Genomic DNA, 57,671 nt, shown 5'->3' on the forward strand with positions numbered 1-57,671 from the left:
TTAATTAGAAGATTACTATTTTTTCAATAGCAAAATAAGTTTATAAGTAGCATCACATGGGCAAAATACTAATTCGAACTTACCGCAAATAGGACTCTGACTATCTATCAGTTCATTACTCAAGCCCACCGTTATACATTAACTTCTTATACATATTGGAATTGATGGGCAACATACAAAATAACAGCTGCGCTTAGCCAGCACAATAAAGCCAGTCCTAGGTTTTTAAAAGCCTCTTTTTTATGTGAAATCGCAATTGAATTGAAGAAGTTATTAGTTAGAAATAAAAATGGGAAACATCTAACAAGCAATGGATGAGAACAATTTTCTAATGATTTACTAAACTCAGAGACTGAATTAACAGAAAAAATTACAAACCCAATAAGGAGTGGAATTACTAAAATTGCGAGAAGAAATTTTTCCATGTACTAATATTTTCCTTACGAATAACCTTGAAGCATATTCACTGCCACGGCCGAGCTTAATATTTGTGATACAACCCGTGCTATAACGCCCCAATAAGGGGAAATTTATAGTTTGCTAAATAAAATAGTTGAGCGGGGCGAAAACAGTACACTGTAAATTTCCATCTTGATTGGCTTGCTATGTGCTTGCTATATCCCTAGTTAACATTTGATAAATACTAATTAAATAAGTCACAACGATAACACAAGAGATAGCTAAAATACTGCTGTTAGGAAATAAATACCAAGCTGCTACAATTAAAATGCTTCTTAACACAGCATGTATTAAGCCAACAGGATGGTTAACGATCCAAGAATAAACTACCCAATGAAGTCCTAAGCCAACGCCTAAACTCAAAGGAACAAATTCAGGTGCATTTAAAAGTAATGGTATATGGACAGCCCAAAGAAGATTAACCATAATTATGCATAAGCCCATTAGTTTTGCTAAAGGGTTAGATGAGGAAACTAAGTTCTCTTTTCTAAATTTAGCAATTAATAAAGCTATAGGAAAAATACCGCCTGTTGCAAAAAGTAGAATATATATAGAAATATTTGCGCTAAATTGTGTACTTAAAAGCCCAACTAAACCCCAAATAATGGCTCCAGCAACCGGCATTGAAATAGATCTGTTTGAAGATTGTTCAAATTCTTTTCTATATCCATCTAATGTCAAATTACTTTCTCCTCGCTTGAGTTATGCTCAGACTTATTAAAGCACATAACAACATTTTACCAAAAATACCGATAAACACTCGCAAGTGATTACCCTAATCTAAGTAAATATATATTTAAATTTATAATAACATTATCAACTTACTAACTTCTGAGATGGGTGGCAATAAAAATTCGTCACCCCAATACCGAGAATTTACTTAATCGAGAATCAATATTTTTCATTAAACGAGAATAGCAGAGCAAAATAGATTAAAAGTCAGTTACTTAATTCTAAAAAAAGGTAAAGCGAAAATTCAAGAATTTTACATACCGAGAATAAGGCATGTAATTTAACTACCATGAATTATGACAGTTAAAAAACAGTGTTTAACTAATTTATAAACACTCATTATTTGCAAATGATCAAAATGGAATACGTATTGACCATAACTATGTTTTCCTACTTGCACAAAAACATCTTACATCGGGCTAAAGCTGAGACCTTAACATTAACACGCTTAATATGTTTTCTTTCGCTGACTTAAGCTAGCCATACAAAAAGAGCACTGTATTTAGCGCGATATAAATCACACATACAATGCTCTTTAGAAACTATTTTAAAATAATGAAGGTTATTTTAGTGAGTCGTTAATTTCTTTTAGTGTTGCAACTGGGTCTGCCGATTGGGTGATTGGGCGGCCTACAACTAAATAGTCGCTGCCATCTTCAACGGCTTGTTTTGGTGTCATGATGCGCTTTTGATCGCCTGCATCGCTGCCTGCTGGGCGAATACCCGGAGTAACCAGTTTAAAGTCTGCGCCAAGTTCTGCTTTTAGCTTTTTCGCTTCTTGTGCTGAGCACACTACCCCATCAAGGCCTGATTCTTTGGCAAGTTTTGCTAGGTAAATCACTTGCTCTTCAGGTGTTTTATCTACACCTAAACGAGTAAGCTCTGCGGCATCCATACTGGTTAGTACAGTTACTGCAATCAGTAATGGAGCATCATCACCAAACTGCTCTAAAGCTTGTTTTGCTTTGGTCATCATTTCAACGCCGCCAGAGGCATGCACGTTAACCATCCATACACCCATTTTTGCAGCTGCTGTCACAGCTTTAGCCACTGTGTTTGGAATATCATGAAATTTTAGGTCTAAGAATACATCAAAACCTAAGTCGATTAGTTCCTTAACAAAGCTAGGACCAAAATACGTGAACATTTCTTTGCCTACTTTAAGGCGACACGTATCAGGCAATAATTGCTTTACAAACGCAAGAGCTGTTTGTTGATCATCATAATCAAGGGCAATTAATACTTTTTTTGAATCTTCGACAGACATAACTTTCCTAAAAACTAATGGACTAATATGAATTAAAAACCGTCTATGCCACGGCTTGGAACAATTGTTTCCCAGTGCTTACAAGATGGACATACCCAATAAATGGTATGACTGGTAAAGCCACAGTGTTGGCACTGAAAATCAGGTTTGGTTGCGATATAAGACGTAACTAACTTATCGATTTGATCGAGTACATCTTTAATATCGTTGTTTTGTTTAGCAAGTAGCTGTAATAAAAAGCTAAAGCCACGAATAGTCGGATGACGCTTTAAACTATCCGTTAAAAATTTAATTGCTTGCTCGATGTGGCCTTGTTCAAGTAAAGCTTGGCAATGTTTTATTTTTATTAATACGCCACCTTTATCGAGCAGTTCATTGAGTAATTCGTAAAACTGATGCGTTAAATTAAGTTTTTGATAACTGAGCGCCAATTCTTCAATAAATACCGGCGCAAAAAACGTAAATTGGCTAATCAGCTCTCGCCAATAGTAAATTGCTTTTACATAATCTTCTTTGGTGAAAGCACTGTGACCAAGCTCATACAATGGGCGAATAGCTTTATGGTTTAAGCTAATAGCTTTACGCATAATTTGCGTATCATTGTCTTGTAAGGCTGCTTCACAGTAAAAATTTGCAATCGCTTTTACATGCTGAGGTTTAGTGAACAACTCACTGTGGGCCTCGTACATGTTAATGCCCTTTTCCCATTCACGGGTTTGTGAATAAAGATTAATAATAGGCTCTAACGCTTCTTTATAGCCTGCCTTAACAAGCCATACTAAATGCTCTTCTGCACCATCTAACAAGCCTGCCATAATGTAATCTTCAGCAAGTTCTAAGCGGCTGGTTGCAGCTTGTTGCTCATCAAGACTTGGATGTTTTAATAGCAGCTCATGAATTTTAATGGCGCGGTCAAGTTCGCCACGGCGGCGGAACATAGTGGCTAGCGTTGAATAGTGTTCAACAGAATCAGCGGCAACTTCGAGTAGATTAATAAGATGCTCTAAGCCTTGGTCTTCTTCTCTGTCTAAGAGAAATTTAAGGCCTTTAGAATATTCAGAGGTAATTTGGCGATTAAGCTGATGAGCTTGGTTTTTAGCGCTGTTTTTACCCATTATCCAACCGTAACCGGCTGCAACGGGTAAAAGTAAAAACAGAAGCTCAATCATGATTAGGTGTCTTTATTAGCAACAAGCTTTTTATTGTTTTTTTCAGGCGCTAATTTTTTCTTTAAGCGATAATTTTGCCACTTTAACTGAGAAAACAGTGTAAAGCTTATAAAACAACCAATTGCGACACCTAAAATAAAGCAGATACTTATTACTACAGCTAAGGGCAAAGTATTACTCGCGATTAAATAATTGATTTGCACCAATTGTGGATTCTGTGAACCAAGTACAAACGCAATAAATAAACACAGCGCAATTAATACAATTTTTAATACCCTAAACAAGTAACTACTCCTGTATAAAACTAGGCAATACTCGCATTTACGCGGTCACGTAATTCTTTACCTGGTTTAAAATGTGGTACGTGCTTACCGTCTAACTCAACTGTTTCGCCAGTCTTTGGATTACGACCTGTGCGAGGAGAACGATAATGCAATGAGAAACTTCCAAAGCCACGGATCTCGATGCGATCTGAGCTAGATAATGAACCGGCCATTTGTTCAAGAATTTCTTTAACGGCATTTTCAACATCTTTCACAGGGATGTGTGCGTGTTGCTCGGCAAGTTGTTCTATCAATTCTGACTTAGTCATAGCGTTTCCTTAAAGAGTGGTAAAGGAAGGGCAAAACTGCCCTTCCAATTTTAAAAGACTAGATATTAGTCTTTTTGAGCATTTTTGAATGCTGCAGCCATAGCGTTTTCGAACGCTGGCTCTTCTTTCTTAAGCTTCTCTAGTACTTCTTTCTCTTCTGCTTCGAAAAGAGCTTTAACAGATAAGCTTAAAGTGCGGTTCTTACGATCAACACCAACGTATTTCGCTTCGATTTCGTCGCCTGCAGAAACTACAGTAGTAGCATCTTCAACACGCTCTTGAGCGATATCAGCTACACGGATGTAACCTTCAACGCCTTCGATTAGCTCAACAGTTGCGCCTTTCGCATCAACTTCAGTCACTTTACCTTTAACAATAGCACCTTTTTTGTTTGCGTCCAGGTAGTTATTGAATGGGTCAGCTTCGATTTGTTTAACACCTAGAGAGATACGCTCACGCTCTGGGTCAACTTGTAATACGATAGCAGTGATTTCGTCGCCTTTCTTGAATTCACGTACAGCTTCTTCGCCTGGCGTGTTCCAAGAAATGTCTGAAAGGTGTACAAGACCGTCAATACCGCCTTCAAGACCGATGAAGATACCGAAGTCAGTGATTGATTTGATCTTACCAGTAACTTGGTCGCCTTTGTTTTGTAGACGAGCAAATTCTTGCCATGGGTTAGCAATACATTGCTTAAGACCAAGAGAAATACGACGACGCTCTTCGTCGATTTCAAGAACCATAACTTCAACAGTGTCACCTAGTGAAACAACTTTTGAAGGGTGGATGTTCTTGTTAGTCCAATCCATTTCAGAAACGTGTACAAGACCTTCTACGCCTTCTTCGATTTCAACGAAACAACCGTAGTCAGTAAGGTTAGTTACACGACCAGAAAGTTTAGAACCTTCTGGGTAACGACCAGCGATAGCTGCCCATGGATCTTCGCCAAGCTGTTTAAGGCCTAGAGATACACGAGTCTTTTCTTTGTCGAATTTAAGAACTTTAACTGCGATTTCGTCGCCAACATTAACGATTTCTGAAGGGTGCTTAACACGCTTCCACGCCATGTCTGTGATGTGTAGTAGACCGTCAACACCACCAAGGTCAACGAACGCACCGTAGTCAGTAAGGTTCTTAACGATACCTTTAACTTCTTGACCTTCAACAAGGTTAGCAAGAAGTTCTTCACGCTCTTGTGAGTTCTCTGATTCGATAACTGCACGGCGAGAAACAACAACGTTGTTACGTTTTTGGTCAAGCTTGATTACTTTGAACTCAAGCTCTTTACCTTCAAGGTGAGTTGTGTCACGTACTGGACGAACATCAACAAGTGAACCAGGTAGGAAGGCACGGATTGAATCAACTTCAACAGTGAAACCGCCTTTAACTTTACCGTTGATAACACCAGTAACAGTCTCTTGCTCTTCACATGCTTTTTCTAAGCGGATCCACGCTTCGTGACGCTTCGCTTTCTCACGAGAAAGGATAGTTTCACCGAAACCGTCTTCGATTGCGTCTAAAGCAACATCTACTTCGTCGCCAACAGCAACTTCTAGTTCACCAGCAGCATTTTTGAATTGCTCAGCAGGGATTGCACTTTCAGATTTAAGACCAGCATCAACAAGTACGATGTTGTTCTCGATTGAGATAACAGTACCTTTAACGATAGAGCCTTGCTCTGCTTCAAAACCCTTAAGGCTTTCTTCAAATAACTGCGCAAAATTTTCTGACATTATACGTCTCTAAATAATTAAATAACCAATTAGCAACCATGCTGCATGGGGTTGTTAAAATAGCACTGGCTTCCTGCCGGCACCTTAATAAATTACTTTTAAGCTTTTGGAAGCTTTCCTGCAAGTACGGCTTCGTCGAGTAAAGTTACTACTTTATCAAACACTTGCATTGCATTAAGCTCGCTAGTATCGAGCTCAATGGCGTCTTCTGCAGGAACAAGCGGCGCAACTTCACGCGTCATATCACGGTGATCGCGAGCTTTTATGTCCTCAAGTAGACCACTTAGTGTAACATCAAGACCGCGTTCGTTCAACTCAGCAAAGCGACGACGAGCGCGCTCTTCAGCTGATGCGGTTAAATAAATCTTCAATGGTGCATCTGGAAACACAACTGTTCCCATGTCACGACCATCGGCAATTAAGCCGCTCTCAGTACGAAACGCACGTTGACGACGTAATAATGCTTCTCTCACCCGTGGTAATGCAGCAATTTTTGATGCCGCAGCACCCACTTCTTCGTTACGAATTGTGGTTGTGACGTCCTCGCCTTCCAAGACAATTTTAGAAGTATGCGTTTGGCTATCGACCAAAAACTGTACATCTAAGTTTGCAGCTAGCGGAACTAGCGCATCTTCAACATCTAGTTCAATTTGATGATGAAGCGCTGCAAGTGACAGCACACGGTAAATCGCTCCACTGTCTAATACATCCCAACCTAATTTCTCGGCTAACAAGCGACAAACAGTTCCTTTACCTGAACCACTTGGGCCATCGATGGTGATTACGGGCATTGATAACGCCTGCATTTATAACCTCCTGCAATGCACACCAAAATAAAACCGCGATATTATACGCCAGTTCTTGAAATAGATCCGCATTTAGAATGTAACTTTTTATATTTTCTTCTGTTTTATTGACTTGAGACAGACTCTAGTACTTTGAAAAACGTTGGAAAAGTTTTGTATGTACACTTAGGATCGTTAATGGTTATCGGCTTTCCGCCAACGGCAACCATTGCAAAACACATGGCAATACGATGATCGTTATAGGTATCAATCGCTACATCGTTAAAAGTGTCTGGTGGTGTAATTTCGATGAAATCTTCACCTTCAACCACTTCTGCACCAACTTTACGAAGCTCTGTCGCCATGGCATATAAGCGATCTGTTTCTTTGACACGCCAGTTATAGATATTACGAATTGCTGTTTTACCTTTTGCAAAAAGTGCAACAGTGGCGAGTGTCATTGCCGCATCAGGGATTGCATTGGCATCAATATCAACCGCGTTTAGCTCGCCTTTACGAACCACCAGCTTTTCATCGTACCAATCGATTTTGGCGCCTACTTGCTCCATAACTTTGGCAAAACCAATATCACCTTGAACAGATGCCGCACCTACCCCGTTAATTTCAATTTCGCCACCTGCTATTGCAGCCGCCGCAACAAAATAAGAGGCGCTTGATGCATCACCTTCAACCATAATGCGCTCAAGTGCTTGATACTGCTGACAGCCTTTAACGTAAAATGTTTCGTAATTGTCATGGCTTACAGTAACGCCAAAGCGCTTCATTACATCTAGGGTAATATCAATGTATGGCTTTGATACTAGCGTGCCTTTAATGGTGATTTCTGTATCGCCATTAAATAATGGCGCTGCCATTAGTAACGCTGTTAAAAACTGGCTAGAAATGCTGCCATCAATTTCAACTTTACCACCGTTGATTTTGCCGCCTTTTATGGCCAGTGGTGGATAATCTTTATGCTTAAGGTATTCAACATCACCACCCAGTACTTGCAGTGCATCTACCAAATGGCCGATTGGGCGCTCTTCCATACGAGGCTCACCCACTAACTGGTACTCGCCTTCTACAGCAGCTAAAACGGCTGTTAGTGGACGATAAGCAGTTCCGGCATTACCTAAAAATAGCGGCTCACTCGGAGTTTTAAATTTACCTGCAACACCCTCTACGGTGGCCACTGTTTTATCTTCATTTAGCGATACATTTACCCCTAAAAGATTTAATGCACCTAACATGTGACGAATGTCATCACTGTCTAGTAGGTTTTCAACAACCGTTGTGCCCTCTGCAAGAGCAGCTAGTAACAAGATACGGTTTGATAAGCTTTTTGAGCCTGGTAGTGTCACACTACCATTTACCTTTGTAATCGGTTCAAGACGAAGCTGTTCCATAATTAGCTGTTCTCCTTGGCGAATTTTTCCATAAAATTAACCAAGGCTTGAACACCTTCAAGTGGCATCGCATTATAAATGCTTGCGCGCATACCACCGACAATACGGTGGCCTTCAAGGGCTAATAAGCCTACTTCTTTTGATTCACTAATGAATTTATCATTCAGTGATTCGTCGTTTAGCCAAAATGGTACGTTCATTCGCGAACGGCAATGCTTAGCAACTTTGTTGCTGTAAAAATCTGAGCTATCAATGTAGCTGTAAAGAAGTTCTGCTTTTGCGATGTTTTGTTCTTCCATCGCTTTAACGCCGCCATTTGCTTCAAGCCATTCAAATACTTCAGCAGCTAAGTACCACGCAAATGTCGGTGGGGTGTTATACATGCTGCCTTGTTTTGCTTCTAAGGCGTAATCAAGAATACCTGGCTTTGCAAGACCTTCACGCTCAAGAAGCGTTTTGCGAACAATAACAATCGATAAACCAGACGGGCCGATATTCTTTTGTGCGCCAGCGTAAATAAGATCAAACTGATTTACGTCAAACTCGCGCGATAAAATAGTCGATGACATATCAGCCACAATAGGTGCTGATGGGTGTGATGGTACGTCAAAAATTTCAATGCCATCTACGGTTTCATTCGGACAATAGTGAATGTAAGACGCATCAGCAGGTAATTCCCAGCTGCTTGCTGGTTTTATAGAGAACTGGCCATTTTGCTGCTCATCATCACGTACATTGATGCTTTCAACTGCAGTGAATTTTGCCGCTTCTGAAGTAGCCCCTTTAGACCATACACCGTTTTCACAGTATACAGCTGGCTTATCATCAAGGTGAAGATTCAGTGGCACAGCACTGAATTGACCACGGCCACCGCCGTGCATAAATAACACTTCAAACTCATCGCTAATATTCATTAAACGACGCAGGCTTGCTTCACATTTAGTGGTAAGCGCTAAAAAGTCGCTGCTGCGATGGCTAATTTCCATCACAGAGACACCTAAACCTTGCCAATCTATAAATTCTTTTTGTGCTTTTTGCATAACTGTCGGCGGTAGCATTGCCGGTCCTGCACAAAAATTATACTTAGTCATTACTTTGCCTCATTCCAGTAATTATAGTGCGGATAAAAAAAGCGGCCGAAGCCGCTTTTTAAATCAATGTTATTCTGAAGGTGGGTTATCACCCGTTTCTTCAGTATTGGTATCGACTACTTCAACGGCCTCGCCTTCGATGGCTTCTAGCTCATCAACTTCGATTTCTTCGATACGTTGTAAACCAACTACTTGCTCTTCGTCAATAGTTCGTATCAAAATAACGCCTTGAGTATTACGACCAACCGTAGAAACCTCGTTTACACGGGTACGTACTAAGGTACCGCGATTCGAGATAATCATGATTTCGTCGTTATCGTCAACTTGTACTGCACCAACCACAGCGCCATTACGTTCGCTTACTTTGATTGATACAACACCTTGTGTTGCACGGCTCTTCGATGGGTAATCTTCAAGTGCTGTACGCTTACCGTAACCGTTTTCTGTCACAGTTAGGATTGCACCATCTGACTTAGGTACGATTAACGACACAACGCGTTGGTCGTCAGCCATCTTAATACCACGAACACCTGTTGCTGTACGACCCATTGGACGTACACCTTTGAAGCGGATTTCTGGGTTACCGTTTTCGTCTAGAACTGGGTTACCGTTTTCATCAACAACTGCTGACTCTTCTGCTTCTTTAAAGCGAACAACTTTACCAGCATCAGTGAATAGCATGATTTCATTCGTGCCATCAGTGATATCAACACCAATTAGGCTATCGCCTTCATTTAGGTTAACAGCGATGATACCGCTCGCACGTTGACGGCTGTATGCTGTAAGTGGTGTTTTCTTAACTGTACCAAACGCAGTTGCCATGAAGATGTATTTATCTTCTTCGTACTCACGTACTGGTAAGATAGCAGTAATACGCTCATCAGCTTCAAGAGGTAATAAGTTAACAATTGGCTTACCACGCGCTGCACGGCTTGCTAATGGTAACTGATATACTTTCAACCAGTATAAGCGACCTGCTGTTGAGAAACATAAGATTGTATCGTGCGTGTTAGCAACTAATAGACGTTCGATGAAGTCTTCATCTTTCATCTTCGTTGCTGACTTACCTTTACCACCACGACGCTGTGCTTCGTAATCCGATAATGGTTGATACTTAACGTAACCTTCGTGAGAAAGCGTTACAACAACGTCTTCTTCATTGATTAGGTCTTCAAGGCTAATATCGTGAGCTGCTGCACTGATTTCAGTGCGACGTTCGTCACCATATTGCTCTTTAATTTCTACTAGCTCATCGCGGATAACTTCCATTAGACGCTCTGGGCTTGAAAGAATATGTAAAAGCTCAGCAATTAAATCAAGAAGTGTTTGATACTCGTCTAAGATCTTCTCATGCTCAAGACCTGTTAGTTTATGTAAACGTAAGTCTAGAATTGCTTGTGCTTGTTGCTCAGATAAATAGTACTGACCGTCACGGATACCTAAATCAGCCGCTAACCAATCAGGACGTGCTACGTTATCTTCACCTGCTTTTTCAAGCATTGCTTTAACAGTGCCTAGTTCCCAAGAACGTGCTGTTAGTGCCGCTTTTGCTTCTGCTGGTGTTGGTGACTTACGAATTAGTTCGATAATTGGGTCGATATTCGCAAGGGCAATCGCTAAACCTTCAAGCGTGTGAGCACGGTCACGGGCTTTACGTAAATCAAATACAGTACGACGTGTAACAACTTCACGACGGTGTACGATAAACGCTTCAAGCATTTCTTTTAAGTTGAAACACTTAGGTTGGTTGTTATCCAGTGCAACCATGTTCATACCAAACACAGTTTGTAACTGAGTTTGTGCATATAGGTTGTTTAAGATTACTTCACCAACATCACCACGTTTGATTTCGATAACGATACGCATACCGTCTTTATCTGATTCGTCACGTAGTGCGCTAATACCTTCAATCTTCTTATCTTTAACAAGCTCTGCGATCTTTTCGATAAGGCGTGCTTTGTTAACTTGATAAGGGATTTCGTGAACGATGATTGTTTCACGACCGGTTTTTTCGTCAACTTCGATTTCAGCGCGAGCGCGGATATATACTTTACCACGGCCGGTTAAGTACGCTTGCTCAATGCCTTTTTTACCATTGATAATCGCCGCAGTCGGGAAATCTGGACCTGGGATATATTCAATAAGGTCAGCAATTGACATATCAGGGTTTTGAATAAGCGCTAAACAACCATTGATAACTTCTGTTAAGTTATGAGGTGGAATGTTCGTCGCCATACCAACCGCGATACCCGAAGAACCATTTACTAATAAGTTAGGTACTTTTGTAGGTAATACGTCAGGAATTTGCTCAGTACCGTCGTAGTTCGGTACGTAATCAACCGTTTCTTTTTCTAAATCAGCTAATAATTCATGTGACATTTTCGCCATACGGACTTCCGTATAACGCATTGCTGCCGCAGAGTCACCGTCAACAGAACCAAAGTTACCTTGGCCGTCAACAAGCATATAGCGTAATGAGAAAGGCTGCGCCATACGAACGATGGTGTCATATACCGCGCTGTCGCCATGTGGGTGGTACTTACCGATTACATCACCAACAACACGTGCTGATTTCTTGTAAGGTTTATTCCAATCATTATTGAGTTCGTTCATTGCGAATAAAACGCGGCGGTGAACTGGCTTTAAGCCGTCGCGTACGTCTGGCAATGCACGTCCTACGATTACACTCATCGCGTAATCAAGGTAGGAATTTTTTAATTCATCTTCAATATTGACTGGCAGAATTTCATTGGCGAGATCAGTCATTTGATTTCACATTCCTTCAGTATTGACTCATTAAGAGGCAAACCGCCGTCTTAAGAGCTTTAGTTATTATTTCCAGACCATGCTATCACAATTTATTTAGATTTACAGGCGCTAAATCTTTGCGATTTATTAATTTCCCCCTATATAATGGCCTCAGATTAACGAGGAAGTTTTTTATGACCGAGCATCAAAATGTAGATAGTGCAGAAATTGCAAAGTTTGAAGCCATCGCAGAACGTTGGTGGGACCGCGACGGAGAGTTCAAACCCCTTCATGAAATAAATCCTCTACGTTTGGATTTTGTCGCTGATAAAGTAGGCGGCTTATTTGATAAGGAAACCTTAGATGTTGGCTGTGGTGGCGGCATCTTAAGTGAAAGTATGGCGCGTATGGGCGCTAAAGTAACCGGTATCGATATGGGCCAAGAGCCACTTACCGTTGCTAAGTTACATAGTTTAGAAACAGGCGTACCTGTTGATTATATAAAAGTACCTGCAGAGCAATTCGCTGCTGAGCACCCTGCTCGCTTTGATGTAGTGACTTGTATGGAAATGCTTGAGCATGTTCCAGACCCTGCTTCTATTATTCGTGCTGTAGCAGACCTTGCTAAACCGGGCGCTGATGTGTTCTTTTCAACATTAAATAAAACACCAAAAGCCTACTTGTTTGCTATTGTCGGTGCTGAAAAGCTTTTAAAAATGGTGCCTGAAGGTACGCATGACCATAAAAAGTTTATCAAACCTGCGCAGCTTATTGCATGGGCAGAAGAAGCAGGATTAAAAGTACGCGCCAGTACCGGTCTTCACTATAACCCGTTTTCTAAGCAGTACAGCTTAAATGATGATGTAAGTGTTAATTACATCCTGCACTTTGAGAAACTAGCCTAATGAGTGGTGTGCAAACACCCTCTATCGATTTTGATGCGTTTATCTTTGATTTAGATGGCACACTACTCGATACCGCGGATGACTTAGGTGGTGCATTAAACCGCGTGTTAGCAGACGCCAATGTGGCGCCTGTTGCTGAGCATGTTTATCGCCCTGCTGCGTCTAACGGTGCAAAAGCATTATTAGAAGTAGGGTTTGGGGATAAATGGCCCGAACTTGAACAACTCGCCTTGCGCCAGCAGCTTCTTGACTATTACGCCGAAGATATTGCTGTGCACAGTAAATGCTTCAACGGCATCGAACAGCTTTTAATTGCACTTGAGCAAAACAATATTAAGTGGGGCATTATGACTAATAAGCCCGGCTTTTTAACTGAGCCCTTAGTGCAGGCTATTCCCTCCTTGCGTGATGCGAAGGCAGTTGTGAGTGGCGATACATTAGCTGTGTCAAAACCATCACCGGATCCACTATTACACACTGCTGAGATCTTAGATGTTGATCCGAGCCGTTGTTTATACATCGGTGATGCTGAACGTGATATTCAAGCTGCAAAAGCGGCCAATATGTACAGCGCAACAGCGTTATGGGGTTATATACCCAGTATAGACGCTGCACTTGGCTGGCAAGCGGATTTCAATTGGCAAACGCCGATTGATGGTTTAAACCATATATAGTGTTATTTGATAATTGAAACACCATATATTGTGATTTGATTTACTTTTGAGCATTCATTGATGATAAAAAAATCAGTCAAAATTTATTTTTCAAAACGGTAAATTTTCTGGATCTTTTGTTGATTTCTACAAATTTCGTCGTCTATGAATGTTCAAAGGTTAATGGTTACTAACACAATGCGCTTATCCAATAGTTATCCACAAATTGGGGCAATTCTATCCCTTGCAAAACAACTCAGACCACACTATCTTGTGATCTGCAATTTAAACAACACCAGATATTGTGGCTAAATGTTATTCAATTAGTTTATCTTGGTGTTGAATAATAATAATTACATTAAAGAATACCTTTGTCTTACAACTAAAATTTCCCAAGGAATACAGGCAAAACTATGAACCAACAGCTATCTGTAAGCAAACGTGACGGCCGTAAAGAGTCACTTGATCTAGATAAGATCCATCGCGTGATCGCTTGGGCCGCAGAAGGTCTAGAGAATGTGTCTGTCTCACAAGTTGAATTAAAATCACACATTCAATTTTATGACGGCATTCGTACCGATGACATTCATGAAACAATCATCAAAGCTGCAGCTGATCAGATCTCTAAAGATACGCCTGATTACCAATACCTCGCTGCTCGCTTAGCTGTATTCCATTTACGTAAAAAAGCATATGGTCAATTTGAGCCGCCGCGCTTATACGATCACATCACCAAATTAGTTGAAGACAAGCGTTATGATCAACACCTACTTGTTGATTATACCGAGCAAGAAATTGACGAGTTAGATGCTTACATTGATCACAACCGTGACTTAAACTTCAGCTACGCTGCTGTAAAGCAACTTGAAGGTAAGTATTTAGTTCAAAACCGTGTTACTGGTGAAATCTACGAAAGTGCACAGTTTTTATATATCTTAGTTGCTGCAAGCTTATTCTCTGATTATCCAAAAGAGACACGCCTTGATTACATCAAGCGTTTTTATGATGCAGTATCTACATTCAAAATTTCATTACCGACACCTATCATGGCAGGTGTACGTACCCCTACACGTCAGTTCAGCTCATGTGTACTTATTGAATGTGGTGATAGCCTAGATTCTATTAATGCAACATCGTCTGCGATTGTTAAATATGTTTCGCAACGTGCAGGTATTGGTATTAATGCCGGTCGCATCCGTGCCCTTGGTAGCCCTATTCGTAACGGCGAAGCGTACCATACAGGTTGTATTCCGTTTTATAAGCACTTCCAAACAGCGGTTAAGAGTTGTTCACAAGGTGGTGTTCGTGGCGGCGCAGCAACGTTGTTCTACCCACTTTGGCACTTAGAAGTTGAAAACCTACTTGTTCTTAAGAACAACCGTGGTGTTGATGATAACCGTGTACGTCACCTTGACTACGGTGTGCAGTTCAACAAATTAATGTATAGCCGTTTAATCAAAGACGATTACATCACATTATTTAGCCCATCAGATGTACCGGGTCTATACGATGCATTCTTTGAAGATCAAGCGAAGTTTGATGAGCTATACATCAAATACGAGCAAGACGAGTCAATTCGTAAAAAACGTATTAAGGCGATTGAGTTATTCTCAATGTTTGCACAAGAGCGTGCCAGCACAGGTCGTATCTACTTACAAAACGTTGACCACTGTAATACGCACAGCCCATTCATCTCGACTGTGGCACCAATTCGTCAATCTAACTTATGTTTAGAAATTGCATTACCAACTAAGCCACTTAGCAATGTAATGGATGAAGAAGGTGAAATTGCACTTTGTACGCTGTCGGCGTTTAACTTAGGTGCAATTGAGTCACTTGACGAATTAGAAGAGCTTGCTGAACTTGCAGTACGTGCCCTTGATAACTTACTTGATTTCCAAGACTACCCTGTTCCTGCGGCGAAAAACGCGACTATGGGTCGTCGCACGCTAGGTATTGGTGTTATTAACTACGCGTACTACTTAGCAAAAAATGGTAAGCGCTACTCAGATGGCAGTGCAAATGCCCTAACTCACAAGACATTTGAAGCAATTCAATATTATCTAATGAAAGCATCAAATGAGTTAGCGAAAGAACGTGGTGCGTGTCCTAAATTTAACGAGACAACGTATTCTCAAGGCATTATGCCAACAGATACTTACAAACGTGACCTAGATCAGTTCTGTGATGAGCCTCTTCACTTAGATTGGGATTCATTACGCGAGAGCATTAAAGAGCACGGTATGCGTAACTCAACGCTATCTGCCCTTATGCCTTCAGAGACATCATCGCAAATCTCTAACGCGACAAATGGTATCGAGCCACCACGTGGTCATATCAGCGTTAAAGCAAGTAAAGATGGTATCTTAAAGCAAGTAGTGCCAGATTATGAGAATCTGAAAGATAACTACGAGCTACTGTGGGATATTCCTTCAAACGATGGTTACCTACAACTGGTTGGTATTATGCAAAAATTCGTTGACCAAACGATCTCTGCAAACACTAACTATGATCCATCTAAGTACGAAGGCGGTAAAGTACCTATGAAGGTGCTATTAAAAGACCTACTGACTGCGTATAAACTTGGTGTTAAAACCCTGTACTATCACAACACACGTGATGGTGCATCAGACTCTCAAGATGAGTTAACACCAGAGGTAGAAGATGACGGTTGTGCAGGCGGCGCTTGTAAAATCTAATTAAATTAATAACATAACAAAAGCGGGCTCATTAGCCCGCTTTGTCCTGACTGTTTTTTGAGAAATCACTATGTCATATACAACTTTTAGCCGAAATCATAATAACCAATTACAAGAACCGATGTTTTTCGGCCAAACGGTAAACGTGTCACGTTACGACCAACAAAAGTACCCTATCTTCGAAAAGCTAATCGAAAAGCAACTTTCGTTCTTTTGGCGTCCTGAAGAAGTTGATGTAAGTAAAGACCGTCTTGACTTCCAAGCGTTACCAGAACACGAAAAGCACATATTTTTAAGTAACTTAAAATATCAAACGCTTCTTGATAGTGTACAAGGCCGTTCACCTAACGTTGCGTTATTACCAATTGTGTCTATTCCTGAGTTAGAAACTTGGATTGAAACATGGGCGTTTAGTGAAACCATTCACAGCCGTTCATACACGCACATTATTCGTAACGTTACGCAATCTCCTGAACTTATCTTTGATGATATCGTAAGCAACGAAAAAATCAGTGAGCGTGCTGATGCGGTAACTAAGTACTACGATGATTTAATTAACATGATTTCTGTTTACAACCTATATGGTGAAGGTAAACATGTGATCAACGGTGAAGAAGTTAAAGTCAGCTTGTTTGACCTTAAAAAGCAACTTTACCTTGCAATGATGTCGGTTAACATCTTAGAAGCGATTCGTTTCTATGTAAGTTTTGCTTGTTCATTTGCTTTCGCTGAGCGTGAGTTGATGGAAGGTAATGCAAAAATCATCAAGCTAATCGCCCGTGATGAAGCGCTACACTTATCTGGCACACAGCACATCTTGAACATTATGCAAGAAGGTAAAGACGACCCAGAAATGGCAATCGTTGCAGCACAATGTCGTGAAGAAGCAATTCAGATGTTTGTTGAAGCAGCAGAACAAGAAAAAGATTGGGCAGAATACCTGTTCAAGGATGGTTCTATGATTGGTCTTAACAAAGATATCTTATGCCAATACGTTGAATACATAACTAATGCACGTATGACTGCGGTAGGCCTACCAGCACAGTTCGAAAGTAAGAGTAACCCGATTCCGTGGATCAACTCTTGGTTAGTATCTGACAACGTTCAAGTTGCGCCACAAGAAGCTGAAATCAGCTCTTACCTTGTTGGTCAAATTGACTCTCAAGTTGACGCATCTGACTTTGGTGACTTCGACCTGTAATGAGCTCAAACACCACTGCAGAGGTTATCCTTGCAGGAACAGACAGCCAGAATCTTGAATTTGATTCTGGCTGTTCATCTCTCCTTGAATGCCTAGAACAACACAAAATAGATGTCCCCTACCAATGCCGTGAAGGTTATTGTGGCGCATGCCGTGCAAAATTAGTCGAAGGTGATGTGAGCTACAATCAAGAACCGCTTGCTTTTGTCAGAACTGGTGAAGTATTGCTGTGTTGTAGTAAACCCAATGGCAAGGTAAAAATTGAGCTTTAATGCCAAATAAGCTTACTCGTTTGGTAGAAATTTTCTTTATCTGACACACTCACCATTTGCTGATCAATCGTAACATCCCACTGCAGATTTTTAGTTAGATGACTCGCTAATTCCTCAATAAAGCTGTTATCAAACGCAATTAAATGACCATTATTAATAAGTTCCAACTGGTGTTCATTTTCTTTAAGCCAGTCGTTGTTTAAGGTTGTCACGACCCACAGTTCATCAACCCGCTTCGCGATTTTATTAAGCTGCACAATATCCGGTTGGTCAACAGCAAGCCATGTTTGATAGTGGTCATCAAGCGCTTTTATTGACACATCCGGTTCAGCATGACTGAACCTTGCATTCAATATGGCTGTTTCGTTGTGTGAAAATAAGCAATAACTTAAAAGCTTGAGTACAAAGTGTTGATAGCTTTCACGACGGTCACAAGCAGTGGTAAACACCTCTTTGTGATTACGATGCTCTCTTAAATCAGCAATAGTAAAATTTGCTTTGAATACCCTATTTTTATCAGACATAAGATTCAGCCATCTCAGTGTAACAGTCTAAGTATAGTGTATGGTGATAAAATCGCGACTTAGGGTTAAGGTATAGGTAAAGTTATAGTATAACGTTATTGCGATTAATATTTTCAGCGTTATAATATAACGCAACACTCAACAACAAACTTAGAAGTAGTAATGATGAAACAAGTTTCAATTCTTTCTAGTGCTGTTGCCGCTGCGCTGTTTTCTCAATCAACAATGGCTGCTGTGATCACAGGTCAAGTATTAGATAAAAACCAACAACCTATCAGCAATGCTGAAATACATGTACACGGCAAATCACAAAGCGTTGTGACTGACAAACAAGGTCAGTTTAAAATTGATGTAGACAATAAAGGCCAGCTTCACATCAGTAAAAACAATTTCATCGATAAGCGTATTGCTATTAATGGCGAAGACCAAAATGTTGTGGTTACGCTTACACCAACCTCAGTTGAAACGGTTGTTGTTTATGCATCAGCGCTTCATAAAAATAGTCTTGAAATGATTTCGCCTGTGAATGTTTTAGCCGGTGATGAGTTAAAAGACAAAGCAAAACCGACATTAGGCGAAACACTAAAAGGTTTACCGGGCGTTAATGCTAGCTACTTTGGCCCAGTTTCATCAAGCCCAATTATTCGTGGTTTAGATGGTCCGCGTGTGAAGATCACCCAAAATGGCCTTGATAGCAGTGATGCATCTCGTATAGGCCCTGACCACGCAACATCAAATGACAGCCTAGCAGCAGAGCAAATCGAAGTACTTCGCGGCCCTGCTACTCTACTTTATGGCTCTGGCGCTATCGGTGGTGTGGTGAACGTTGTTGATAACCGTATTCCTACCGATAACATCGAGTCTTTAACCGGTGCTGCTCAATATACACACGATACAGTATCTAATACCAACACCTATGCTGCAAAACTTGAAACCGGTAACGATGGTTTCAACTTCCATTTTGACGGTACTAAGCGCAAAGGTCACGATTACGACACACCGAACTTTGAGCTTCCTGAGGAACATGAAGAGCATGAAGGTGAAGAACATGAAGAACATAAAGAACACGAAACAGCTAACAGCGTAGAAAACACCTTTATTGATAGCCAAACAGTTAACTTTGGTACTAGTTACGTGGGCGATCATCTAACGCTAGGTGTGTCATACGGCCGCATCGAAACAGATTATGGTATTCCTGCTCATGAGCATCATCATCATGAAGAAGAGGAAGATCATGACGAACATGAAGGTGAAGAAGAGCACGAAGAATCAGTATTTGCACAGCTAGAGCAAGATCGCTGGCAAGGCTACATGAGCTATGCACTTCATGATAACTGGATTGAAAATATCTCACTACGCGTTGGCTACACAGACTACAAACACGCTGAAATCGAAGATGGTGCAGTGGGCACCGTGTTTACAAACAAAACAACCGAAGCACGTGCAACCGTTGAGCACAAGTTAGGCCTTTGGCACGGTATGGCTGGTTATCACTACACTGAGTCTGACTATGATGCAGATGGTGAAGAAGCCTTTACGCCAGCAAGTGTCACTAAAACAAACGCGTTATTCGTTCTTGAAGAGCGCCAGTTTGGTGATGTGACCATTGAGCTAGGTGCACGCCTTGAAGATTATCAAATCGATTCTGCTGTAAGCATGGCTGAGCATCATCATGATCACGATCATGAAGAGGAAGAAGAGCACCATGACGAAGAAGAAGCTGAAATAATTAACTACAGTGAAGATTTCACAAATCTAAGCTTATCTGCAGGTGCAATTTGGCAATATCAAGAAGGCCAAAGTGTTGCTCTGAGTGTATCACGTTCAGAACGTGCGCCGCTAAGTGCTGAATTACTTTCAAACGGTATTCATATCGCAACAGGTACTTATGAGCTAGGCCTTGGTTATCATATTGAAGATGGCGAAATTCATTTTGAGCCAGAAGATATCAAGCAAGAAACTGCAACTAACTTTGATTTAAGTTTCCGTCGTTTTATTGGTGACTTTGGTTACACAGTTAACTTCTTCTATAACGACATTGAAAACTACTACTACCAGCAAAATACCGGTTTAGTTTTTGATGAAGAGCATGGCTTAGAATCAGCAGCTGATGCAGATGAAGATGCAATGGCGGTTTACCAATTCACAAGTAAAGATGCGAAATTATACGGTATTGAATTTGACGTACATTATCAAGTGACGCCAAGTGCGTTAGTTAAAGTGTTTGGTGATTCAACAACGGCTAAGCTAAAAGATGATGAAGGTTACTTACCTCGTATTCCGGCTAATAAACTGGGTTCTGAATTACAGTACACAGTGTCTGATTGGAAGTTTAGCCTAACCGGTACTCATTATTTTGAGCAGTCTGACATTACTGCTTACGAGACAAAAACTGACGGTTATACCCTATTTGATGCATCAGCTAACTACCAACTTGACTTAGGTCCTGTTGATACACAGCTTTATATTAATGTTGACAACTTAACCGATGAACTTGGTTTCGTACACAGCTCATTCATTAAAGAAAAAGCACCACTACCTGGTCGTAACTTCAGCTTAGGTATTCGCGGTTATTTCTAATCGCTTTTAATAGATATAAAAAACCCTTTCACTTTAAAAGTGAAAGGGTTTTTTATTAAGCTTAGAAACTTAGTAGATTAGGTATTAGCCCTTTTGTTCAATCTTCGCCCATGAATCACGAAGACCCACAGTTTGATTGAATACTAAGGTTTCTGCTTTGCTATCACGACAGAAGTAACCTGTACGCTCAAACTGGAAGCCCTGCTCTGCTTGTGCATTTGCAAGTGACGGCTCAACTTTCGCATTTTCAAGAACCACAAGTGATTCAGGGTTTAGTGTTGCGTTAAAGTCTTCTGCTGCCGCTGGGTTTGGTACGTTAAATAAACGGTCGTATAAACGAACTTCAGCTGTGATAGATTCACTCGCTGATACCCAGTGAATTACACCTTTAACCTTACGGCCATCACTTGGGTTTTTACCCAAAGTTTCAGGATCGTAAGAGCAGAAGATAGTCGTAATTTCGCCGTTTTCGTCTTTTTCAACGCGCTCAGCTTTAATTACATAAGCACCACGTAAACGTACTTCTTTATCAAGAACTAAACGCTTAAACTTATTGTTTGCTTCTTCACGGAAGTCTTCACGCTCGATATAAAGTTCACGAGTGAAAGGTACGTCACGGCGACCCATCTCTTCTTTATTCGGGTGATTTGCTACAGACAATGTTTCTACTTTATCTGCGTCATAGTTTTCGATAACAATCTTCACCGGATCAAGAACAGCCATTGCACGAGGTGCATGTTCATTTAGGTCTTCACGGATACAAGCTTCTAGCATGCCCATTTCAACCATGTTTTCTTGTTTAGTGATACCGATACGAGAACAGAACTCACGCACTGATGCAGGTGTATAACCACGACGACGTAGACCAGCAATCGTTGGCATACGTGGGTCGTCCCAGCCTTCAACATGACCATTTACCACTAAGTCGTTTAATTTACGCTTAGACATAATGGTGTACTCAAGATTTAATCGTGAGAACTCGATTTGTTGCGGATGACACTCAAGGCTGATGTTATCTAGTACCCAATCGTATAAACGACGGTTATCCTGGAACTCAAGCGTACATAATGAATGTGTAATACCTTCTAGCGCATCTGAAATACAGTGCGTGAAGTCGTACATTGGGTAAATGCACCACTTGTCGCCGGTTTGGTGGTGATGAGCAAAACGTACACGGTATAAAATTGGATCACGCAATACCATGAATGAGCTTGCCATATCGATTTTAGCACGCAGTACACATTCGCCTTCTTTGAACTCGCCATTACGCATTTTTTCAAATAGCGCTAGGTTTTCTTCAACTGGCGTATCACGGTATGGGCTGTTTTTACCCGGCTCTTTTAAAGTACCACGGTATTCACGGGCTTGATCTGGCGATAAGAAACACACATATGCTAGGCCTTTTTCGATAAGCTCAACAGCATAGCCATATAGCGCATCGAAATAGTTAGATGAATACTTAATTTCACCATCCCACTGGAAACCTAACCACTGCACATCTTCTTTAATCGAATTTACGTAGTTGATGTCTTCTTTTTCTGGATTCGTATCATCAAAACGTAAGTTACAAAGACCTTGATAATCTTGGGCGATACCAAAATTCAAACAAATAGACTTTGCATGACCAATGTGTAAAAAACCGTTTGGTTCTGGTGGAAAACGCGTGTGTGTAGACGCATGCTTACCGCTTGCTAGATCTTCGTCGATACGCGTTCTAATAAAGTTACTTGGGCGATTCTCAATTTCCGCCATAGGAGCATAATCCTCTGAATATTGCATGGTGACAAAACTAATGCATTATTACAAAAACAAACTCTAACATACAGTGGTTGCATCATGTTTATTGAAGATATTACGTCGATTGTTGAATACATAGTTCACAGACTGGACAAAATCGGTAAAAAAATTGTTCTAACGCAATAAAATGATCATTGACTAGCGATATAGTGCCGTCAGTTTCACTACCAATAAGGAAAAAAGATGGCTTCGCTCAATCAACATCGAGTCTATATTCCAAGCTCAGCACGTGCAAACCAGTATGTGTTAGTTGAATTTAAACCTACTGATGAGTTTTTTGCCCAGTTCACCAACGTGAGCTGTGCTTATAAGCGTCTTGCAAGGGAGTTATTTGCACTATGTGATGAGTATGAATTACATAATGTACACTTAATCGCCAACGATAAACTGCCAGTGGTTCGTTACCATGATGAGGCATATAGCTTAGAAACCGCTAAGCAAATTTTGTTTTTCTATAACCCACAATACCATGAAGCACATAATGTATTTGCTGATGGTGAGCAAAAATGCAAAAAAATTCGTTTATTATTCTTAGCGACCGGTGAAGATATTCGCGCTCATGCGGCTAGTTTTCATCATAATGTGCAAAGAGTGATCAACTCACTACAAGAAAAGCTTCTAAGCGGCCAACCACCTCTTAAAATTCGTGACCACCAACACCTAACTTATGATTTATTTGCTAAAGCAAAAGGTCACAAAGAAAGCTATGGCTATAAATTACGTAGCTTATACCCACGTTACCAGTCTCGCCAATGTCATGTGCCAAATGAACACAGTGAGATGACATACGCTGGGTTTTCGATTCCAGTAACTCGTGCCATTAAAACGCAATTTCAGCATATGTTGAATGAAGAGAATTATACGCAGTTTTATCAATATATCTTTGATGCGTTCAAACGAGCATGTGATAAACGCGGCTTAACACTCGGTGCTTTTATCGCTAACGGTACCCGCCCTATTGTTCGTAATAGCAATATTGATAACGCACAAAGTAACAGCGAACTGCAAAAGCTAACCTTTGATTGCAGCTCTGAGCAAGTGCAATTACAACAGTACTGGGATGCTGATCAACTTGTAGATTCACTACATTTTGTGATTGCCGCAGCTGATAAAGACAAGCATGACATTGGTTATGGTAAGTTTATGAATCAAGTGCAAAGTGCGATAAATGAAGTTACTGACGAGCTGGCGTTTAATCCGACTCGCCAAGATTTACGTGTGCGTTTTTATCAGCACATTAACTATCAATATTAAGAGTATAAGCGGTGACGCATGCGTCACCGCTTATTACCTAGTTTAGTTAAATCTAGACGCAATACTTTAGAGCGGCGTTCATGATTATATAGCGCTTTTTTCTTCGCAGGTAGTTCATCAACTGTCACTATTTCAAAGCTTTGCTCTAAAAACCAGTGAATGCTGCGTGTGGTGAGAGCAAATAAATGCGAATAACCTGCACGTTTAGCCTTGTTAATAATAAACCTCAGTAGATAACTTCCGCGGTCGGCATCTCGGTACTGAGGGTGAACAGCCAAACTTGCGAACTCCCCAACTTGTTCATCAGCAAACGGATACAAAGCCGCACAGGCAATGATTAGCCCATCACGCTCAATAACCGTAAATTGTTCAATTTCGATTTCTAGCTGTTCACGAGAACGGCGCACTAAATAGCCTTGTTGTTCAAGGGGTCTAATAAGGTTAATGATTCCGGTAATATCAGCAATACTGGCACTTCGTAATTGCTCAGAGCTTTGTGGTGCGATTTGTGTACCAATACCATCTAAAGAGAACAGCTCTTGTAATAAGGCGCCATCTTCTTTGTAACTAACAAGATGGCAACGATGTACACCACCTCGACAAGCATCAATTGCAGCTTGTAAGAAAACAGTGGCGCTGACACATGAGTCAGGTTGCTTACGATAGCTTGCTAGTAGCTGCTCAGCTTCATTTGGCATTAGCTCTGCAATTGCTTCACCATTTTCATCCAAAATACCGGCTTCTTTACAAAAGCCAAGCATTTTATCGGCGCGTAGTTTGAGAGCTACTTGCGTAGCAATTTCTTCAGCTGTTAAGTTAAAGCTTTCACCTGTAACAGACGCCGCTATTGGCCCAAGCAGCACAATTCCGTTGTTATCTAACTGGTGGCGAATACCCGCAACATCGATACGTCTCACTCTACCTGAATGATGATAGTCAACACCTTCATCAACACCTAAAGGCTGAGCAATAACAAAATTACCACTCACCACATTTAAAAATGAGCCAGACATAGGTGTACTACTTAAAGACGTAGATAAACGCGCGGTTATATCGAACTGCATTGCACCCGCAACTTTTTTAATTACATCAAATGTTGCGTTATCAGTTACCCGTATCACATTATGAAACTGACTAGTTATGCCAACTTGTTCAAGCGCTGCGTTAAACTGTGGGCGAGCACCAAACACTAAAACAATCTTAATACCAAGACTAGTTAATAACGCGACATCGTTGATGATGCTGCGACAACCAGACTGATCGATCGCCTCTCCGCCAAGCATAACAACGAATGTTTTACCGCGGTGAGCATTAACGTATGGAGTTGACTGGCGAAATCCATCTACCAATTCTGTGGTACGCACGTAATATTTACCTTATTAAAGTCGAATGTTTTAATAAAAACAGATATACAAGCCACAAGTGTAGAGAATTTATATTCACAAATAAAGCATTATTATTCTTAATTTATAGGTGGAATTTTCGTGCGAGTTATAAGAAAGGGATAAATACAAAAAAGGCCCGCATAAGCGAGCCTTTTTTAAGAGATTAGAACTGATTACCAGCCTGTTTTCTCTTTAAGTGCATTACCGATATCAGCTAATGAACGTACAGTTTTTACGCCAGCAGCTTCTAATGCAGCAAATTTCTCATCAGCAGTACCTTTACCACCTGCGATGATTGCACCAGCGTGACCCATACGCTTACCTGCAGGTGCAGTAACACCAGCAATGTAAGAAACAACAGGTTTAGTCACGTTGTGCTTGATGTATTCTGCAGCTTCTTCTTCTGCAGTACCACCGATTTCACCGATCATAACGATAGCTTCAGTTTGCTCGTCTTTTTCGAACATTTCTAAAACGTCGATGAAGTTAGTGCCAGGGATTGGGTCACCACCGATACCAACACATGTTGATTGGCCGAAACCAGCGTCAGTAGTTTGCTTAACCGCTTCATAAGTAAGAGTACCAGAACGTGATACGATACCTACTTTACCAGGCTTGTGGATGTGACCAGGCATGATACCGATCTTAGTTTCACCCGGAGTGATAACACCTGGGCAGTTAGGACCGATCATACGAACACCAGTTTCATCAAGCTTAACTTTAACGTCAACCATGTCTAGTGTTGGGATACCTTCAGTGATACAAACGATTAGCTCGATGCCAGCATCGATAGCTTCTAAGATTGCATCTTTACAGAAAGGTGCTGGTACATAGATAACTGATGCAGTTGCGCCAGTTGCTTCAACAGCGTCACGTACTGTGTTGAATACTGGAAGACCAAGGTGCGTTTGACCGCCTTTACCTGGGCTTACACCACCAACCATTTGCGTACCGTACTCAAGCGCTTGCTCAGAGTGGAAAGTACCTTGGCCACCTGTGAAACCTTGACAGATAACTTTTGTATCTTTATTGATTAATACAGACATTATTTGCCCTCCGCAGCAGCAACAACTTTTTCAGCTGCGTCTGTTAGTGATTCAGCAGCGATGATGTTAAGGTCAGAACTAGCTAGTACTTCACGACCAAGTTCAGCGTTAGTACCTTCTAAACGTACTACTACAGGAACATTTACACCTACTTCTTTAACTGCACCGATGATACCTTCTGCGATCATGTCACAACGAACGATACCACCAAAGATGTTAACTAAAACAGCTTTAACGTTGTCGTCAGATAAGATGATCTTGAATGCTTCAGATACACGCTCTTTAGTTGCGCCGCCACCAACATCTAGGAAGTTAGCTGGCTTGCCACCGTGTAGGTTTACGATGTCCATAGTACCCATCGCTAGGCCTGCACCGTTAACCATACAACCAACGTTACCGTCTAGTGCAACGTAGTTAAGCTCGAAGCTTGCAGCGTGAGCTTCACGCGCGTCTTCTTGTGAAGGATCGTGCATTTCACGGATTTTAGGTTGACGGTAAAGCGCGTTACCATCTACACCGATTTTACCGTCTAGACAGTGAAGGTTACCTTCGTCTGTGATTACTAGCGGGTTGATTTCTAATAATGCGAAATCGAAATCGTTGAACATGTTTGCAAGACCCATGAAGATCTTAACGAACTGTTTCATTTGAGTAGGGTTTAAACCTAGTTTGAAACCTAATTCACGAGCTTGGTAAGCTTGAGGACCAACTAATGGATCGATCTCAGCTTTGTGAATTAATTCTGGAGTTTCTTCTGCAACTTGCTCGATTTCAACACCACCTTCAGTAGATGCCATGAAAACAACTTTACGAGAAGCACGATCTACTACAGCGCCAAGGTATAATTCGTTAGCGATGTCAGTGCAGCTTTCAACAAGGATTTTAGCTACTGGCTGACCATTTTCGTCTGTTTGGTAAGTAACTAAGTTTTTACCTAACCAGTTCGCAGCGAACTCTTTAACTTCGTCGATTGTTTTAACTAGCTTAACACCGCCAGCTTTACCACGGCCACCTGCGTGAACCTGTGTTTTAACAACCCACATATCACCGCCGATTTTCTCAGCAGCTGCTGCAGCTTCTTCAGGTGTATCGCAAGCGAAACCTTGAGAAACTGGTAAACCATATTCGGCAAAAAGTTGTTTTGCCTGATACTCATGCAAATTCATGATGCTTTATCCAATTTTTTATACTAAAAGAGCTGAATATTTATGCAAAATAAACAGCTATCCCAAATTGCGCACTTAGTATAAATCCCAAGGCTCCACATGAAAACCCCAGTTAGACCAAAGGCGCAAAAAAAAAGCTGTGAACGAGGTTCACAGCTTAGTTTTCATACAACCAGATTAAACATCTAGTAGTAAACGAGTCGGATCTTCAAGTAACTCTTTAATTGTTACTAAGAAACCTACTGATTCTTTACCATCGATTTGGCGGTGATCATAAGATAACGCTAAGTACATCATTGGTAAGATTTCAACTTTACCATTTACAGCCATAGGACGCTCTTGGATTTTGTGCATACCTAAGATTGAAGACTGTGGTAAGTTGATGATTGGTGTAGATAGTAATGAACCGAATACACCACCGTTAGTGATAGTGAAGTTACCACCTGTCATATCATCAATTGATAATTTACCGTCACGACCTTTAAGCGCTAGCTCACGGATACCTTTTTCGATTTCAGCAACTGATAGCTTGTCACAGTCTTTAAGTACTGGTGTAACAAGACCACGTGGTGTAGAAACCGCGATGCTGATGTCGAAGTAGTTGTGATAAACAATGTCATCACCGTCGATAGACGCATTTACTTCAGGGAAACGCTTAAGTGCTTCAGTTACTGCTTTCACGTAGAAAGACATGAAACCTAAACGGATACCGTGACGCTTTTCGAAAACTTCTTGGTACTGCTTACGAAGATCCATGATTGGCTTCATGTTAACTTCGTTGAAAGTCGTTAACATTGCAGTTGAGTTTTTCGCTTCAAGAAGACGATTAGCGATTGTTTTACGTAAACGAGTCATAGGAACACGTTTTTGCGTACGGTCACCCATAGGTGCTGCTGGCGCTGCTGCTTCTGCTTTAGGCGCTGCTGCAGGTGCTTTTAAGAATGTATCTACATCTTCTTTAGTTACACGGCCATTTTTGCCAGTACCTTTGATTTTTGATGCATCAAGACCTTTCTCAGCGATTAAACGACGAACTGACGGTGTTAATACGTCAGAGCTGTCATTTGATTCGCTTGCTGGTGCTGCTTCAGCTTTAGGAGCTGCTGCTGCCGGTGCTGCACCCGCTTTAACTGTACCAATTACTTGCTCACCAAGTACTGTTTCGCCTTCAGCGTGAATGTGCTCACCCATGATACCGTCTTCTTGAGCAACAACTTCAAGAACAACTTTATCAGTTTCGATGTCAACAAGGTTTTGGTCGCGTGTTACCGCTTCACCTGGTTGAACGTGCCAAGTAGCAATTGTCGCGTCTGCGACTGATTCTGGAAGTACAGGTACTTTAATGTCCACTTCTTTACCTTCTGATGCTGGTGCTGATTGCGCCGCTGGCGCGTCTTCTGATTTAGCTGGTGCAGAGTCGTCACTTGCTGGTGCAGCATCTGCATCACCAAGTAATGCAATTACTTGTTCGCCAAGTACCGTTGCACCTTCTTCTTGTGAAATTTCAGTGATTACACCGTCATTTGGTGCAACAACTTCTAAAACAACTTTATCTGTTTCGATATCTACTAAGTTTTGGTCGCGGCTTACTTTGTCGCCAACACTTACGTGCCATGTTGCAACAGTAGCATCAGCAACCGACTCAGGAAGTACAGGAACTTTAATTTCTGTGCTCATTGCTTATCCTTTCTTTTCAATAGTAAGCGCATCTGCAACGAGCGCTTGTTGTTCTTTATTATGCACTGACATGTAACCACACGCTGGTGATGCTGATGCTTTACGACCTGCGTAAGTTAATTTAGCACCGGCTGGGATTGCATCAACAAAGTGGTGTTGAGAACAATACCATGCACCTTGGTTTTGTGGCTCTTCTTGACACCAAACAAAATCTTTAACGTGTTGGTAACGCTGCATGATTGTATCCATCTCAGCGTGTGGGAATGGATATAATTGTTCTACACGAACAATAGCAATGTTATTTAATTCTTGCTTACGACGCTCTTGTAGTAGCTCGTAATAAACTTTACCGCTACAGAATACAACGCGTTCTACTTTATCTGCTGCAATATCATCAATTTCATCGATCATATTGTGGAACACACCTTCAGATAACTCTTCAAGTGAAGATGTTGCCAACGGGTGACGAAGTAGCGACTTAGGCGTCATAACAATCAATGGACGACGAAGTGGACGTACTGATTGACGACGAAGCATTGCATAAACTTGCGCTGGAGTTGAAGGAACACATACTTGCATATTGTGATCAGCACACAACTGTAAGAAACGCTCTAAACGTGCCGAGCTATGCTCAGGACCTTGACCTTCGTAGCCGTGTGGAAGTAAACATGTAAGACCACATAAACGACCCCACTTCTGCTCACCTGAACTTAAGAATTGGTCAAATACAACTTGTGCACCATTCGCGAAGTCACCAAACTGTGCTTCCCACATTACAAGCGACGTAGGTTCTGCTGTTGCGTAACCATATTCAAATGCAAGTACCGCTTCTTCAGAAAGAACTGAGTCATACACTTCAAATGCACCTTGCTTTTCGCTGATATTTTGCAGCGGCAAGTAGGTTGATGCATCTTTTTGGTTATGAACAACAGCATGACGGTGGAAGAATGTACCACGACCTGAATCTTGACCTGTTAAACGGATATCTGTACCCGCATCAACAAGCGTTGCATAAGCAAGTGTTTCAGCCATACCCCAATCAAGTGGTTTTTCACCTGTTGCCATTAGCTTACGGTCGTCGTAGATTTTCTTAACGCGCGACTGTGCTTTGTGGCTTTCTGGGAAGCTTGCTACTTTTTCGCCAAGCTCTTTTAACTTTTCAACCGATACTGTTGCATCGTACTCAACATCCCAATCGTGACCAACAAACTTAGCCCAATCAGAAGAGTGCGATGTCTCTAGTTGAATTTCTTCAACAACACAGTTGCCTTTGTCTAAACCGTTACGGTAATCATCAGCAAGTGCTTTTACTTCATTTTCTGAGAACGAACCTTCAGCAACTAATTGGTCTGCGTAAATTAGACGAGGTACTGGATGCTTTTTGATTTTTTGGTACATAAGTGGTTGAGTCGCGTTCGGCTCATCCGCTTCGTTATGACCATGACGGCGATAACATACTAAATCAATCACTACATCACGTTTAAACTGGTTTCTGAAATCAAGTGCGATTTGAGTAACAAATGCAACCGCTTCAGGATCGTCAGAGTTAACGTGGAAAATTGGTGCCTGAACCATTTTCGCAATATCAGTACAGTATGGTGTAGAACGTACATCAGACTGTTTAGACGTTGTGAAACCAACTTGGTTATTTACAACGATACGGATACTACCACCACAACTAAATGCATTAGTTTGCGATAAGTTAAATGTTTCTTGTACAACACCTTGACCTGCGATTGCAGAGTCACCGTGAATAGTAATTGGTAATGCTTTAATACCTGACTTATCACCTAGACGGTCTAAACGAGCACGTACCGACCCCATAACCACTGGGTTAACGATTTCTAAGTGAGACGGGTTAAATGCAAGTGCCATGTGCACGTTGCCACCCTTAGTTGCAAAGTCAGATGAATAACCCATGTGATATTTAACATCACCTGAGCCTAATGTGTCTTTGTGTTTACCAGCGAACTCATCGAATAATTCTGATGGGTTTTTACCTAAAACGTTCACTAGTACGTTCAAGCGACCGCGGTGAGCCATACCAATAACAGCTTCTTTTTGTCCGCTTTCACCTGCACGATGAATTAGTTCTTTAAGCATTGGTACTAACGCATCACCACCTTCAAGTGAGAAACGTTTTGCACCAGGGAACTTAGCCCCTAAATATTTTTCAAGACCATCTGCAGCTGTTAATCCTTTAAGGATACGTAGCTTTTCTTCTTTAGAGAACGTTGGACGTGATTGCACTGATTCTAAACGTTGTTGTAACCAACGCTTTTCTTCAGTTGAAGTGATGTGCATATACTCAGCACCAACCGACCCACAATAAGTCGTTTTGAGTGCTTGATATAGCTCACCTAATGGCATGGTTTCGCGACCGACAGCAAACGAACCCACATTGAATTCACGGTCAAAATCAGCTTCAGATAAATCGTGGTACTCTAATTCTAGATCACGAACACGTTCGCGTTGCCAAATACCTAATGGATCTAGGTTGGCATTTTGGTGACCACGGAAACGGAAAGCATTAATAAGTTGTAGCACCTTGACCTGTTTAGGATCACCAGAGCCACCCTCTGCTACCACTACTTCTCTATGCTTGTTTTTAGCAAGCTGTGCAAATTGTGAACGAACTTCTGAATGTTTAACGTCAACATCCACACCATCAACTTTTGGTAATTGTTCGAACACTTCTCGCCATTCTTCTGGCACAGAAGTCGCATCATCTAAGTACGCTTCATAAAGCTCTTCTACGTAAGCAACGTTACCGCCGTTTAAGTGAGAAGATTCTAGCCATGCCTTCATCACACCTTCGTGCATTTATAAGCCCTTTTCTTTAGCGCAGAAATTAATTGTTGTAAAAACAAGGTGGTTAATCACTTAACCACCTTACATATTCAAGCTTTAAACAGCGCGGTTTAAAAGCATTGATTTGATTTGTCCAATTGCTTTGGTCGGGTTAAGACCTTTTGGACACACGCTAACACAGTTCATGATACTGTGACAACGGAACACGCTGAACGCATCGTCAAGGTCAGCAAGACGCTCTTCAGTCGCTGTATCGCGGCTATCAGCCAAGAAACGATACGCATGAAGAAGGCCCGCAGGACCGATGAACTTGTCTGGATTCCACCAGAACGAAGGACACGATGTTGAACAACATGCACATAAGATACACTCATATAAGCCATCTAACTTATCACGTTCTTCGATTGACTGAAGACGCTCACCCGCCGCTGGCGTGTCGTTAATTAGGTAAGGCTTAACTTTTTCGTATTGAGTGTAGAACTGACTCATGTCAATAACAAGGTCACGTACCACAGGTAAACCTGGTAATGGGCGAATTACGATTTTACCTTTGCCACCTTTAAGTAGCGTTGATAAAGGCGTGATACACGCTAAACCATTTTTACCATTCATGTTGATACCGTCTGAACCACACACACCTTCACGGCATGAACGACGGAATGATAATGTTGGATCTTGCTCCTTCAATTGCATAAGGGCATCCAATACCATCATATCTTGGCCTTCTTGCGTTTCTAGCGAGAAGTCCTGCATACGTGGTGCATTATCAACATCTGGATTGTAACGATAAACCGAAAATTGTACTTGTGCCATCGTCTCGCTCCTAGTATGTACGTGCTTTAGGTGGGAAAGCTTCACGCAGTTTCGGCGCGTAGTTTACATCACGTTTGCTCATTTCTTCGCTCTTAGGATCGTAGATTGAGTGACATAACCAGTTTTCGTCATCACGATCTGGGAAGTCAAAACGAGAGTGTGCACCACGGCTTTCTGTACGGAAGTTTGCAGCTACTGCTGTTGAGTAAGCTGTTTCCATCAAGTTATCAAGCTCTAGACATTCGATACGTGCAGTGTTGAACTCAGTCGACTTGTCGTCAAGACGAGCGTACTGAAGACGTTCACGAATTTCTTTAAGCTCTTTAAGACCTGTTGCCATTGCATCACCTTCACGGAATACCGAGAAGTTAAGTTGCATACACATTTGTAGGTCTTTCTTGATTTGTACTGGGTCTTCACCTTGGCCAGCTTTAGAGCTTTCCCAACGGTTAAAGCGTGCAAGTGATGCTTCAAGGTCTGAATCAGACGCATCTTTACCTGCTTCAACACCGTTAAGGTACTTACCTAAGAAGTTACCAGCTGCGCGGCCGAATACAACTAAGTCAAGTAGTGAGTTACCACCTAGGCGGTTAGCACCGTGTACAGATACACATGCAATCTCACCAACAGCGAATAAACCTTCAACTACTTTCTCTTGGCCGTTCGCATCAATTTGTAATGCTTGACCATTTACGTTAGTTGGAACACCACCCATCATGTAGTGACATGTTGGGATAACTGGAATTGGCTCTTTAGCTGGATCAACGTGTGCGAATGTTTTCGCAAGGTCACATACGCCTGGAAGACGTAAGTTAAGTGTTTCTTCACCTAAGTGGTCAAGCTTAAGCTTGATGTGTGGACCATAAGGACCATCGCAACCACGACCTTCACGGATCTCAGTCATCATTGAACGAGCAACAACGTCACGAGATGCTAAGTCTTTTGCATTTGGGGCGTAACGTTCCATGAAGCGTTCGCCGTCTTTATTTAGAAGGTAACCACCTTCACCACGACAACCTTCAGTTACAAGTACACCGGCACCGGCGATACCTGTTGGGTGGAACTGCCACATTTCCATATCTTGCATTGCAACGCCAGCACGTGTAGCCATACCAACACCGTCACCAGTGTTGATGTGTGCATTCGTTGTCGATGCATAGATACGGCCTGCACCACCTGTTGCTAAAACAACAGCTTTTGATTTGAAGTAAACAACTTCACCAGACTCGATGTCGATTGCTGTACAACCAACAACGTGACCGTCGCTGTTTTTAACTAAATCTAGTGCGTACCACTCAGAGAATACGTTAGTTTTGTTTTTAACGTTCTGTTGGTATAAACAGTGTAATAGCGCGTGACCTGTACGGTCAGCTGCTGCTGCAGTACGTGCAGCCTGTTCACCACCAAAGTTTTTCGACTGGCCGCCGAAAGGACGTTGATAAACACGGCCATTTTCAAAACGAGAAAATGGTAAACCCATGTTTTCTAATTCAGTAATAGCTTCTGGGCCTGTTTTACACATATATTCGATAGCGTCTTGGTCACCGATAAAATCGGAACCTTTAACAGTATCGTACATGTGCCATTCCCAGTTATCTTCATGTGAGTTACCCAGCGCAACCGTAATACCACCCTGTGCAGACACAGTGTGAGAACGTGTAGGGAAAACTTTTGAGATAAGTGCACAGGTTTTGCCTGATTCAGTGATAGCTAGTGCTGCGCGCATACCCGCACCACCGGCACCAATCACTACAGCGTCAAATTCACGAACAGAATAATTCACTTAAACACCCCATAAAACGATTAGACCAATTGCTACGTAAGCAACAGCCATAAGGTTTAATACAAAGCCTAAAACAGCACGTAATTTAGCGCATTTAACATAGTCAGTAAGAACTTGCCAAAGGCCGATACGGGTGTGAACCATGATGCAAACTAGGGTAATTAAGGTAAACCCTTTCATTGCTAGGTTAGAGAATAGGCCTTGCCAGGCTTCGAAAGTGACTTCTGGCGTACATAAAAAATAGCCGATAATAAAAATCGCGTAAGCGCTGATTATTAATGCTGTTGCACGTAGTGATACGAAATCTTGTACACCATCACGTTTAAGAGTTGCTTGATTTAAAACCATATCCACACTCCTGCTAGAATTGCAGCTACAACACCTAAAGCTAATGCAACTTTAGCGCTGAAGTTACCTGATTCAAGTTCTTCCCAGTGACCCATGTCCATAATGATATGACGGATACCACCAATTAAGTGATACGCCAATACAGAAATGGTGCCCCATGCTATGAATTTGGCAATGAATCCGCTGAACAGACCCTTGACGAATTCAAAACCTTCTGCAGAAGAAAGAGACTCAGACCAAGCCCAAATGACAAACGTTAAAGCAAAAAATAATGCAACACCGGTGACGCGGTGTAAAATTGATGCTTTAGCCGTTGCCGGCATAGATATAGTTGTTAGATCTAGATTTACAGGTCTTTGCTTTTTCACAGTTACTTGCCCATCTTGCCCTTATCGGGCTCATCTACTTGTTTTTCTAAAACCCATCAAAATGAATTTCGATGGAACTATCTAAGTAAACCGTGTTGATACACAAAAAGTTCACACTTATGCAAAACTCAAATGTAAAAATAAAGTTTACCTACAGACAATACGGTATAAAACCTTGGATAGTATATATAGCCAAAGGTCTTTTTACAATTCTTGTTTAGTAAGAGACGTTTGCGAATTAGCCAATAGTATAATATTTAATCCTGACAGAATATTTATTATCCATTTGTGCATAATGTTTATAAAAATTGACTTTATACCCCTCTTTCACGTTAAAATGAAAAGAATGTGCTTAAACAGATTCAGAACATAACAATCAGAGTTGTTATCTTAATAGGAGATAAATAGATGGCGGATAAGAAAGCCACGGTCCATATTGATGGTCTTGATCCAATCGAACTTCCAATTTACCAAGGCACTGCTGGCCAAGACGTAATCGACGTACGTACGTTAGGTTCACACGGTCACTTCACTTACGACCCAGGTTTCATGTCGACCGGTTCTTGTGAATCTTCAATCACTTACATCGATGGCGGCAAAGGTGTTCTATTACACCGTGGTTACCCAATCGAGCAATTAGCTGATGAATCAAACTACATCGAGCTTTGCTACTTACTATTAAACGGCGAATTACCGACTAAAGAACAATACGAAGCGTTTGCTCAAGAAATCACGCATAACACAATGCTTGATACTAAAATCGCAAACTTCTTCCAAGGTTTCCGCTTTGACGCTCACCCAATGGCAATGCTGTGTGGTGTTGTAGGTGCTCTTTCTTCTTTCTACCACGAAGATTTAGACATCACTGACGCAACACAACGTAAAACAAGCGCAATCAAGCTAGTTGCTAAATTACCAACTATCGCTGCGATGGCTTACAAATACAATGTAGGTCAACCGTTCGTTTACCCACGTAACGACTTAAGCTTCGCTGAAAACTTTTTACACATGATGTTCTCAGTACCAGCTGAAGAATACAAAGTAAGCCCTGTTCTTGCTAAAGCAATGGACAAAATCTTCATGCTTCACGCTGACCATGAGCAAAACGCATCAACGTCAACTGTTCGTCTAGCTGGTTCTTCAGGTGCTAACCCTTACGCGTGTATCGCGGCTGGTATCGCATCTCTATGGGGCCCTGCGCACGGTGGTGCTAACGAAGCATGTCTTAACATGTTAGAAGAAATCGGCTCTGTTGACCGTATCGACGAGTACGTTGCTAAAGCTAAAGATAAGTCTGATCCTTTCCGTCTTATGGGCTTTGGTCACCGTGTATACAAAAACTTCGACCCACGTGCGACAGTAATGCGTCAAACATGTCACGAAGTACTTGCTGAGCTAAACATTCAAGATCCACTTCTTGATATCGCTATGAAGCTTGAGCAAATTGCACTTGAAGACCCATACTTCGTTGAGAAGAAACTTTACCCTAACGTAGATTTCTACTCAGGTATCATCTTAAAAGCAATCGGTATTCCAACAAGCATGTTCACTGTAATCTTTGCAATGTCACGTACTGTTGGTTGGATCTCTCACTGGGATGAGATGCTTTCTCAACCTGGTCACAAGATCAGCCGTCCTCGTCAGTTATACACTGGTGAAACTTCACGCGATTACGTGCCAACAGACAAGCGTTAATACGAATTTGCGTTTAAAAAAGGCCGCTATGCGGCCTTTTTTGTTGCCCTGCACTTGTCTATTTGTGCAAAGTAATTAAAATCGTCGCATTCTTGTAGCTTAAGGCCTTTCATGTTCGATATCACAAAAATACGTGCTGACTTTCCAATATTGAATGAAACAATCAATGAGCAGCCTTTGGTGTATTTAGACTCAGCGGCTACCTCGCAAAAGCCCCAAGCGGTTATTGATGCCCTTGCACGCTTTTATAGTAATGAGAATGCCAATGTGCACCGCGGCCGCCATACCCTCAGTGAAAACGCGACACGCAACTATGAACAAACCCGAACGCTACTTGCAGATTATTTTTCTGTAAAAAGTAATGAGATAGTGTGGACCAAAGGCGCAACCGAATCGATTAATTTAATCGCAAATGGTCTGGTTTCGAGGCTTAATCCTGGCGATAAAATTGCCCTATCAGCCATTGAACACCACGCCAACATAGTCCCTTGGCAACAGCTAGCTCAGCGTACCGGTGCAGAAGTCATTATTTTGCCGATAGAAAATGATTTAACTATTAATAGCGTGCACTGTAGTGAATTTATCAAGCAACAAAAGCCTAAAATAGTCGCTATTACCCATGCATCAAATACTCTTGGTAATATTACTGATTTAGCGCCAATCATTAGCGCATGTAAAGCCATTAATGCTATTTCGGTTATTGATGGTGCGCAGGCAGCGATGCATTTACGCCCTAATTTACAAGAAATTTCCTGTGATTTTTACGTGTTTTCTGCCCATAAAATGCTCGGGCCGACAGGTTTAGGAGGCCTATATGGCCGATTTGAGCTGTTAAATTCGCTCGATGTATATCAAACCGGTGGCGAAATGATCGAAACAGTGAACCTAACACACAGCACTTTTCGTGATGCGCCGGGTAAATTTGAAGCAGGAACACCCAATATTGCAGGTGTCATTGCCTTTAGTGAGGCAATAAATTATTTAATATCGTTAGATTTTCAGCAAATGCGTCAACATGAGCATACAGTTTTTGACTATGCGATAAAACAATTATCAGCTATTGATGGTATTAATATCTATTCAAACCAAACAGATAACATCGGTAACATTAGTTTTAATTATCGTGATGAACATCCGTTTGATTTAGCCACCCTACTTGATGGATTTGGCGTTGCGGTACGTAGTGGCCATCATTGTACGCAACCTATAATGAGTCATTTAGGCATCCCAGGTACTGTACGAGCAAGTTTTGCGTTATATAACACTAAAGCTGATGTCGATGCCTTTATCAGTGCTGTTAAAAGTAGTATTGAGTTATTAGATTAATTTTGGATAAGTTATGAATTCAGCGTTTGAAGCCGTTAGTAAAAACATTGAAACAGTTGCTGGGTGGCAGCAAAAATATCGCCAAATAATGCTCTTAGGTAAGCAATTACCTGTTATGCCTGAAGTACTCAAAGTAGATGATGCTCTAGTTAAAGGCTGTGAAAGTAAAGTTTGGCTATATATCGACTTTGATCACACAGAAAACAGCCTGGTTTTAGCGGGCGATTCAGATACTCGCATCGTTAAAGGACTATTGGCTTTAATTTTAGCCTTATACAATGGTCTAACACCGGAGCAAGCAGCGCAAATTAATGCATATGATGAATTTGAACGACTCGGTCTAATTAGTCATTTGAGCCCTTCTCGTGGTAATGGTATTAAAGCCATGGTTGATAAAATTCAAACCATGGCTGAACAAAAACAATAAGTTTTATAAACTACGCTGTTTTTTATCGAGGTATTTTCTAATCGCTTTGGCTGCAACAAAAAAGCCAAAGCTGCCTGTTACCATGGTTGCAGAGCCAAAACCATTATTACAGTCCATATTCATTGAACCATCTGCACCTTGTTTTGCTTGGCAAACCTCACCTTCAGAGGTTGGATATACAAGCTGCTCTGTAGAATAAACACAATCGACGTTAAATTTTCGCTTTGGATTGCTACTAAAGTTGTACTGTTTTCGCAAAATATAACGTACTTTTGCAAGCAATGGATCATGAGTTGTCTTTGCAACGTCACCAAAACTGATTTGACTCGGGTCGGTTTGCCCGCCTGCGCCTCCGGTGGTAATAACCGGTAGTTTTATGCGTTTACAGTGAGCAATAAGCGCAGCTTTTTCTTTTACAGCATCAATACAATCAATCACATAGTCAAAGCCTTTAATATGCTCACGAATGTTATCTAGCGTAATGAAATCGTCAATAACATTAATTTTGATATCTGGGTTTATCAACTCACAACGTGTTTTCATCGCTTCTACTTTTGCTTCGCCTACGGTGCCAGTTAAAGCATGAATTTGACGATTAACATTGGTTGCACAAATATCATCTAAATCAATGAGGGTTAATTGCCCTACACCCGTTCGAGCCAATGCTTCAGCAGCCCAACTACCTACGCCACCAATACCAATGACACAAAAATGTGCTTGTTGTAACCAATCAAATTGTTGATGACCATATAAACGTTTAATGCCACCAAAACGGATGTCTTGTGTTGTTTCTTTCATTTACCAATCCAACGTCCAAGGAGCTGTCCACTCTTTGAATTCGTCTGAGTTAAAAACTTCATTAAGATGAGCACCTAAAGTGTAATCGCATCGATATTCTTTAAGCTGCCCTTTATAGCTAAATTGTAGTGCATAGGCATGCAAGTTTGTGCGCTCGTCTTCACTACCCGCATAGGTACTATCACCTAGAATTGGAGCGCCTAAGCTTTTCATTGCGACTCTAAGCTGATGTGTTTTACCAGAGAATGGCTTTAACAAGTATGCACGAAGCCCTGGTCGAATACTTTTTGAATAAAAGCGTGTGATAGCAGGATTCGTTTGGCTCTTTAACAGCTTAAATGCACCACGACGACTTTTTTGCATATCCCCTTTTATCCAACCTTGCTTTTTCTTAGGCTTAGCATCACTAACGGCCAGATAAAACTTATTTATTTTATGATCAGAAAATAGCGAAGTGAATTCGGCTGCAGCTTCTTTGTTACGGGCTAATATAATTAAACCTGATGTCACTTTATCTAGCCGATGAACCGGATAGAGCTTCTCATTAACAAGCTCTTCAGCAAGTACGACAAAACCAGCACATTGTTCACTATGAAAGCTCACACCTGCTGGTTTATAAAAAACAAAAAAGTCATCTTCACTGGCATGAAGATGAACATTGTTTACATCATGCATTTTTTAGTTGCCAAGTACTGCAATAACGCGCGCTAAATCTTCAGGAGTATCTACGCCTGCTTGCGGTGCACACAGAGCTTTTGCGATTTTAATTTTGTGACCATGATAAAGTACACGAAGCTGCTCTAATGACTCTAAAAGCTCTAATCGAGATTCTGGTAATTCGATGTAGTCTTTAATGAAGCCAGCACGATAAGCATAAATACCAATATGGCGCGCAAAATCAGCAAGATTTAGCTTATCTTTGTCATCATTCATCATCGCATCACGGTGATAAGGGATAGGCGAGCGCGTAAAATACAGTGCGTTGTTGTCTGCATCGTTAATGACTTTCACGCAATTGGGATTAAATATATCGTCAATCTCATCAATGCTGGTGCTCAAAGTCGCCATTGACGCATCAGAATCAGCAAGTAGCATGGCAACTTGAGATACATTTTCGCTTGCCAATAAAGGCTCATCACCTTGCACGTTGACAACAATAGTGTCACTTTCAAGTTTTAACTGTTCAACAACCTCAGCTAAACGCTCTGTGCCTGATTGGTGATCTTCACGTGTCATCAATACATTATCAGTAAACTTCTTTACTGCATCAAACACTGTTTGATGATCAGTCGCTACATAAACTTGTGATGCACCTGACGCAACTGCTTTTTCATACACATGTTGGATCATTGGTTTACCACAAATATCAGCAAGTGGTTTACCTGGTAAACGCGTCGATGCGTAGCGAGCTGGGATAACGACTACGAATTCCACTTATCAACCTCTTCTTGGCTTAATTCACGGGCTTCATTTTCTAAAAGCACCGGGATATCGTCTTTGATTGGGTACGCTAGTTTTGCAGCGGTACTGATAAGCTCTTGATTTTCTTTATCAAGACGTAATTTACCTTTACACACTGGGCAAGCGATAATTTCAAGTAATTTTGTATCAAAGGCCATTGAGGATCCCTTTTTGTTTTAATAATAAATTAAGTTTTTCGATAACTGCTGCTGTTGGCTTTGCATCAACAGGTAAATAATACCAATTTGGTTTAGCAAAACTAAAGCATTTAACGGCATCTTTTTCTGTCATAAATACAGCGTCATCTGCAAAATCGCTAAAGTCATTTGCTTGGTAGGCATAATGATCACGAAAATGATGAGTAGATAGTAAGTTAATGCCTTGCTGCTCAAGACTTATTTCAAAGCGTTTGGGGTTACCAATAGCACTGACCGCATGGCCTTTATCTTGAACTGAATTGGCGAGTTCTGAATTACTCACAGTTCGAAATGGGCTTGATGCTAAATCATAGCGGCTTTGTGCGTTGCCACCATTTTCTATGACTAAATCAACCGATTTTAAGCGCGCTTTTGTTTCACGAAGTGGACCTGCAGGCATTAATAAACCGTTACCAAATTGGCGTTCACTATCAACAATACAGCACTCGATATCACGCGCCATTTTATAATGCTGCATGCCATCATCAGAAATAATGACATCGATATCATGTTGCTCTAACTTTTTTATACTAGCTTGTCGGTCAGGGCCAACTATTACAACACAACCTAGGCGGCGTTTAATAAGTACAGGTTCGTCACCTGCTTGCGTTGTCGTCGTTTGTTCTGTCACTAACAGTGGATACGAATCAGACTGACCACCGTAGCCACGGCTGATCACCGCCACTTTTAAACCTTGCTGCTGTAAGTACTCAGCAAGCCAAATAACAAAGGGCGTTTTGCCGTTTCCACCCACACTAATGTTACCAACAACAATGACAGGAACATGCGCTTTAAAAGCCTTAAGTATATTTAGCTTATAAAACAAAGCACGAAGCGTTGAGATAAGCCAAAAAAGCACACTCAAAGGCAAGAGTAAAATGCTTAATAAACCTGGTTTTTTATACCAGCTTTTTTCAATAACACTCACTACTGCTCACCAAACTGCATCTTACATAACGCACTATAGGTACCGTCTTTTTCAAGTAGCTCGCCATGCGTGCCCTTTTCGATAACTTGACCATGGTCGATGACATAAATGCAATCACTGTTTTCTATTGTTGATAAACGGTGTGCTATCACAATCGATGTTTTTTCTTTCATTAAGCTATCAAGTGCTTGCTGGATAAGTTTTTCAGATTCAGTATCAAGCGCAGATGTCGCCTCATCAAGAATCAAAATAGGGGCATCTTTTAATATTGCACGTGCTATGGCTATTCGCTGACGCTGACCGCCTGATAACATAACGCCATTTTCACCCACCATGGTATCTAAACCTTCTGGTAAGTCTTTAACAAACTCCCAAACATGGGCTTGCTTAGCAACCGCCATTAACTCCTCGTTTGTTAATTCGCGGTCAAGGCCATAGCAAATATTATTCGTGATGGTGTCGTTAAATAAAACCACTTGCTGTGAAACCAGTGCAAATTGCTTACGTAAGTCTGTCAGTTTGTAATCAGCAATGTTGACGCCATCAAGCAAAATTTCACTGTCACCTTCAAGCTCATAATAACGCGGCAATAAATTTGAGATGGTCGATTTACCTGAGCCAGAACGGCCAACCAATGCTATGCTTTCGCCGGCATTAATCGAAAGTGATAAATTCTTTAATACAGGTTCATCTTTCGTTGGGTATTTAAAGGTCACATTGTTCACTTCAATTTTCCCAGTTACTTTAGCAACGCTGTAGGTGCCTGTGTCTTTTTCTACCTCTTCATCAAGTACCAAAAAGATACTTTGCGCTGCAGAGATACCACGTTGTAAATCGCTATTAACGTTTGAAAGTTGCTTAAGTGGACGCAGTAACATCATCATTGATGAAATTAGTAATACGAAGTCACCTGAACTGATGGTATCAATCATTGACGGCATAGACACAACCCACAAAATCACCGCCATCGCGCTTGCTGCCAAAATTTGGATAACAGAAACGCTTAACGCTTTAGTTGCATCCATTTTAATGCGCTGCTGACGATTATGATTATTAATAGCCGAGAATTGCGATATCTCTTGCTGTTGACCACCAAAGCCATGTATCACTTTATGACCAGATAGCATTTGCTCTGAGCTGCGAGTTACTTGGCCCATAGCAGATTGGATTTTTTTCGAAATCATACGAAAGCGTTTCGATACAAAGGCAACGATCACGGCCACAAGCGGAATAATAACTAAAAATATTAGTGATAGCTTCCAGCTGGTATAAAACATATTAAAAAGTAAGAAAACAACAAACGCCCCTTCTCTAACAACAATTAACAGGGCTTTGGTAATGGCTTGTTGAACCTGCTCAGTATCAAAGGTGATTTTAGAGATTAAATCGCCATTTGAATTTTTATCATGAAAAGACACCGGCAGATGTAAAATATGTTCGAATAATTGTTGGCGCAACGTTCTTACAACTTGAGAGCCAACATAACTTAAACAGTACGACGACATATAGTTAAACATGCCACGACCTAATACCAATGCAATCACAACAAATGGTGCATAAGTTAAAACATCAGTGTTACGATCATTTAAACCTTCATCAATGAAGGGCTTCATTAAATTGATAAACAATGCATCCATGGCTGAATAGCCAATCATGCCTACAATGGCGAAAAACGCGATTAACTTATAATCACCCACATAACTGATTAATCGCTTATAGATTTGGGATGTAGTTTGATCCATAACACTCTCTTATTCATAGACTTCGACTATTGTAGCCTTTAGGGGGGAAAAACAAAACGTCAATCTTGTTCGAACCAATAACTTTCCTGCTCTCGCGCAAATTCTAAGCGATACGTATCTGAATAAAATTTTATGCGTATATGGCCATACTTTGCCGTCGATAACTGCTGTATATGGTGTTGGTTATAACGATTTACAACCTCTGGGTGAGGAAAGTGCCATTGCCCTTGGTAAGCAGATGAATGGATAACTACTTCAGGATTTACTGCATCTATAAATTCATAACTTGACGAGGTATTACTACCATGATGGGGGCTTATTAAAATAGTCGCTCGTAAATCCACCTCCTCTTCAACAAGTTTAGCTTCTGCCGCTGCTGATATATCTCCAGTTAGTAAAAGTGAATAATTAAAACCTGTTACTTTTAATAAGCAAGATTGGTCATTGCGACTCGCTTTTTCTACCTTTGCTGTAAAACTTCTGATATTAAGCTCAGCAAGTTTGATGGTGGTTGTTTTGCACTTATTTAACAGCCCCTGAGGATGAAAAGTAGCTAAAGTGTGTTGATAGCCAGCCTCTTTCCAACTGGCTAAACCGCCAGAATGATCGTTATCTAAGTGGCTTATTATGGTGGCAATCACAGATAGCTGCTGTTTATTGATGTTGTTAAGTAATACGCGGTGTACATAATCATAACGGCCAAAATACTGTGGGCCTAAATCATAAATTATCGCTTTATTTTTGCTTCTTACCATCACCATTAAGCCATGCCCGACATCAAACACATCCAACTGAAACTTAGCTTCTGGCTGTAATTTACTATCAACGGCATATATACAAACAGGAATTAAACACACATATTTATTAGGGCTAAAGTACAACAGCAGAAGTGTTATGTAACTGATGATCAATAATGAGAAATTAAACTCATTGAACGACAACCAACGCCAGTCATTAGGGATAGAAAGCAATAGTTGATAACTAAAATACAGGGCAATGTCGATAAGTGATAACAGACCTGAAATATCCAGTAGGCTAGAAATCAGACTATAAAAAATCAACAAAGGCAATAACAGCACACCGACCAAGGGCACAGCAATAAGGTTAATCAATAAACCTATCACGCTAGTACCTGAGAAGTAATATAAGGATAGCGGTAGTAAACCAACAAATAAAGCGCATTGAACTTGCAGTAGCTGTACAAATCGCTTTAAAAAACTAAGTGACAAATTAATTGTTTTTTTAGTCAGTAGAAAGATGACCGTAACGGCCAAAAAACTGAAATAGAGCCCAGGATTCAACAGCGTAAATGGGTCTATAAACAACACCACACTCAAGGCGTACAAAATTGAACGCCAACGCACTGGGTTTTTTCCTAAGTTATAGATTACAAGGTAGCAGCCTAACATTAGCAGCGCCCGGCTTGCAGAAACTATAAAATCACTTAAGTAAACATAAACGAGCGAGCAACTGAACCCTATTACAACAAATAGCTTATTTAATTGAATTGATTGGCTTACACGAAAGTGACTCACTCTTAACAGCCACTTACTACTATAAAAACCGACTGCGAAGATAAGTCCGATATGAAGACCCGAAATAGCAAGTAGATGAGACAATCCTAATTCACGCAAATGCTTTCTATCTTCATAACCTATTTTACTTTTGTCACCGGTTAAAAGCGCATAATAAAGCCATTGTAATCGTGTGTTTGCCGTAATTTTATCAATATAAGTGCGGTAACTAACACGCAGGGAGTCATATTGATGATGATTTAAATAGCTTATCTCTCCTACGCTTCGGCCTTTATAAAATACTCGCTCAAGTAATGCTTGCCGTTCTCTACTAAAACTGTAGAAATTTATTACTGATCGATAAGGTTTAAGTTTGAGTACTGCGCTTAATTCATCTCCACTAGTAACCGGTTTATCTGAAGTAATGCTGAGCATTGCATTAGGAGCAGGTCGGATGCTTGTAGGGCAAGATTCAATATGTTTCAGACTTGCTTTAATGTAGTAAGGGCTTTGTTCACTGTATGTTTCAACTACCTCAAATCGAACTAATCGGCTTTGTTGATAATCGATTTGACAGTCAGAGATTGAGTAAAAGACGAAGTAATGAAAAATCACTACCAAAATAGCGCAAATAAACCCTGACAATAGAGTTAAAAAAGGCTTAAAATAGGCACCTGCTAGCAATACAGCAAAACTCATTATATAAAACGCCGCAGTGTCAAATGTATATAGGGTGAAAAAACAGCCTATGACAAAGCCGCTGCATAACCAAATAGATGTAAATGGTTGCTTTAAATGGCTAAGAAAACGATCCAACGCTTTTTACCAGATCATAACAAGGTAAAAGAACACAAGTATTTAAGAATTTTTGGTCGTTTATTGCATGATGCCAATTTATGGCACTTAAATAGACGCTCAGCACGTGGTGCATTTGCGGTTGGTTTATTTTTTGCGTTCATCCCTGTTCCTTTTCAAATGGTTCTTGCAGCCGCCCTGGCTATTCCATTTCGAGTAAATTTACCGATTTCTGTTGCAACCGTGTGGATCACGAACCCACTAACCATGCCTCCTATTTTCTATTGTTCATATATTGTAGGCACGATTGCCCTTGCTCAGCCACAACAGCACTTCCAATTTGAACCAAGCTGGCAATGGTTTATAGATAGCCTTACAACAATTGGCCCAGCCTTTTTAGTTGGCTCACTTATTTGTGCTACTGCTGCTGCTATCATCGGTTATTTTGCTACCGACATGCTTTGGAAACGCTCAGTCCGAAAAGCATGGATACATCGCCATAAAAAATAACTGATTTCAGTATAGACAAAAAACCCAGCTTAAAGCTGGGTTTTTAATATTGATTAGTAAGTCTCGATTACGAAACGATTACTTTTTAAAGAAGCGACGTGCAGCTGCAAATGGTAATAGCAATAAAGCATACCATGGGAAGCTTGCTGATTGACGCTCGTATTGTTCAATCTCTTCTGCAGGACATTCTTCAACACTGCCATCAATTGGTGTTAACTTAACAGCAACAGCAATACTTTCATATTCGATATTGCCATCAACATCAACTACAACATTACCGAATGAATCTGTCTTTTCAACAGTTTTAGTCGCAACACCAAAGATTTCATTATTGTTGTTAATTGATTTCGCTTCAGCAACCGTATATTTAAAGCGAGTCTCACCATCTTCTTCATAACAAGGTAACAAGTCATTGAGATTAACTATAGAATCATCACCCACCGTATAAATAAAGCCTTCTCTACGACGAGTAGTGGTGTTATAGATATCTGTTTCACCTTCACCAACAATAATACCGTTATCATTAATATCGTTTGCAACTGAGCTAGAGCTAGAGAAATAATCGGATGGGAAAACTACACTATCGCTTTTTTTATCATAATAAAAAAACTTAGTGCGTGTTGCTGTGTCAATTCTTTTAGCAGCATAACCAACAATAATATCATTATTATTTACAGCTAAAGCTTGTCCCGAAGTCCAATCATCGTCTTGGTCTATAAACTGTTTTACTTCACCATTTTCAAAGATAACTGGCATTGTAATTCTAGTATCGGTGTCTTTGTAACGAACATCTGATGTACCCACAATTAAACCTGAGTCGTTCAGAGTTATTGCGTTGCTACGAAAAGCGAAATCTTCATCATCTTCTGGTGTTAAACCTAAACCATACAATTCTGTATTAGTGATGTTTAAAGAGCTATCTAACGTCCACTTAACAGCACGCTTGTTAAAAATACCCGCCGTATAGCTTCGATTGTATGTTTCGACACAGTCTGAGACTGGTTCATCTTCACCATCACAGTTATCAGTAATATCATCGAGAGGATCAACTGCGATATCAATTGAAACACTACCTACAACCTCATAGCCGTTAGTTGTTTTGATAATATCATTTGCTGTACTAATACCGCCGTACTCGTCGAACTCTGGTGCAAGTTCAACTTTTACACCGTCTTCTGTAATTACAATAGCACGACTAATAAAATCTCTTAAGAAATGTGTTTCCTCTTCATCTTCATCAGTTTGTGTAAACGATGTTTTTTCATATGGGGCACTCCCCCAACCAACCATAACACCATCATCACTAACTGCATTTAGGATGTTCGTAGTTGAACGCGTTAAGCCATCATAATCTAGTGATTGCTCATCGAATAATACCTGTTCCGAAACACCCTCGGAGCCGTATATCGTCGCAGCTACACTTGATAGTTTCTGATACTCTGAATTAGTTAAACGGTTAGATTGAGTGTCTGTAATAAAATCAATCATAAACTGATGGGCATCAGCATTGGTATTCACTGCATCATTATTTTCAATATCATCTAATGTAAAAGTAATCTCTTTGTCTATTGATTCAAAATATGATTCACGAGCATCATAGGCATTTTTGATAGCAGAGTCTGTAAAATCAATATATGAGATATCAATTGGTAACCTATAAAGAGAATTGGCTATACCTATAATATGACCATTCTCACTGACATCTGTTACGTAATTATGTTTTGCTCCGTCTAGCCCACCTAATTCTTCTAATTTATAGGTTGCGCTCATCGCTGAGGTACTTAGGGTGGCTAAAATACTGGCAGCGAGTAATTTGTATTTCATTTTAATCCTTACTACTGATTCTTTAAATCTTCGAGTTCTTCCCAGCGCTCAAAAGCGATTTCAAGCTCAGACTCTAACTCGGCTAAATGGTTCAATGCTTCTGTTGTAATTGCAGCATCTTGCTTAAAAAAGTCAGGGTCATTAACCACAACTTGCTGAGCGTCTAACGCTTTTTCAAGTTGTTCCACTTTACTGGGTAATTCTTCTAATTCAAGTTTTAATTTGTAAGAGAGTTTATTACTTTTCTTTGGTGTTTTATCTTGGCTAACAACGGCCGGCTTTTCTTGCTTAATTTGTTGCTGTTGTTGTTTTTCTTGCTCAGCTAAATGAGCGGCATACGCTTCATAGTCGCTATAACCACCAACAATGTCGGTTATCTTGCCGTTACCTTCAAATGCCCATACAGAATTACAGGTATTATCAATAAATTCACGGTCATGGCTTACAATCAGCACGGTGCCCTGATATTGGTTGATGATCTCTTCTAAGAGCTCTAAAGTTTCAATATCGAGGTCATTGGTTGGCTCATCGAGAACAATAATGTTAGATGGCTTTAAAAATAACTTTGCTAATAATAAGCGGTTTTTCTCACCACCTGATAGCGCTTTTACTGGCGTACGCGCTCTTGCCGGTGGAAATAAGAAGTCTTGTAAGTAACCAAGCACATGACGTGAGCGCCCGCCCATCATCACTTCTTGCTTACCTTCAGCTACGTTATCTTGTACTGTGGCTTCTTCATCAAGCTTTTGACGATACTGATCAAAATAAGCAAACTCTAAATTAACACCTTGCTTAACACTGCCGCTATCTGGTGTTAAGTCACCAAATAAAATTTTAAGCAGTGTTGTTTTGCCAATACCATTGGGTCCGACAAGGCCAACACGATCGCCACGCATAACAAGGGTCGAGAAATCCTTCGCGATCACTTTATCTTTAAATGCATGACAGATGTTTTTCGCTTCGAATACTAATTTACCTGAACGCTCCGCTGTTTCAATATTGAAATCGGTTTTACCGACCTGATCAACACGCTGCTTACGCTCTTTACGTAACTCTTTTAAAGCGCGCACACGGCCTTCATTACGCGTTCTACGTGCTTTAATACCTTGGCGGATCCACGCTTCTTCTTCTGCTAAGCGTTTATCAAATAGTGCGTTTTGTGTTTCTTCTACTTTTAAATCATGCGCTTTTTGCTCAAGGTACGTCGCGTAATCGCCAGGGTACGAAACCAGCTTACCACGGTCTAAGTCAAGAATACGGGTTGCAACTGCTCGAATGAATGCACGGTCGTGAGAAATAAAAACGATACCGCCTTTAAACTCTTTTAAAAACTGCTCAAGCCAAATAACACTACTCATATCTAAGTGGTTGGTAGGCTCATCAAGTAGCAGTAAATCGGGTTCACTAACCAAGGCTCGTGCAAGGGCAACTTTACGTAGCCAACCACCCGATAATGATTCAAGCTTGGCTTCTGGGTCTAGCTCTAAACGAGATAAAACGAGCTGAATACGGGTATCAAAACGCCAGCCATCAACGGTTTCTAATTGATTAGATAAACGCTCTAATTTGTTAAGCAATTTATCGTTATAGTCAGTTTGCATTTGATTACTAACTTGGTGATATTCTATCAGTAAGTTAGCGATGTCAGGCATACCCTGCGCTACATAATCAAATACTGAGCCTTCCGCCCCTTTTGGTGGATCTTGCTCTAAACGTGAAATGCGAATACCGCCTAATTGGTTGATTTCGCCATCATCCAATGTCACTTGGCCATCAAGCACTTTTAGTAGTGTTGATTTACCTGCACCGTTTCGACCAACGATACAAACACGCTCACCTGACTCAATAACGGCATCAGCATCATCTAGTAGCGGATGCGTACCATAAGCAAGTTGAGCTTTGGCTATTCTGATTAAATCCATCGTGATTACTACTCTTATTCTTTATTATCAGCAATAAATTGCGCTAATTGCTCAGCATCAAAAGGCCAAAATAATTTCTCGCCTTGATGAGATTCCACAACCGGAATACTGGTTTGGTAAAGTTCAATCAGCTGTTCACTGTCCATAATGTCTTTTGCTACAAACGAAGCGTTTGCAGCAATTAATAATTCATCGGCCATTTCACACAGATGACAGCCATCAGTGTGGTACAGGGTAAAATTAGCCATGAGTAATAAGCCAGCTATTATGAATTTGCTTATTACGTTTAAAGTCTGGTGATAAAGTCTTGTCAGAAATGTTTTCTGCTTTTAAACCCAGCCCCATTAGCCCTACTTCATCCATGTTAAAGCCACGCTTATTGTTTGAGAATATAAGCGTACCGTTCGGGCTTAAAATCTTCTTAACCCAGGTAAGAAGTTTGATGTGGTCGCGCTGAACATCAAACGCATCTTTCATACGTTTTGAGTTTGAGAACGTCGGTGGATCTAAGAAAATTAAATCATATTGGCCTTGTGCATACTCAAGCCACTTCAAGCAGTCAGCTTGTTCAAAACGATAACGTGTATTGCTAATGTCGTTAAGGGCAAAGTTTTCTTGTGCCCATTTTAAGTAGGTTTTTGACATATCAACCGTGGTAATGGCTTTAGCACCCCCCACAGCAGCATGCACAGATGCGCTGCCCGTATAAGCAAATAAGTTTAAGAAGCGTTTGCCCTGTGCGTTTTGTTGAATATAACGACGAGCTAAACGGTGATCTAAGAACAAACCAGTGTCTAGATAATCAAATAGATTAACTTTGAATTTAGCGCCAAACTCTTCAACGACTTGCGTACGATTTTGTTTTGCTACCTTGGTATATTGTTCTTCACCTTTTTGTTTTTTACGCACTTTAACCGCAATGTTTTCTGGTGCGATATTTAACTGCTCAGCGGTCAAGCTGATCACATCTTGCAAACGTTTTTGAGCCGTATTGTCATCGATTTCTTTCGGTGCAGCATATTCAAAAATAACCGCAGAATCATCGTATACATCAACAGCTACGTTATATTCTGGAATATCCGCATCATAAACACGGTAGCAGCTCACTTCATTTTGCTTTAACCAGTTCTTTAAATTTTGCTTATTTTTCTTTAAACGGTTTGCAAAGGCGGTTGAACCTTCAAAGTTAAGAGCTGGCTTGTCTTCTTTGCTAAGTTCTACTTGTTTATCGTCTAGTTGGTATAAATTCAACACAACATCTAACGGGCCATTTTTAAATTTATAGCGTTTTAACTTAACTAACTTTAATAACTTAAATAAGCTTTCGTCAGTGCCAAGCAAAGCAAGTTTCCAATGATTAAAGTGCTTTTTGAAGCCAACACCTAAGCTACGGTGTAAGTTAACCAGCTCAGCCATTGAGCCTAAACGTTCACCATAAGGTAAGTTTGAAATCACTACACCAGGTAGTTTCGCAACGGAGGTTAACTTAGTGGCATCGCTTTGTTTAAACTTAATAACATTACCAAGGTCTGCACGCTCTGCGTTTTCTTGCGCTTTTGCAATCACACTTCCGTCAATATCATGGCCAATAAGCCAAAGTTTAGGATCTGTAATTTGTGCAGTTAGTTCTGCTTTTAATTCTTTGTACTTTTGAATACGGAAACTAGGCAGGCGCTCAAAGGCAAAACCTTCACGGAATAAGCCCGGTGCTTCATTGCGAGCCATGCTTGCAGCTTCAATTAAAATGGTACCCGAACCACAACATGGATCGAATAAAGGTTGTTGCACGTTTTCAAGCCAACCACTTCTTTTTACAAGAGCAGCAGCTAAATGCTCCTTAATCGGCGCTTTACCTTGATCTTGACGATAACCACGCTCAGATAAACGCGGGCCAGAATAATCGATATAAAGCGCAACACCTTGACGGTTCAATCTTGCTACAACTCGAACGTTGGCATTGTATTTATCAACATCTGGACGTTGTTCGAACAAATCAGCGAAGTAATCAACAATCGCATCTTTTACAACTAGACCTGAAAATTGCGTATTTTTTAAGTCGTTATTTGTACCACTAAAATCAACAGCAAAGGTTTGTTTAGGGCCAAACCACTCCTGCCAAGGCTGCAAGCGTGCGAATTGATAAAGGCTGCCTTTGTCTTTTACGCCTTCTTTTTCTTCTATCAGCATCATGATACGAGTCGCAAAACGGCTCGATAAACAAATCTTTTGTGCTAACAAGCTATCTGCTTCAAAACGTACAGAGCCCACGGTTTGTTTTGAGACTTCGGCACCGAGTGCTGTAAGCTCATCAACAAGTAAATTTTCTATTCCGATAGAAGTAAGTGCGATAAATTGCAAAGTAAAAACCCTTAAATGCTAATTGCGCAGGATTATAGCATAGCTTGGCGAACAAAAACGCCAACATTTGCAGGGATAGTAGGGCGTGTTGACTTTTTTTGATTAATTTTGCAGCAGTGTGTTTGGTATTTTGGCAAGGCAGAGCCTATGTAGTGTGATTGTTTCCCATAAATAGGCGATAACGCAGCATAAATGCCAAACACGCGCTGCCCTTCGGGTTCTTCCTAGGGGCGATTAACTCTTTGTTACCTACATGGATGTAGGTAAGGGGCGTGAGCATGACGCGGTAGCTTTGCTCGGTTTTTACTTAGCCCACTAGGTCACAAATCTCGCGCCGCGATTAAATCGCCCCTAGAGTGAACAAATTTTAATTCACAAAGGTCAACACGCCCTAGGCTGATTTGAACTGTTTTTGTTGAATATAAACAGGATGGATACGGTTATTTAAAACCTTAATAGCTTCAAACTGTTCAAGAGAAAGGTTTTCATCTAGTTGAAAGTGTTGGCTTAAGTTAATACATACCGAGGCTTCGCTTGAGTGGTCAACAATTAAAAACTCACCTTCTTGTGCCTGCGAGCACAATTTAACCACTGCTTCAACACTTGGCTGGCTGCCATGATACTCATGAAAGAACCAACTTTTTGCAAGTACAGGCTTTAAATGAAATTTGACCGCAGTGGCATTTAGCGCGATTTGGCAAAGCTGTGCAGGGTTCCACAGTGAGAATGTTTCGAGGTATTGATAAACTTGCTGATAAAATGCAGCATCTTCAAGGCTAAAGTTTGGCTCTTGTAAAACAGCATCAGTAAGTTGGCGAAGTTTGTAAGGCGTGCACAGTTGCATATCTTGGTCAAGGTCAACCAAAAGACGATTATTTTTCGCACAAGCAAGCCATTTCCATTGCTTAGATGCTTGTAACATGTCTCCTCCCTAACGAATAAATACTGTGCGCTTAATCATAAATTATAACTAAAGCAGACCATTAATAAAATGATTTCTTAGAACATTTTATTAATGATCAATTGCTTAGATAACTGATCCTTATAAGCTATTTAGGATCGTTTTTACCAATTCTGGGCCTTTATAAATGAATCCAGTGTAAACTTGTACAAGGTCTGCACCAGCTGCAAATTTCTCTTTTGCAGAATCCGCATCATCAATACCACCCACACCAATGATAGGTAGTTTACCTTCGGTTAAACGCTTAAGCTCACTAACCACGTGGGTTGAACGCTGACGAACTGGTTGGCCAGATAAACCGCCCGCTTCGTTTGCGTATTGTTGACCTTGTACCATCGCGCGCTCAAGCGTGGTATTTGTAGCAATAACACCATCGATCTTATTGTTGATCAATGACTCACTAACTTGGCCAATTTGAACTTCATCAAGATCAGGGGCGATCTTAACTAGCATAGGCACTTGTTTGTTATGTTTAGCAGCTAGATCAAGTTGTTCATTCTTTAAGCTTTGCAATAAGTCATCAAGCGCTTCACCATATTGTAAGTCACGAAGACCTGGGGTATTCGGTGAAGAAATATTTACTGTGATATACGATGCATGCTCAAATACTTTACGCATACAGTGAATGTAATCATCTTTACCCTGCTCGTTAGGTGTATCTTTATTTTTACCAATATTAATACCTAGAATACCGTCGTATTTCGCTGCTTTAACATTGTTAACTAGGTTATCAACGCCCTTATTGTTAAAGCCCATGCGGTTAATAATCGCATTTGATTCAGGTAAGCGGAAAATACGTGGCTTGTCATTACCCGCTTGAGCACGTGGTGTAACAGTACCTACTTCAACAAAACCAAAACCCATTTGCGAAAATGCATCAATACACTCGGCATTTTTATCTAAGCCTGCCGCTAAACCGACTGGGTTTTTAAACTCTAAACCTAAAAAGTTAACGGGTTTATTAGGGACAGATTGAGACCACGCAGCACTCAATGGCGTATGAGCAAATCGGCGTAAATTATTAAGTGCAAATTCATGAGCCCACTCCGCATCACGGGTAAACATAAAACGGCGAGCTAGATCATAAAACATGGTTTGTTCCTTAGGTAAAAATAAACAAGGTAGCCGTTTATAAACGGACCATTGCAAATTAAGGGCAAAAAAATACCCCAGCGAGCTGGGGTATGTATTTTAACGACTTTTCACTTATTTGGAAGTGTCACAGTTGTGGCTTAACAACATTAGTTCACGAAGTGCCACTGAGAATTTCGCAAAATCATGGCTTTGCGATGTTTTGAACTCAGATAGCATCTGCTTCCAACGTTGTAATAGTAGATCTTGGTTATCCATCCACTCATCAATTTGTGCATCAATGTCTTTGCTGTCTGCAGCAAAGCTATTAAGTACCACAGCTGATAATGTGCGTTGTTGCCAATCCAACTCTTCACGGTATGAAGCACGAGCAAGTGCTTGCCAGTGGTTCGCAACAGGTTGGTTGGTGATTTGGTCAAGGAACCAATGTAAGCCCATACGCGCACCAAGCTTGAAGTAGGTGTTAGAAACCATATCAATACTACGCTCTGAATTATCTGCGATTTCAGCTAAGTCCATTACAGAGAATAAGCTTGATAGTGACACAATACGTGTTGCAAGTGCTTTTGGTACATTGCTGTCAATTAGCTTCTCTGCCGCTTTAACTAGGCGATCGCTTTCTTTTTCAACCATGTAGCTGTTTAAGTTTTCACTTAAATCAGCAAATGTTGGTGCAAAGAATTCAATTGCTTGTTCAATCGTTTGAGCTTTATTGCGATGACGTAAGAACCAACGTGTTGCACGACGAACCGTACGACGTAATTGATATAGCATTTCTGTTTGTACAGCTGCTGGGATCTTATTATCAAGTGCAACAATTGATGACCATGTTTCTGGCATCTGGAACACTTCTTTTGCAATTGAGTAACAAAGTGCGATTTCAGCTTCGTTAGCACCTGTTTCTTCGTGCATACGAATCATGAAGTTAAGACCCATATCGTTAACGATGTTATTTGCAAGTTTCGTTGCGATAATCTCTTTACGAAGTGGGTGGTTATCCATTGCATCGTTGAACTTCTCACGAAGTGGCACTGGGAACGACTTAACTAATAACTGACGGTAGTAAGGGTTTTCAGTGATTTCATCAACCACTAGAGACTCTTTTAATACCATCTTCGCGTAAGAAACAAGTACAGAAAGCTCTGGACGAGTTAAATCTTTACCCGCTGCTGCGCGCTCTGCAAGTTCTTCATCCGTTGGGATGAACTCGATTGCACGGTTAAGCTTGCCATCTTTTTCAAGGGCATGGATGAAACGTACTTTTTCTTTAAGCGTTGATGTACCTTTTGATTGAGTAATCGATAAGGTATGCGTTTGACGATAACAGTCTTTTAATACTAACTCAGACACTTCATCAGTCATTGAATAAAGTAACTCATCACGCTGTTTACGTGTTAAGTCACCTTCAGCAACTAGACCATTAAGTAAGATTTTGATGTTTACTTCGTTATCTGAACACGCAACACCACCTACGTTATCGATGAAGTCAGTGTTAACGCGACCGCCTTTAGCAGCAAATTCGATACGACCTAATTGAGTTGCACCTAAGTTACCGCCCTCACCTAAGATCTTCGCACCAAGCTCAGAACCGTTAATACGTAGCGCATCATTCGCGCGGTCACCCACATCAGCATCAGTCTCTTTAGAGTTCTTGATGTAAGTACCGATACCACCATTCCAAAGTAAATCAAACTCCATCATTAGAGCCGCTTTGATTAACTCGTTAGGTGTCATGCTTGCTTTCTTAGTGCCAAGCATTTTCTTCATTTCTGGGCTTAAGCTAATTGATTTAGCCGCACGAGAGAAAATGCCACCACCTTGTGAAATAAGGTCTTTGTTGTAATCTTCCCAAGAAGAACGCGGTAGATTAAATAAACGCTCACGCTCTGGGTAAGATGTCGCTGCATCTGGGTTTGGATCAACAAAGATATGCATGTGGTTAAACGCTACTTGTAAGCGAATGTGCTTAGAAAGCAACATACCATTACCAAATACGTCACCCGCCATATCGCCGATTGCTACAACAGTGAAATCAGTTGTTTGACAGTCAATATCCATTTCACGGAAATGACGTTTAACAGATTCCCACGCACCTTTAGCAGTGATACCCATTTTCTTGTGGTCGTAACCTACTGAGCCACCTGATGCGAATGCATCACCTAGCCAGAAGTTATATTCATTTGCGATGCCGTTTGCGATATCAGAGAAAGTCGCAGTACCCTTATCGGCAGCAACAACTAAGTACGGGTCATCTTCATCATGACGAACAACATCAACTGGTGGCACAATCTCACCACGTTCAATGTTATCTGTGATATCTAATAGACCACGGATGAAAATCTTGTAGCACTCTTGGCCTTCTTTGAAGAATGCTTCACGGTCTGTCGGTAGCTGTTTACATACGAAGCCACCTTTCGAACCGACTGGCACGATAACCGTATTTTTAACTTGTTGCGCTTTAACAAGACCCAGTACTTCAGTACGGAAGTCTTCACGACGGTCTGACCAACGTAAACCACCACGAGCAACTTTACCACCACGTAAATGCACACCTTCAACGCGCGGCGAGTATACAAAGATCTCAAACGCAGGCAGAGGTAATGGCATTTCAGGGATCATAGAAGGCTGAACCTTGAACGATACGTATGACTTAAATTGGCCATCCGCTTCTTTTTGGAAGAAGTTCGTTCTAAGAGTTGCATTGATCATATCAACGTATAAACGAATGATACGATCATCATCTAGGTTTGCCACGTTTTCAAGCTCAAGATTAACTTGTGCAACTAGCTTCTCAAGTGTCTTTTCACTACCTGGGTTCTTAACTGAGAACTTTTTAGTGAATAAGTTAACGATTTGC

At 40.9% G+C, this 57,671-nt stretch carries 47 protein-coding genes (1 of these 47 only partly in view); 11 read left to right on the plus strand and 36 right to left on the minus strand.

Going from position 1 to position 57,671, the window contains the following annotated elements:
• Positions 1 to 146 precede the first annotated feature (146 nt).
• From L1266_RS01640 to gyrA, 11 genes are all read right to left on the minus strand, one after another.
• The gene (locus L1266_RS01640; protein ID WP_235376680.1) at positions 147 to 425 is read right to left on the minus strand and encodes a hypothetical protein; all 279 of its coding nucleotides are present in this window, start codon (positions 423 to 425) and stop codon (positions 147 to 149) included.
• Between the two features lie 178 nt (positions 426 to 603).
• On the minus strand, positions 604 to 1,140 hold the full coding sequence (locus L1266_RS01645) for a DUF7010 family protein (RefSeq protein WP_199529662.1): 537 nt from the start codon (positions 1,138 to 1,140) through the stop codon (positions 604 to 606).
• A 613-nt stretch (positions 1,141 to 1,753) separates the two neighbouring features.
• Positions 1,754 to 2,458: an orotidine-5'-phosphate decarboxylase gene (gene pyrF, locus L1266_RS01650; RefSeq protein ID WP_235376681.1), complete on the minus strand. Its 705-nt coding sequence runs from the start codon at positions 2,456 to 2,458 to the stop codon at positions 1,754 to 1,756.
• A gap of 32 nt (positions 2,459 to 2,490) precedes the next feature.
• Positions 2,491 to 3,627, minus strand: a complete 1,137-nt coding sequence (gene lapB / locus L1266_RS01655) for a lipopolysaccharide assembly protein LapB (protein WP_058585078.1) — start codon at positions 3,625 to 3,627, stop codon at positions 2,491 to 2,493.
• Positions 3,628 to 3,629: 2 nt separating this feature from the next.
• On the minus strand, positions 3,630 to 3,911 hold the full coding sequence (locus L1266_RS01660; protein ID WP_054551349.1) for a lipopolysaccharide assembly protein LapA domain-containing protein: 282 nt from the start codon (positions 3,909 to 3,911) through the stop codon (positions 3,630 to 3,632).
• A 20-nt stretch (positions 3,912 to 3,931) separates the two neighbouring features.
• Positions 3,932 to 4,219: an integration host factor subunit beta gene (gene ihfB, locus L1266_RS01665; protein ID WP_036968575.1), complete on the minus strand. Its 288-nt coding sequence runs from the start codon at positions 4,217 to 4,219 to the stop codon at positions 3,932 to 3,934.
• Between the two features lie 65 nt (positions 4,220 to 4,284).
• Positions 4,285 to 5,952, minus strand: coding sequence for a 30S ribosomal protein S1 (rpsA, locus tag L1266_RS01670; protein ID WP_054551350.1), 1,668 nt, complete (start codon positions 5,950 to 5,952; stop codon positions 4,285 to 4,287).
• Positions 5,953 to 6,050: 98 nt separating this feature from the next.
• Positions 6,051 to 6,758, minus strand: coding sequence for a (d)CMP kinase (gene cmk / locus L1266_RS01675; RefSeq protein WP_235376682.1), 708 nt, complete (start codon positions 6,756 to 6,758; stop codon positions 6,051 to 6,053).
• A gap of 104 nt (positions 6,759 to 6,862) precedes the next feature.
• A complete protein-coding gene (aroA, locus tag L1266_RS01680; RefSeq protein ID WP_235376683.1) occupies positions 6,863 to 8,143 on the minus strand; it encodes a 3-phosphoshikimate 1-carboxyvinyltransferase in 1,281 nt (426 codons plus the stop codon).
• A gap of 2 nt (positions 8,144 to 8,145) precedes the next feature.
• Positions 8,146 to 9,234 carry a 3-phosphoserine/phosphohydroxythreonine transaminase gene (gene serC, locus L1266_RS01685; protein ID WP_235376684.1) on the minus strand — a complete coding sequence of 363 codons (1,089 nt, stop codon included), beginning with the start codon at positions 9,232 to 9,234 and terminating at the stop codon, positions 8,146 to 8,148.
• Positions 9,235 to 9,303: 69 nt separating this feature from the next.
• Positions 9,304 to 12,000 carry a DNA topoisomerase (ATP-hydrolyzing) subunit A gene (gyrA, locus tag L1266_RS01690; RefSeq protein ID WP_138600685.1) on the minus strand — a complete coding sequence of 899 codons (2,697 nt, stop codon included), beginning with the start codon at positions 11,998 to 12,000 and terminating at the stop codon, positions 9,304 to 9,306.
• Between the two features lie 176 nt (positions 12,001 to 12,176).
• Between gyrA and ubiG the strand changes: the two genes are divergently transcribed.
• The 5 genes from ubiG (at position 12,177) to yfaE (ending at position 17,712) form a co-directional block, all read left to right on the plus strand.
• The gene (gene ubiG, locus L1266_RS01695; protein WP_235376685.1) at positions 12,177 to 12,887 is read left to right on the plus strand and encodes a bifunctional 2-polyprenyl-6-hydroxyphenol methylase/3-demethylubiquinol 3-O-methyltransferase UbiG; all 711 of its coding nucleotides are present in this window, start codon (positions 12,177 to 12,179) and stop codon (positions 12,885 to 12,887) included.
• Positions 12,887 to 13,561 (plus strand): HAD family hydrolase, encoded by a 675-nt coding sequence (locus tag L1266_RS01700; RefSeq protein ID WP_199529665.1) that lies wholly within the window; start codon positions 12,887 to 12,889, stop codon positions 13,559 to 13,561. Before ubiG ends, L1266_RS01700 begins: the two co-directional genes overlap by 1 nt.
• Positions 13,562 to 13,953: 392 nt before the next feature.
• Positions 13,954 to 16,239, plus strand: coding sequence for a class 1a ribonucleoside-diphosphate reductase subunit alpha (gene nrdA, locus L1266_RS01705; protein ID WP_054551357.1), 2,286 nt, complete (start codon positions 13,954 to 13,956; stop codon positions 16,237 to 16,239).
• A gap of 70 nt (positions 16,240 to 16,309) precedes the next feature.
• Entirely contained in the window at positions 16,310 to 17,440 is a 1,131-nt protein-coding gene (gene nrdB, locus L1266_RS01710) for a class Ia ribonucleoside-diphosphate reductase subunit beta (RefSeq protein WP_054551358.1), read from the plus strand.
• Entirely contained in the window at positions 17,440 to 17,712 is a 273-nt protein-coding gene (gene yfaE, locus L1266_RS01715; RefSeq protein WP_054551359.1) for a class I ribonucleotide reductase maintenance protein YfaE, read from the plus strand. Before nrdB ends, yfaE begins: the two co-directional genes overlap by 1 nt.
• Here yfaE and L1266_RS01720 read toward each other — a convergent pair.
• Positions 17,709 to 18,236: a YaeQ family protein gene (locus L1266_RS01720; RefSeq protein WP_054551360.1), complete on the minus strand. Its 528-nt coding sequence runs from the start codon at positions 18,234 to 18,236 to the stop codon at positions 17,709 to 17,711. The genes yfaE and L1266_RS01720 overlap by 4 nt on opposite strands.
• Positions 18,237 to 18,401: 165 nt before the next feature.
• Between L1266_RS01720 and L1266_RS01725 the strand changes: the two genes are divergently transcribed.
• On the plus strand, positions 18,402 to 20,816 hold the full coding sequence (locus L1266_RS01725; RefSeq protein ID WP_235376995.1) for a TonB-dependent receptor: 2,415 nt from the start codon (positions 18,402 to 18,404) through the stop codon (positions 20,814 to 20,816).
• 84 nt (positions 20,817 to 20,900) lie between these two features.
• Here the strand turns inward: L1266_RS01725 and glnS are convergent, their stop codons facing one another.
• Positions 20,901 to 22,568 carry a glutamine--tRNA ligase gene (gene glnS, locus L1266_RS01730; protein ID WP_235376687.1) on the minus strand — a complete coding sequence of 556 codons (1,668 nt, stop codon included), beginning with the start codon at positions 22,566 to 22,568 and terminating at the stop codon, positions 20,901 to 20,903.
• Positions 22,569 to 22,796: 228 nt separating this feature from the next.
• Between glnS and L1266_RS01735 the strand changes: the two genes are divergently transcribed.
• Positions 22,797 to 23,867: a DUF3083 family protein gene (locus L1266_RS01735; RefSeq protein WP_166340237.1), complete on the plus strand. Its 1,071-nt coding sequence runs from the start codon at positions 22,797 to 22,799 to the stop codon at positions 23,865 to 23,867.
• Positions 23,868 to 23,890: 23 nt separating this feature from the next.
• Here the strand turns inward: L1266_RS01735 and argA are convergent, their stop codons facing one another.
• The 9 genes from argA to sdhC all read right to left on the minus strand — a co-directional run bounded on the left by argA (position 23,891) and on the right by sdhC (position 35,264).
• Positions 23,891 to 25,231 (minus strand): amino-acid N-acetyltransferase, encoded by a 1,341-nt coding sequence (gene argA, locus L1266_RS01740; RefSeq protein ID WP_235376689.1) that lies wholly within the window; start codon positions 25,229 to 25,231, stop codon positions 23,891 to 23,893.
• Between the two features lie 194 nt (positions 25,232 to 25,425).
• Positions 25,426 to 26,298 (minus strand): succinate--CoA ligase subunit alpha, encoded by an 873-nt coding sequence (gene sucD / locus L1266_RS01745; RefSeq protein ID WP_054551365.1) that lies wholly within the window; start codon positions 26,296 to 26,298, stop codon positions 25,426 to 25,428.
• Positions 26,298 to 27,464, minus strand: coding sequence for an ADP-forming succinate--CoA ligase subunit beta (sucC, locus tag L1266_RS01750; protein WP_054551366.1), 1,167 nt, complete (start codon positions 27,462 to 27,464; stop codon positions 26,298 to 26,300). Before sucC ends, sucD begins: the two co-directional genes overlap by 1 nt.
• 177 nt (positions 27,465 to 27,641) lie before the next feature.
• Positions 27,642 to 29,141, minus strand: coding sequence for a 2-oxoglutarate dehydrogenase complex dihydrolipoyllysine-residue succinyltransferase (gene odhB, locus L1266_RS01755; RefSeq protein WP_166340241.1), 1,500 nt, complete (start codon positions 29,139 to 29,141; stop codon positions 27,642 to 27,644).
• Between the two features lie 3 nt (positions 29,142 to 29,144).
• Positions 29,145 to 31,964, minus strand: coding sequence for a 2-oxoglutarate dehydrogenase E1 component (locus tag L1266_RS01760; RefSeq protein ID WP_138600672.1), 2,820 nt, complete (start codon positions 31,962 to 31,964; stop codon positions 29,145 to 29,147).
• A gap of 84 nt (positions 31,965 to 32,048) precedes the next feature.
• Positions 32,049 to 32,765 (minus strand): succinate dehydrogenase iron-sulfur subunit, encoded by a 717-nt coding sequence (locus L1266_RS01765; protein ID WP_054551369.1) that lies wholly within the window; start codon positions 32,763 to 32,765, stop codon positions 32,049 to 32,051.
• Between the two features lie 10 nt (positions 32,766 to 32,775).
• Positions 32,776 to 34,548: a succinate dehydrogenase flavoprotein subunit gene (sdhA, locus tag L1266_RS01770; protein WP_054551370.1), complete on the minus strand. Its 1,773-nt coding sequence runs from the start codon at positions 34,546 to 34,548 to the stop codon at positions 32,776 to 32,778.
• Positions 34,549 to 34,896, minus strand: coding sequence for a succinate dehydrogenase, hydrophobic membrane anchor protein (gene sdhD, locus L1266_RS01775; RefSeq protein ID WP_054551371.1), 348 nt, complete (start codon positions 34,894 to 34,896; stop codon positions 34,549 to 34,551). It abuts the gene before it with no gap.
• A complete protein-coding gene (sdhC, locus tag L1266_RS01780; protein WP_082389167.1) occupies positions 34,887 to 35,264 on the minus strand; it encodes a succinate dehydrogenase, cytochrome b556 subunit in 378 nt (125 codons plus the stop codon). Before sdhC ends, sdhD begins: the two co-directional genes overlap by 10 nt.
• Positions 35,265 to 35,672: 408 nt before the next feature.
• Here sdhC and L1266_RS01785 point away from each other — a divergent pair, with 408 nt between their 5' ends.
• The 3 genes from L1266_RS01785 (at position 35,673) to L1266_RS01795 (ending at position 38,712) form a co-directional block, all read left to right on the plus strand.
• Positions 35,673 to 36,959, plus strand: a complete 1,287-nt coding sequence (locus tag L1266_RS01785; protein WP_054551373.1) for a citrate synthase — start codon at positions 35,673 to 35,675, stop codon at positions 36,957 to 36,959.
• A gap of 111 nt (positions 36,960 to 37,070) precedes the next feature.
• Complete coding sequence (locus L1266_RS01790; protein ID WP_235376691.1) at positions 37,071 to 38,285, plus strand: aminotransferase class V-fold PLP-dependent enzyme; 1,215 nt, start codon at positions 37,071 to 37,073, stop codon at positions 38,283 to 38,285.
• Between the two features lie 13 nt (positions 38,286 to 38,298).
• Positions 38,299 to 38,712 carry a SufE family protein gene (locus L1266_RS01795; protein ID WP_235376692.1) on the plus strand — a complete coding sequence of 138 codons (414 nt, stop codon included), beginning with the start codon at positions 38,299 to 38,301 and terminating at the stop codon, positions 38,710 to 38,712.
• A gap of 3 nt (positions 38,713 to 38,715) precedes the next feature.
• Here the strand turns inward: L1266_RS01795 and tcdA are convergent, their stop codons facing one another.
• Genes tcdA through L1266_RS01830 form a run of 7 tightly spaced genes read right to left on the minus strand, consistent with a single transcriptional unit; the run spans position 38,716 to position 46,051 of the window.
• Positions 38,716 to 39,510 (minus strand): tRNA cyclic N6-threonylcarbamoyladenosine(37) synthase TcdA, encoded by a 795-nt coding sequence (tcdA, locus tag L1266_RS01800; protein ID WP_138600668.1) that lies wholly within the window; start codon positions 39,508 to 39,510, stop codon positions 38,716 to 38,718.
• A complete protein-coding gene (locus tag L1266_RS01805) occupies positions 39,511 to 40,185 on the minus strand; it encodes a TIGR01621 family pseudouridine synthase (protein ID WP_235376693.1) in 675 nt (224 codons plus the stop codon). It lies immediately after the preceding gene.
• A gap of 3 nt (positions 40,186 to 40,188) precedes the next feature.
• The gene (gene kdsB, locus L1266_RS01810) at positions 40,189 to 40,944 is read right to left on the minus strand and encodes a 3-deoxy-manno-octulosonate cytidylyltransferase (protein ID WP_235376694.1); all 756 of its coding nucleotides are present in this window, start codon (positions 40,942 to 40,944) and stop codon (positions 40,189 to 40,191) included.
• A complete protein-coding gene (locus L1266_RS01815) occupies positions 40,932 to 41,129 on the minus strand; it encodes a Trm112 family protein (protein WP_036968654.1) in 198 nt (65 codons plus the stop codon). Before L1266_RS01815 ends, kdsB begins: the two co-directional genes overlap by 13 nt.
• On the minus strand, positions 41,119 to 42,096 hold the full coding sequence (lpxK, locus tag L1266_RS01820) for a tetraacyldisaccharide 4'-kinase (protein WP_235376695.1): 978 nt from the start codon (positions 42,094 to 42,096) through the stop codon (positions 41,119 to 41,121). The genes L1266_RS01815 and lpxK overlap by 11 nt, the downstream gene beginning before the upstream one ends.
• Positions 42,096 to 43,838 carry a lipid A export permease/ATP-binding protein MsbA gene (gene msbA, locus L1266_RS01825; RefSeq protein WP_138600660.1) on the minus strand — a complete coding sequence of 581 codons (1,743 nt, stop codon included), beginning with the start codon at positions 43,836 to 43,838 and terminating at the stop codon, positions 42,096 to 42,098. Before msbA ends, lpxK begins: the two co-directional genes overlap by 1 nt.
• Before the next feature lie 59 nt (positions 43,839 to 43,897).
• Positions 43,898 to 46,051 carry a DNA internalization-related competence protein ComEC/Rec2 gene (locus L1266_RS01830; RefSeq protein WP_235376697.1) on the minus strand — a complete coding sequence of 718 codons (2,154 nt, stop codon included), beginning with the start codon at positions 46,049 to 46,051 and terminating at the stop codon, positions 43,898 to 43,900.
• A gap of 96 nt (positions 46,052 to 46,147) precedes the next feature.
• On the opposite strand from L1266_RS01830, the gene L1266_RS01835 reads away from it, so the two are divergent.
• Positions 46,148 to 46,657 carry a DUF2062 domain-containing protein gene (locus tag L1266_RS01835; protein WP_054551382.1) on the plus strand — a complete coding sequence of 170 codons (510 nt, stop codon included), beginning with the start codon at positions 46,148 to 46,150 and terminating at the stop codon, positions 46,655 to 46,657.
• 78 nt (positions 46,658 to 46,735) lie between these two features.
• Here L1266_RS01835 and L1266_RS01840 read toward each other — a convergent pair whose 3' ends face one another.
• From L1266_RS01840 to L1266_RS01870, 7 genes are all read right to left on the minus strand, one after another.
• Positions 46,736 to 48,481 (minus strand): DUF3466 family protein, encoded by a 1,746-nt coding sequence (locus L1266_RS01840; protein WP_194441518.1) that lies wholly within the window; start codon positions 48,479 to 48,481, stop codon positions 46,736 to 46,738.
• An 11-nt stretch (positions 48,482 to 48,492) separates the two neighbouring features.
• Positions 48,493 to 50,403 carry an ATP-binding cassette ATPase Uup gene (gene uup, locus L1266_RS01845; RefSeq protein ID WP_235376698.1) on the minus strand — a complete coding sequence of 637 codons (1,911 nt, stop codon included), beginning with the start codon at positions 50,401 to 50,403 and terminating at the stop codon, positions 48,493 to 48,495.
• A 14-nt stretch (positions 50,404 to 50,417) separates the two neighbouring features.
• Positions 50,418 to 50,651, minus strand: coding sequence for a glutaredoxin family protein (locus L1266_RS01850; protein ID WP_054551385.1), 234 nt, complete (start codon positions 50,649 to 50,651; stop codon positions 50,418 to 50,420).
• Positions 50,644 to 52,761 (minus strand): bifunctional 23S rRNA (guanine(2069)-N(7))-methyltransferase RlmK/23S rRNA (guanine(2445)-N(2))-methyltransferase RlmL, encoded by a 2,118-nt coding sequence (rlmKL, locus tag L1266_RS01855; RefSeq protein WP_235376699.1) that lies wholly within the window; start codon positions 52,759 to 52,761, stop codon positions 50,644 to 50,646. The genes L1266_RS01850 and rlmKL overlap by 8 nt, the downstream gene beginning before the upstream one ends.
• A 391-nt stretch (positions 52,762 to 53,152) precedes the next feature.
• Positions 53,153 to 53,683, minus strand: coding sequence for a cell division protein ZapC domain-containing protein (locus L1266_RS01860; protein WP_138600650.1), 531 nt, complete (start codon positions 53,681 to 53,683; stop codon positions 53,153 to 53,155).
• Between the two features lie 120 nt (positions 53,684 to 53,803).
• The gene (pyrD, locus tag L1266_RS01865) at positions 53,804 to 54,814 is read right to left on the minus strand and encodes a quinone-dependent dihydroorotate dehydrogenase (protein ID WP_235376700.1); all 1,011 of its coding nucleotides are present in this window, start codon (positions 54,812 to 54,814) and stop codon (positions 53,804 to 53,806) included.
• A gap of 114 nt (positions 54,815 to 54,928) precedes the next feature.
• On the minus strand, positions 54,929 to 57,671 hold the 3' portion of the coding sequence (locus L1266_RS01870; protein WP_187489256.1) for an NAD-glutamate dehydrogenase. It continues 2,096 nt past the right edge of the window; only the last 2,743 of its 4,839 coding nucleotides appear in the window; its start codon lies off the right edge, out of view; its stop codon occupies positions 54,929 to 54,931.

It is taken from the genome of Pseudoalteromonas sp. Cn5-37 (genome assembly GCF_021532495.1).
GTDB lineage: Bacteria > Pseudomonadota > Gammaproteobacteria > Enterobacterales > Alteromonadaceae > Pseudoalteromonas > Pseudoalteromonas simplex.

Bases quoted from the DNA above. Each gene is read 5' to 3' on its own strand.
- L1266_RS01640 (WP_235376680.1), bottom strand. From the start codon at position 425: ATGGAAAAATTTCTTCTCGCAATTTTAGTAATTCCACTCCTTATTGGG.
- pyrF (WP_235376681.1), bottom strand. From the start codon at position 2,458: ATGTCTGTCGAAGATTCAAAAAAAGTATTAATTGCCCTTGATTATGAT.
- lapB (WP_058585078.1), bottom strand. From the start codon at position 3,627: ATGATTGAGCTTCTGTTTTTACTTTTACCCGTTGCAGCCGGTTACGGT.
- ihfB (WP_036968575.1), bottom strand. From the start codon at position 4,219: ATGACTAAGTCAGAATTGATAGAACAACTTGCCGAGCAACACGCACAC.
- rpsA (WP_054551350.1), bottom strand. From the start codon at position 5,952: ATGTCAGAAAATTTTGCGCAGTTATTTGAAGAAAGCCTTAAGGGTTTT.
- cmk (WP_235376682.1), bottom strand. From the start codon at position 6,758: ATGCAGGCGTTATCAATGCCCGTAATCACCATCGATGGCCCAAGTGGT.
- aroA (WP_235376683.1), bottom strand. From the start codon at position 8,143: ATGGAACAGCTTCGTCTTGAACCGATTACAAAGGTAAATGGTAGTGTG.
- serC (WP_235376684.1), bottom strand. From the start codon at position 9,234: ATGACTAAGTATAATTTTTGTGCAGGACCGGCAATGCTACCGCCGACA.
- gyrA (WP_138600685.1), bottom strand. From the start codon at position 12,000: ATGACTGATCTCGCCAATGAAATTCTGCCAGTCAATATTGAAGATGAA.
- ubiG (WP_235376685.1), top strand. From the start codon at position 12,177: ATGACCGAGCATCAAAATGTAGATAGTGCAGAAATTGCAAAGTTTGAA.
- L1266_RS01700 (WP_199529665.1), top strand. From the start codon at position 12,887: ATGAGTGGTGTGCAAACACCCTCTATCGATTTTGATGCGTTTATCTTT.
- nrdA (WP_054551357.1), top strand. From the start codon at position 13,954: ATGAACCAACAGCTATCTGTAAGCAAACGTGACGGCCGTAAAGAGTCA.
- nrdB (WP_054551358.1), top strand. From the start codon at position 16,310: ATGTCATATACAACTTTTAGCCGAAATCATAATAACCAATTACAAGAA.
- yfaE (WP_054551359.1), top strand. From the start codon at position 17,440: ATGAGCTCAAACACCACTGCAGAGGTTATCCTTGCAGGAACAGACAGC.
- L1266_RS01720 (WP_054551360.1), bottom strand. From the start codon at position 18,236: ATGTCTGATAAAAATAGGGTATTCAAAGCAAATTTTACTATTGCTGAT.
- L1266_RS01725 (WP_235376995.1), top strand. From the start codon at position 18,402: ATGAAACAAGTTTCAATTCTTTCTAGTGCTGTTGCCGCTGCGCTGTTT.
- glnS (WP_235376687.1), bottom strand. From the start codon at position 22,568: ATGGCGGAAATTGAGAATCGCCCAAGTAACTTTATTAGAACGCGTATC.
- L1266_RS01735 (WP_166340237.1), top strand. From the start codon at position 22,797: ATGGCTTCGCTCAATCAACATCGAGTCTATATTCCAAGCTCAGCACGT.
- sucD (WP_054551365.1), bottom strand. From the start codon at position 26,298: ATGTCTGTATTAATCAATAAAGATACAAAAGTTATCTGTCAAGGTTTC.
- sucC (WP_054551366.1), bottom strand. From the start codon at position 27,464: ATGAATTTGCATGAGTATCAGGCAAAACAACTTTTTGCCGAATATGGT.
- odhB (WP_166340241.1), bottom strand. From the start codon at position 29,141: ATGAGCACAGAAATTAAAGTTCCTGTACTTCCTGAGTCGGTTGCTGAT.
- L1266_RS01760 (WP_138600672.1), bottom strand. From the start codon at position 31,964: ATGCACGAAGGTGTGATGAAGGCATGGCTAGAATCTTCTCACTTAAAC.
- L1266_RS01765 (WP_054551369.1), bottom strand. From the start codon at position 32,765: ATGGCACAAGTACAATTTTCGGTTTATCGTTACAATCCAGATGTTGAT.
- sdhD (WP_054551371.1), bottom strand. From the start codon at position 34,896: ATGGTTTTAAATCAAGCAACTCTTAAACGTGATGGTGTACAAGATTTC.
- L1266_RS01785 (WP_054551373.1), top strand. From the start codon at position 35,673: ATGGCGGATAAGAAAGCCACGGTCCATATTGATGGTCTTGATCCAATC.
- L1266_RS01790 (WP_235376691.1), top strand. From the start codon at position 37,071: ATGTTCGATATCACAAAAATACGTGCTGACTTTCCAATATTGAATGAA.
- L1266_RS01795 (WP_235376692.1), top strand. From the start codon at position 38,299: ATGAATTCAGCGTTTGAAGCCGTTAGTAAAAACATTGAAACAGTTGCT.
- tcdA (WP_138600668.1), bottom strand. From the start codon at position 39,510: ATGAAAGAAACAACACAAGACATCCGTTTTGGTGGCATTAAACGTTTA.
- L1266_RS01805 (WP_235376693.1), bottom strand. From the start codon at position 40,185: ATGCATGATGTAAACAATGTTCATCTTCATGCCAGTGAAGATGACTTT.
- L1266_RS01815 (WP_036968654.1), bottom strand. From the start codon at position 41,129: ATGGCCTTTGATACAAAATTACTTGAAATTATCGCTTGCCCAGTGTGT.
- msbA (WP_138600660.1), bottom strand. From the start codon at position 43,838: ATGGATCAAACTACATCCCAAATCTATAAGCGATTAATCAGTTATGTG.
- L1266_RS01830 (WP_235376697.1), bottom strand. From the start codon at position 46,051: ATGAGTTTTGCTGTATTGCTAGCAGGTGCCTATTTTAAGCCTTTTTTA.
- L1266_RS01835 (WP_054551382.1), top strand. From the start codon at position 46,148: ATGGCTAAGAAAACGATCCAACGCTTTTTACCAGATCATAACAAGGTA.
- L1266_RS01840 (WP_194441518.1), bottom strand. From the start codon at position 48,481: ATGAAATACAAATTACTCGCTGCCAGTATTTTAGCCACCCTAAGTACC.
- uup (WP_235376698.1), bottom strand. From the start codon at position 50,403: ATGGATTTAATCAGAATAGCCAAAGCTCAACTTGCTTATGGTACGCAT.
- L1266_RS01850 (WP_054551385.1), bottom strand. From the start codon at position 50,651: ATGGCTAATTTTACCCTGTACCACACTGATGGCTGTCATCTGTGTGAA.
- L1266_RS01860 (WP_138600650.1), bottom strand. From the start codon at position 53,683: ATGTTACAAGCATCTAAGCAATGGAAATGGCTTGCTTGTGCGAAAAAT.
- pyrD (WP_235376700.1), bottom strand. From the start codon at position 54,814: ATGTTTTATGATCTAGCTCGCCGTTTTATGTTTACCCGTGATGCGGAG.